59 protein-coding genes and 1 pseudogene are annotated in these 54720 nt (G+C 62.7%); 25 read left to right on the top strand and 35 right to left on the bottom strand.

Features of this window, described 5'->3' with window-relative positions:
* Positions 1 to 5 precede the first annotated feature (5 nt).
* A complete protein-coding gene (locus J5286_RS01820; RefSeq protein WP_209188826.1) occupies positions 6 to 1295 on the top strand; it encodes an RsmB/NOP family class I SAM-dependent RNA methyltransferase in 1290 nt (429 codons plus the stop codon).
* 15 nt (positions 1296 to 1310) lie between these two features.
* On the opposite strand, the gene J5286_RS01815 is transcribed toward J5286_RS01820, so the two are convergent.
* Entirely contained in the window at positions 1311 to 1817 is a 507-nt protein-coding gene (locus tag J5286_RS01815; RefSeq protein WP_209188824.1) for an HPP family protein, read from the bottom strand.
* A 212-nt stretch (positions 1818 to 2029) separates the two neighbouring features.
* On the opposite strand from J5286_RS01815, the gene J5286_RS01810 reads away from it, so the two are divergent.
* Genes J5286_RS01810 through J5286_RS01795 form a run of 4 tightly spaced genes read left to right on the top strand, consistent with a single transcriptional unit; the run spans position 2030 to position 7130 of the window.
* On the top strand, positions 2030 to 3310 hold the full coding sequence (locus J5286_RS01810; RefSeq protein ID WP_209188822.1) for an imelysin family protein: 1281 nt from the start codon (positions 2030 to 2032) through the stop codon (positions 3308 to 3310).
* A gap of 46 nt (positions 3311 to 3356) precedes the next feature.
* Complete coding sequence (locus J5286_RS01805; RefSeq protein WP_209188820.1) at positions 3357 to 4892, top strand: di-heme oxidoreductase family protein; 1536 nt, start codon at positions 3357 to 3359, stop codon at positions 4890 to 4892.
* Positions 4892 to 6028: an imelysin family protein gene (locus J5286_RS01800; protein WP_209188818.1), complete on the top strand. Its 1137-nt coding sequence runs from the start codon at positions 4892 to 4894 to the stop codon at positions 6026 to 6028. The genes J5286_RS01805 and J5286_RS01800 overlap by 1 nt, the downstream gene beginning before the upstream one ends.
* 4 nt (positions 6029 to 6032) lie before the next feature.
* Positions 6033 to 7130 carry a DUF1513 domain-containing protein gene (locus J5286_RS01795; protein ID WP_209188816.1) on the top strand — a complete coding sequence of 366 codons (1098 nt, stop codon included), beginning with the start codon at positions 6033 to 6035 and terminating at the stop codon, positions 7128 to 7130.
* Here J5286_RS01795 and J5286_RS01790 read toward each other — a convergent pair.
* Positions 7116 to 8192, bottom strand: a complete 1077-nt coding sequence (locus J5286_RS01790) for a DUF2252 family protein (protein WP_209188814.1) — start codon at positions 8190 to 8192, stop codon at positions 7116 to 7118. The two genes, J5286_RS01795 and J5286_RS01790, sit on opposite strands and share 15 nt — an antisense overlap.
* Before the next feature lie 136 nt (positions 8193 to 8328).
* Here J5286_RS01790 and J5286_RS01785 point away from each other — a divergent pair, with 136 nt between their 5' ends.
* Both J5286_RS01785 and J5286_RS01780 read left to right on the top strand, forming a co-directional pair.
* The gene (locus J5286_RS01785; protein WP_209189595.1) at positions 8329 to 8781 is read left to right on the top strand and encodes a TspO/MBR family protein; all 453 of its coding nucleotides are present in this window, start codon (positions 8329 to 8331) and stop codon (positions 8779 to 8781) included.
* 11 nt (positions 8782 to 8792) lie between these two features.
* Positions 8793 to 9425 (top strand): nucleotidyltransferase domain-containing protein, encoded by a 633-nt coding sequence (locus J5286_RS01780; RefSeq protein WP_209188813.1) that lies wholly within the window; start codon positions 8793 to 8795, stop codon positions 9423 to 9425.
* Here J5286_RS01780 and J5286_RS01775 read toward each other — a convergent pair.
* Positions 9422 to 9883 (bottom strand): GNAT family N-acetyltransferase, encoded by a 462-nt coding sequence (locus tag J5286_RS01775; RefSeq protein WP_209188812.1) that lies wholly within the window; start codon positions 9881 to 9883, stop codon positions 9422 to 9424. The two genes, J5286_RS01780 and J5286_RS01775, sit on opposite strands and share 4 nt — an antisense overlap.
* Before the next feature lie 140 nt (positions 9884 to 10023).
* On the opposite strand from J5286_RS01775, the gene J5286_RS01770 reads away from it, so the two are divergent.
* The 3 genes from J5286_RS01770 to guaA all read left to right on the top strand — a co-directional run bounded on the left by J5286_RS01770 (position 10024) and on the right by guaA (position 12793).
* Positions 10024 to 10473 (top strand): PaaI family thioesterase, encoded by a 450-nt coding sequence (locus tag J5286_RS01770; protein ID WP_026283151.1) that lies wholly within the window; start codon positions 10024 to 10026, stop codon positions 10471 to 10473.
* Positions 10470 to 11108: a 5'-methylthioadenosine/S-adenosylhomocysteine nucleosidase gene (locus J5286_RS01765; RefSeq protein WP_209188811.1), complete on the top strand. Its 639-nt coding sequence runs from the start codon at positions 10470 to 10472 to the stop codon at positions 11106 to 11108. Before J5286_RS01770 ends, J5286_RS01765 begins: the two co-directional genes overlap by 4 nt.
* Positions 11109 to 11230: 122 nt before the next feature.
* On the top strand, positions 11231 to 12793 hold the full coding sequence (gene guaA / locus J5286_RS01760) for a glutamine-hydrolyzing GMP synthase (RefSeq protein ID WP_018899307.1): 1563 nt from the start codon (positions 11231 to 11233) through the stop codon (positions 12791 to 12793).
* A 97-nt stretch (positions 12794 to 12890) separates the two neighbouring features.
* On the opposite strand, the gene J5286_RS01755 is transcribed toward guaA, so the two are convergent.
* From J5286_RS01755 to J5286_RS01745, 3 genes are all read right to left on the bottom strand, one after another.
* Positions 12891 to 13322, bottom strand: a complete 432-nt coding sequence (locus J5286_RS01755; RefSeq protein WP_209188810.1) for a type II toxin-antitoxin system VapC family toxin — start codon at positions 13320 to 13322, stop codon at positions 12891 to 12893.
* Positions 13319 to 13618: a hypothetical protein gene (locus J5286_RS01750; protein ID WP_209188809.1), complete on the bottom strand. Its 300-nt coding sequence runs from the start codon at positions 13616 to 13618 to the stop codon at positions 13319 to 13321. The genes J5286_RS01755 and J5286_RS01750 overlap by 4 nt, the downstream gene beginning before the upstream one ends.
* A gap of 134 nt (positions 13619 to 13752) precedes the next feature.
* Positions 13753 to 14703, bottom strand: a complete 951-nt coding sequence (locus tag J5286_RS01745) for an aldo/keto reductase (RefSeq protein ID WP_209188808.1) — start codon at positions 14701 to 14703, stop codon at positions 13753 to 13755.
* Between the two features lie 193 nt (positions 14704 to 14896).
* Here J5286_RS01745 and J5286_RS01740 point away from each other — a divergent pair, with 193 nt between their 5' ends.
* On the top strand, positions 14897 to 15883 hold the full coding sequence (locus J5286_RS01740; RefSeq protein WP_209188807.1) for a Gfo/Idh/MocA family protein: 987 nt from the start codon (positions 14897 to 14899) through the stop codon (positions 15881 to 15883).
* On the opposite strand, the gene J5286_RS01735 is transcribed toward J5286_RS01740, so the two are convergent.
* Genes J5286_RS01735 through J5286_RS01720 form a run of 4 tightly spaced genes read right to left on the bottom strand, consistent with a single transcriptional unit; the run spans position 15884 to position 18380 of the window.
* Entirely contained in the window at positions 15884 to 16276 is a 393-nt protein-coding gene (locus J5286_RS01735; protein WP_245205301.1) for a GtrA family protein, read from the bottom strand.
* The gene (locus tag J5286_RS01730; RefSeq protein WP_113198844.1) at positions 16269 to 16631 is read right to left on the bottom strand and encodes a DMT family transporter; all 363 of its coding nucleotides are present in this window, start codon (positions 16629 to 16631) and stop codon (positions 16269 to 16271) included. Before J5286_RS01730 ends, J5286_RS01735 begins: the two co-directional genes overlap by 8 nt.
* Positions 16632 to 16642: 11 nt before the next feature.
* Entirely contained in the window at positions 16643 to 17347 is a 705-nt protein-coding gene (locus J5286_RS01725) for a class I SAM-dependent methyltransferase (protein ID WP_209188806.1), read from the bottom strand.
* A gap of 28 nt (positions 17348 to 17375) precedes the next feature.
* Positions 17376 to 18380 carry a glycosyltransferase gene (locus J5286_RS01720; protein WP_209188805.1) on the bottom strand — a complete coding sequence of 335 codons (1005 nt, stop codon included), beginning with the start codon at positions 18378 to 18380 and terminating at the stop codon, positions 17376 to 17378.
* Between the two features lie 176 nt (positions 18381 to 18556).
* Between J5286_RS01720 and J5286_RS01715 the strand changes: the two genes are divergently transcribed.
* The gene (locus tag J5286_RS01715; protein WP_449089824.1) at positions 18557 to 20398 is read left to right on the top strand and encodes a hypothetical protein; all 1842 of its coding nucleotides are present in this window, start codon (positions 18557 to 18559) and stop codon (positions 20396 to 20398) included.
* Positions 20399 to 20404: 6 nt separating this feature from the next.
* Here J5286_RS01715 and J5286_RS01710 read toward each other — a convergent pair whose 3' ends face one another.
* Positions 20405 to 20641, bottom strand: coding sequence for a hypothetical protein (locus tag J5286_RS01710; protein ID WP_113235905.1), 237 nt, complete (start codon positions 20639 to 20641; stop codon positions 20405 to 20407).
* A 97-nt stretch (positions 20642 to 20738) separates the two neighbouring features.
* Complete coding sequence (locus J5286_RS01705) at positions 20739 to 21002, bottom strand: spike base protein, RCAP_Rcc01079 family (RefSeq protein ID WP_209188804.1); 264 nt, start codon at positions 21000 to 21002, stop codon at positions 20739 to 20741.
* A 219-nt stretch (positions 21003 to 21221) separates the two neighbouring features.
* Between J5286_RS01705 and xseA the strand changes: the two genes are divergently transcribed.
* Both xseA and J5286_RS01695 read left to right on the top strand, forming a co-directional pair.
* Entirely contained in the window at positions 21222 to 22826 is a 1605-nt protein-coding gene (gene xseA / locus J5286_RS01700) for an exodeoxyribonuclease VII large subunit (RefSeq protein ID WP_209188803.1), read from the top strand.
* A gap of 153 nt (positions 22827 to 22979) precedes the next feature.
* Positions 22980 to 23333, top strand: a complete 354-nt coding sequence (locus tag J5286_RS01695) for a hypothetical protein (protein ID WP_209188802.1) — start codon at positions 22980 to 22982, stop codon at positions 23331 to 23333.
* 56 nt (positions 23334 to 23389) lie between these two features.
* On the opposite strand, the gene J5286_RS01690 is transcribed toward J5286_RS01695, so the two are convergent.
* From J5286_RS01690 to J5286_RS01670, 5 genes are all read right to left on the bottom strand, one after another.
* Complete coding sequence (locus tag J5286_RS01690) at positions 23390 to 24643, bottom strand: aminopeptidase (protein ID WP_209188801.1); 1254 nt, start codon at positions 24641 to 24643, stop codon at positions 23390 to 23392.
* Positions 24644 to 24721: 78 nt separating this feature from the next.
* A complete protein-coding gene (ybaK, locus tag J5286_RS01685; RefSeq protein ID WP_209188800.1) occupies positions 24722 to 25195 on the bottom strand; it encodes a Cys-tRNA(Pro) deacylase in 474 nt (157 codons plus the stop codon).
* Positions 25196 to 25199: 4 nt separating this feature from the next.
* On the bottom strand, positions 25200 to 25550 hold the full coding sequence (locus J5286_RS01680; protein ID WP_209188799.1) for an ArsC family reductase: 351 nt from the start codon (positions 25548 to 25550) through the stop codon (positions 25200 to 25202).
* 14 nt (positions 25551 to 25564) lie between these two features.
* Entirely contained in the window at positions 25565 to 26644 is a 1080-nt protein-coding gene (locus J5286_RS01675; RefSeq protein ID WP_348529235.1) for a M14 family zinc carboxypeptidase, read from the bottom strand.
* A gap of 44 nt (positions 26645 to 26688) precedes the next feature.
* The gene (locus J5286_RS01670) at positions 26689 to 27324 is read right to left on the bottom strand and encodes a 2'-5' RNA ligase family protein (RefSeq protein WP_245205299.1); all 636 of its coding nucleotides are present in this window, start codon (positions 27322 to 27324) and stop codon (positions 26689 to 26691) included.
* Positions 27325 to 27429: 105 nt separating this feature from the next.
* On the opposite strand from J5286_RS01670, the gene J5286_RS01665 reads away from it, so the two are divergent.
* Together J5286_RS01665 and J5286_RS01660 are read left to right on the top strand one after the other, a co-directional pair.
* A complete protein-coding gene (locus J5286_RS01665; RefSeq protein ID WP_209188797.1) occupies positions 27430 to 28659 on the top strand; it encodes a glycosyltransferase in 1230 nt (409 codons plus the stop codon).
* A gap of 111 nt (positions 28660 to 28770) precedes the next feature.
* Positions 28771 to 29331: a methylated-DNA--[protein]-cysteine S-methyltransferase gene (locus tag J5286_RS01660; RefSeq protein WP_209188796.1), complete on the top strand. Its 561-nt coding sequence runs from the start codon at positions 28771 to 28773 to the stop codon at positions 29329 to 29331.
* A 78-nt stretch (positions 29332 to 29409) separates the two neighbouring features.
* Here J5286_RS01660 and J5286_RS01655 read toward each other — a convergent pair whose 3' ends face one another.
* Together J5286_RS01655 and J5286_RS01650 are read right to left on the bottom strand one after the other, a co-directional pair.
* On the bottom strand, positions 29410 to 29631 hold the full coding sequence (locus J5286_RS01655; RefSeq protein WP_209188795.1) for an AbrB/MazE/SpoVT family DNA-binding domain-containing protein: 222 nt from the start codon (positions 29629 to 29631) through the stop codon (positions 29410 to 29412).
* Positions 29632 to 29742: 111 nt separating this feature from the next.
* Complete coding sequence (locus tag J5286_RS01650) at positions 29743 to 30363, bottom strand: hypothetical protein (protein WP_209188794.1); 621 nt, start codon at positions 30361 to 30363, stop codon at positions 29743 to 29745.
* A gap of 150 nt (positions 30364 to 30513) precedes the next feature.
* Here J5286_RS01650 and J5286_RS01645 point away from each other — a divergent pair, with 150 nt between their 5' ends.
* A complete protein-coding gene (locus tag J5286_RS01645) occupies positions 30514 to 31008 on the top strand; it encodes a YciE/YciF ferroxidase family protein (protein ID WP_047506830.1) in 495 nt (164 codons plus the stop codon).
* A gap of 42 nt (positions 31009 to 31050) precedes the next feature.
* On the opposite strand, the gene J5286_RS01640 is transcribed toward J5286_RS01645, so the two are convergent.
* Positions 31051 to 31941, bottom strand: a complete 891-nt coding sequence (locus J5286_RS01640) for a LysR family transcriptional regulator (RefSeq protein WP_209188793.1) — start codon at positions 31939 to 31941, stop codon at positions 31051 to 31053.
* 122 nt (positions 31942 to 32063) lie between these two features.
* Here J5286_RS01640 and J5286_RS01635 point away from each other — a divergent pair, with 122 nt between their 5' ends.
* The 3 genes from J5286_RS01635 to J5286_RS01625 all read left to right on the top strand — a co-directional run bounded on the left by J5286_RS01635 (position 32064) and on the right by J5286_RS01625 (position 33929).
* On the top strand, positions 32064 to 33059 hold the full coding sequence (locus J5286_RS01635; protein ID WP_209188792.1) for an aldo/keto reductase: 996 nt from the start codon (positions 32064 to 32066) through the stop codon (positions 33057 to 33059).
* A 141-nt stretch (positions 33060 to 33200) separates the two neighbouring features.
* Positions 33201 to 33488, top strand: a complete 288-nt coding sequence (locus J5286_RS01630; protein WP_209188791.1) for a hypothetical protein — start codon at positions 33201 to 33203, stop codon at positions 33486 to 33488.
* A gap of 81 nt (positions 33489 to 33569) precedes the next feature.
* Positions 33570 to 33929 (top strand): nuclear transport factor 2 family protein, encoded by a 360-nt coding sequence (locus J5286_RS01625; protein WP_026283148.1) that lies wholly within the window; start codon positions 33570 to 33572, stop codon positions 33927 to 33929.
* A gap of 249 nt (positions 33930 to 34178) precedes the next feature.
* Here J5286_RS01625 and pheT read toward each other — a convergent pair whose 3' ends face one another.
* The 8 genes from pheT to infC all read right to left on the bottom strand — a co-directional run bounded on the left by pheT (position 34179) and on the right by infC (position 41145).
* Positions 34179 to 36614 carry a phenylalanine--tRNA ligase subunit beta gene (gene pheT / locus J5286_RS01620; protein ID WP_209188790.1) on the bottom strand — a complete coding sequence of 812 codons (2436 nt, stop codon included), beginning with the start codon at positions 36612 to 36614 and terminating at the stop codon, positions 34179 to 34181.
* A 44-nt stretch (positions 36615 to 36658) separates the two neighbouring features.
* A complete protein-coding gene (locus tag J5286_RS31580; RefSeq protein ID WP_348529234.1) occupies positions 36659 to 37264 on the bottom strand; it encodes a BrnA antitoxin family protein in 606 nt (201 codons plus the stop codon).
* A complete protein-coding gene (locus J5286_RS31685) occupies positions 37218 to 37496 on the bottom strand; it encodes a BrnT family toxin (protein ID WP_209188789.1) in 279 nt (92 codons plus the stop codon). Before J5286_RS31685 ends, J5286_RS31580 begins: the two co-directional genes overlap by 47 nt.
* A gap of 36 nt (positions 37497 to 37532) precedes the next feature.
* Positions 37533 to 38615, bottom strand: coding sequence for a phenylalanine--tRNA ligase subunit alpha (pheS, locus tag J5286_RS01605; protein ID WP_112981656.1), 1083 nt, complete (start codon positions 38613 to 38615; stop codon positions 37533 to 37535).
* A gap of 40 nt (positions 38616 to 38655) precedes the next feature.
* Positions 38656 to 39510: a BUD32 family EKC/KEOPS complex subunit gene (locus J5286_RS01600; RefSeq protein WP_348529233.1), complete on the bottom strand. Its 855-nt coding sequence runs from the start codon at positions 39508 to 39510 to the stop codon at positions 38656 to 38658.
* 96 nt (positions 39511 to 39606) lie between these two features.
* A complete protein-coding gene (rplT, locus tag J5286_RS01595; RefSeq protein WP_018899276.1) occupies positions 39607 to 40011 on the bottom strand; it encodes a 50S ribosomal protein L20 in 405 nt (134 codons plus the stop codon).
* Between the two features lie 38 nt (positions 40012 to 40049).
* A complete protein-coding gene (gene rpmI / locus J5286_RS01590; RefSeq protein ID WP_007813308.1) occupies positions 40050 to 40253 on the bottom strand; it encodes a 50S ribosomal protein L35 in 204 nt (67 codons plus the stop codon).
* Positions 40254 to 40608: 355 nt separating this feature from the next.
* The gene (gene infC, locus J5286_RS01585; protein ID WP_037111403.1) at positions 40609 to 41145 is read right to left on the bottom strand and encodes a translation initiation factor IF-3; all 537 of its coding nucleotides are present in this window, start codon (positions 41143 to 41145) and stop codon (positions 40609 to 40611) included.
* Between the two features lie 175 nt (positions 41146 to 41320).
* On the opposite strand from infC, the gene J5286_RS01580 reads away from it, so the two are divergent.
* Both J5286_RS01580 and J5286_RS01575 read left to right on the top strand, forming a co-directional pair.
* On the top strand, positions 41321 to 42121 hold the full coding sequence (locus J5286_RS01580; protein WP_209188788.1) for an alpha/beta hydrolase: 801 nt from the start codon (positions 41321 to 41323) through the stop codon (positions 42119 to 42121).
* A gap of 238 nt (positions 42122 to 42359) precedes the next feature.
* The gene (locus tag J5286_RS01575) at positions 42360 to 42959 is read left to right on the top strand and encodes a transglutaminase-like cysteine peptidase (RefSeq protein WP_209188787.1); all 600 of its coding nucleotides are present in this window, start codon (positions 42360 to 42362) and stop codon (positions 42957 to 42959) included.
* 59 nt (positions 42960 to 43018) lie between these two features.
* Here the strand turns inward: J5286_RS01575 and mbfA are convergent, their stop codons facing one another.
* Positions 43019 to 44002, bottom strand: coding sequence for an iron exporter MbfA (gene mbfA / locus J5286_RS01570; protein ID WP_209188786.1), 984 nt, complete (start codon positions 44000 to 44002; stop codon positions 43019 to 43021).
* 332 nt (positions 44003 to 44334) lie between these two features.
* On the opposite strand from mbfA, the gene J5286_RS01565 reads away from it, so the two are divergent.
* A complete protein-coding gene (locus tag J5286_RS01565) occupies positions 44335 to 44685 on the top strand; it encodes a helix-turn-helix domain-containing protein (RefSeq protein ID WP_026283144.1) in 351 nt (116 codons plus the stop codon).
* Positions 44686 to 44720: 35 nt separating this feature from the next.
* On the opposite strand, the gene J5286_RS01560 is transcribed toward J5286_RS01565, so the two are convergent.
* The 5 genes from J5286_RS01560 to J5286_RS01540 form a co-directional block, all read right to left on the bottom strand.
* Positions 44721 to 44924 (bottom strand): hypothetical protein, encoded by a 204-nt coding sequence (locus tag J5286_RS01560; protein WP_018899268.1) that lies wholly within the window; start codon positions 44922 to 44924, stop codon positions 44721 to 44723.
* A gap of 167 nt (positions 44925 to 45091) precedes the next feature.
* A complete protein-coding gene (locus J5286_RS01555; protein ID WP_209188785.1) occupies positions 45092 to 46987 on the bottom strand; it encodes a TPR end-of-group domain-containing protein in 1896 nt (631 codons plus the stop codon).
* A 209-nt stretch (positions 46988 to 47196) separates the two neighbouring features.
* On the bottom strand, positions 47197 to 48324 hold the full coding sequence (gene dnaJ / locus J5286_RS01550; protein WP_018899266.1) for a molecular chaperone DnaJ: 1128 nt from the start codon (positions 48322 to 48324) through the stop codon (positions 47197 to 47199).
* 85 nt (positions 48325 to 48409) lie between these two features.
* Positions 48410 to 50326 carry a molecular chaperone DnaK gene (dnaK, locus tag J5286_RS01545; RefSeq protein ID WP_209188784.1) on the bottom strand — a complete coding sequence of 639 codons (1917 nt, stop codon included), beginning with the start codon at positions 50324 to 50326 and terminating at the stop codon, positions 48410 to 48412.
* Positions 50327 to 50562: 236 nt separating this feature from the next.
* A complete protein-coding gene (locus J5286_RS01540) occupies positions 50563 to 53043 on the bottom strand; it encodes a transglycosylase domain-containing protein (RefSeq protein WP_209188783.1) in 2481 nt (826 codons plus the stop codon).
* A gap of 305 nt (positions 53044 to 53348) precedes the next feature.
* Between J5286_RS01540 and J5286_RS01535 the strand changes: the two genes are divergently transcribed.
* Together J5286_RS01535 and J5286_RS01530 are read left to right on the top strand one after the other, a co-directional pair.
* Positions 53349 to 53672: a GCG_CRPN prefix-to-repeats domain-containing protein gene (locus J5286_RS01535; RefSeq protein ID WP_209188782.1), complete on the top strand. Its 324-nt coding sequence runs from the start codon at positions 53349 to 53351 to the stop codon at positions 53670 to 53672.
* Between the two features lie 195 nt (positions 53673 to 53867).
* A complete protein-coding gene (locus J5286_RS01530) occupies positions 53868 to 54050 on the top strand; it encodes a hypothetical protein (RefSeq protein ID WP_209188781.1) in 183 nt (60 codons plus the stop codon).
* A gap of 202 nt (positions 54051 to 54252) precedes the next feature.
* Here the strand turns inward: J5286_RS01530 and J5286_RS01525 are convergent.
* Positions 54253 to 54720, bottom strand: a pseudogene (locus J5286_RS01525) (SH3 domain-containing protein); the annotation flags it as partial.

Genomic DNA, 54720 nt, shown 5'->3' with positions numbered 1-54720 from the left:
TGTGAATGCGATTGGGCGGTAGGCTCGAAGGGGCGATTTCGGTTCTTGAAGACATCGATGCCCGCAGACGGCCTGTCGCCGATGCCCTCAAGGATTGGGGGCTCGCGCACCGGTTCGCCGGCTCCGGCGACCGCGCCGCGATCGGCAACATCGTCTACGACGCGCTTCGCATGCGCCTTTCGCACGCCTGGCTGATGGATGACGACAGCGCATCGGCAATCGCCCATGCCGTCATGTTCCGCCAGTGGGGCTTTACGCCCGAGACGCTTGCCGCCGAGCTTGCCGATGACAAGTTCGCGCCGGCAGCACTTTCCGAGGCAACGCTTTCGGCCTTTCACTCCCGTGATCTCAAGGATGCTCCTTCCCATATTCAGGGCGATATCCCGGAGTGGATACAGCCCACTTTCGAAAAATCCTTCGGCGACACCTGGCTCAGGGAAGCGCAGGCGCTCGCCGAGCGACCGACGCTCGATCTCCGTGCGAACATCCTGAAGGCCACCCGCGAAAAGGCCGTCAAGGCGCTCGAAAGATCAGGCGCGCAGGAGGCCACCATCGCGCGTTACGGCATCCGGATTGCCGCGGGCGAAGGAGCCTCCCGTCTTCCCAACGTGACAGCGGAGCTTTCGTTCCAAAAAGGTTGGTTCGAGGTTCAGGACGAGGGATCGCAGATCGTCGCCGATCTCGTGCTGCCCCAGGATGGCGAGCAGGTGCTCGACTATTGCGCCGGCGGCGGCGGCAAGACGCTCGCCATGTCGGCGGCGATGCACAACAAGGGCCAGGTTCACGCCTATGACGCCGACCGCAAGCGGCTGGCGCCGATCATCGAGCGGCTGAAGCGCGCCGGCACCCGCAACGTCCAGGTGCACGACAATCCGAAGGCGCTTAAGAACCTCGAGGATCGCTGCGACAAGGTGCTGGTCGATGCGCCCTGCACGGGAACCGGCACATGGCGCCGGCGCCCGGATACGAAATGGCGCCTCACGGCCAAGAACCTCGACGAGCGCACCGCGCAGCAGCAGGACGCGCTGAGCCAAGCGAGCGCCTATGTGCGCCCCGGCGGAGAGTTGATCTACGTGACCTGCTCGGTGCTGCCGCAGGAGAACGAGGAGCAGGTGCGCGCGTTTACCGCCGCCAATCCCGCGTTCGAGATTGCGGGTGCGCTTGAGGGCTGGGATCAGCTGTTCGGCAAGGACAGCCCGCATCCGCGCTCGTCGGATGGCCAGACCATCACGCTGACACCCGCGTCGACCGACACGGACGGGTTCTTCTTCTGCCGGATGAGGCGCAAGGCCTAATTCAAAAAGCCTGGATCAGTGCGGAGCCCGCAGCGGATATTGATGCCGCGGCGGGATGAAGTGATGCAGCACGGCGATCGCGATCAGCAGCGCACTGCCGAAACCGACGATCAGAAACAGCATCGGTCCGCCCATATGCGAGCCGAACGCCACCAGCGGCACGGCGCCCGCCGGCGGATGGGTGACGCGCAGCATCAGCATGCCGGCAATGGTCAGCCCGACGGCAATCGCGCCGACCCACCAAAGACCCGGAAACAGGAACACCGCCAGACCACCGATCAGCGCCGCCAGAAGGTAGCCACCAATGACATTGGCCGGCTGCGCGAGCGGGCTCTTCGGCTGGCCGAAGATCAGCACTGCCGTGGCGCCAAAGGGCGCGATCAGCAGCGGAATGCCGGTGAAAACGGTGAGCGCGCCGACCGAGGCCATGCCGATCATGGCGCCGATGCCGGATTTCAGATGGAGGTGGACGGTACCCTTCGGTTCATGGCGATGGGTGAAATGCTTGATATGTCGGCGCATACGCGGTCTATCCGGACAATGTTTATGCAGTTGCACATTGATTACTCACATATCGCCCATTTTCCAAGCAATTCGATTTCGATTTGACGGCCTTTCGGCGGATTTCGTTCCTTAAAACCATTCCAAACTAGAGTGTTTGACACCAGTTTGCTTTTGGGCGAAGACATTTTCGCCGGGCCTTATAAAGCATGCCCGTCACAGGAGAGGATCCCATGAAACTCAACAAAAATTTCTGCGCAGCCCTGGCGCTGGCGGTGGCCCCAACCGCTCTGTCCGCCATCCCCGCTTACGCGGCCCCGGATGCTGCTGCCGTTGTGAAATATTACACTGAAGTCGGCCACGCGAAGTATGAAGACGCGCTGACCACGGCCAAGGCTCTCGACGCCGCGATCGACGCTTTCTTGAAGGAGCCGACGGACAAGACGCTTGAAGCTGCCCGCGCCGCCTGGATCAAGGCTCGCGTTCCCTATCAGCAGACGGAAGTCTATCGCTTCGGCAACCCGATCGTCGATGACTGGGAAGGCAAGGTCAACGCCTGGCCGCTCGACGAAGGCCTGATCGACTATGTCGACGCTTCCTACGGCACCGAGAGCGACGAGAACTCGCTTTACGTCGCCAACGTGATCGCCAACAAGACGATCAAGATCGACGGCAAGGATGTCGACGCTTCGAAGCTGACGCCCGAATTCCTCTCCGGCACGCTGGCGGAAGCCGGCGGCGTCGAAGCCAACGTCGCGACCGGCTATCACGCCATCGAATTCCTGCTCTGGGGCCAGGATCTGAACGGCACCGGCCCAGGCGCCGGCAACCGCCCGGCCACCGATTACGACCTGAAGAATTGCACGCACGGCAATTGCGACCGCCGTGCCGAATATCTGAAGTCGGCCTCGACGCTGCTGGTCTCCGACCTGCAGGAAATGACCGACAACTGGAAGCCGGATGGCGAAGCCACGAAGCATGTCGAAGCCGACCCGAAGGCCGGCCTCGTCGCCATCCTGACCGGCATGGGCTCTCTCTCCTACGGCGAACTCGCCGGCGAGCGCATGAAGCTCGGCCTGATCCTGCACGATCCGGAAGAAGAGCATGATTGCTTCTCCGACAACACCTACAACTCGCACCTCAACGACGCTGTCGGCATCGCTGCCGCCTATACGGGCAACTACACCCGCGTCGACGGTACGAAGATGAAGGGTCCCTCGCTGCACGATCTCGTCGCCGCCAAGGACAAGAAGCTCGACAAGGAAATGCAGGGCAAGCTCGACGCGACGCTGAAGGCGATGGCGATCATGGCCAAGCGCGGCCAGAACGTCGAGAAGTACGACCAGATGATCGCCGAGGGTAACAAGAAGGGCAACGCCGTTGTCCAGGCTGCCATCGACGGCCTCGTCGACCAGACGAAATCGGTGCAGCGCGTGATCGCAGCGCTCGATCTCGGCACGGTCAAGCTTGAAGGTTCCGACAGCTTGGATAATCCTGGCGCGGTCTTCAAATAATCAAAAAGGCGGGCCGCTTCGCTGTCGAGGCGGCCCGAACTCCGAAATGTCGCCTTTCTCGGCCCGTCGTCTTCTCTTCAGCGCAACCATATGCGCCACGATCGCCGGCCTTTCCGCCGCCCTTGCGGATAATTTCGACCTTCCCACCAAACGCACCGATCTCACCGAAGCCGACGCCAAGCGCGTTGCCGATGTGACGCGGCCGACCACCGACTTCTCCAAGGCCGAGCAATACGAGGCCATGCAGGCAGGCGGCGCGACGTCGATCGATCCGGTGACGAAGAATTCCTTCTCGCATATCTCCGCAAACATCCCTTTCGAGGAGGAGCAGCCGTTCAAGCTCGGCAATGCGCTCTTCAAGAAGCTCTGGGTCTCCGCCCCATCCTCGACGCAGGCCTCCGACGGGCTGGGGCCGCTGTTCAACGCGCGCTCCTGCATGAACTGCCACCTCAATGACGGGCGCGGCAAGCCGGAGCCCGACGCCAGCACCAGCTCGATGTTTCTGAGACTGGCGCGCACGGCCAAGACGCCCGACGAGGAACGCGCCGTCGCCAATGCCGAGACCATCAACTTCCCCGACCCCGTCTACGGCCACCAGCTGCAGGACCGCGCGGTACCCGGCCTTCCCGCCGAGGGGAAGATGAATGTCAGCTACACCGAAGAGCCGGTGACGCTCGCGGGTGGCGAGACCGTATTCTTGCGGCGGCCGCTCTACGCGATCGGCGAGCTCGGCTACGGCCCGCTCGATCCGGCAACGACGATCTCGCCGCGCGTGGCGCCGGCGATGATCGGGCTGGGCTTGATCGAGGCCATTCCGGAGGCCGATATCCTCGCGCATGCCGATCCCGACGACAAGGACGGGGACGGCATCCACGGCAAGGCGGCGATCGTGCGCGATCACCGCACCGGAAAACCCGCGCTTGGTCGCTTCGGCTGGAAGGCGCAGAACGCAAGCGTGCGCGACCAGAGCGCCGATGCGTTCCTGAACGACATCGGCATCTCCACCCCTGACCAGCCCGACCCGCATGGCGATTGCACCGAGGCGCAGGCCAAGTGCAAGGCGATGGCCACAGGCGTGCAGAAGCGGCTTGGGAACGAGGAAGCGCCGGGGCCGATCCTAGACCTCGTGACCTTCTATTCCGCCAATCTGGCCGTGCCGGCGCGGCGCAAGGCGAGCTTTCCGGAAACGCTCAAGGGCAAGCAGGTTTTCTACGAAAGCGGCTGCACGGCCTGCCATGTCCCGAAGTATGTGACGCGGCGCGACAGCCTCGACAAGGCGCAGTCCTTCCAGCTGATCTGGCCCTATTCCGACTTCCTACTGCACGACATGGGCGACGGGCTGGCGGACGGACAACAGGTTGGACTTGCAAGCGGACGTGAATGGCGCACGCCGCCGCTATGGGGTATAGGTCTCACCAAGACTGTCAGCGGACATAGCTTTTTCCTTCATGACGGCCGGGCCAGAAACCTCACCGAGGCCATTCTCTGGCACGGCGGCGAAGCACAAAAGTCGCGCGACGCATTTGCCTCCCTGCCTGCGGATAACAGGCAGGCACTGATTACGTTTTTGGAGTCTTTTTGATGCGCCTTTGGTACCCTCTGGTTCTCTCGCTTGCCCTTGCCTCCAATGCCGTGGCGCAGACGGCCGCTCCGCAGGCGGGGCAGACCCCAGCACCGGCGGGTCAGGCTACTGCGCAAGCAGGATTGAACGAGGATGCCGTGCCTGTCGTCATGCAGCGCGCGGTCGACGAAGTGATCCGCCCGGGTTACCGCAATGCCCAGCAGTCCGCGGCGCGGCTGACCACGGCGATGAAGGATCTTTGCGACAAGGGCACGCCCGCCAGCCTCGACAAGGCGAAGTCGGCCTTCGACGACATCATCCGCTACTGGTCGGCGATCGAAATGGTGCAGGTCGGCCCGGTCATCCAGGACAATCTCTTCGAGCACATCCTGTTCTACCCGGACCGCAAAGGCGTGGGCCTGAGGCAGGTACAGACGCTGATCGCCAAGGCCGATCCCAAGGACACGACGGTCGATGCGATCGCCTCCAAGAGCGTTGCCCTGCAGGGCCTGACGGCGCTCGAATACGTGCTCTACGGCACCGGATCGGAAGACCTCACCAACCAGAAGAGCGGTTTCCGCTGCCTCTATGGCGCGGCCGTGGCCGGCAACATCCAGCGCGAGGCGGCCGAAGTGGTTGCCGCCTGGGAAAAGCCTGATGGCATCCAGGCGAGCTGGAAGCATCCCGGCCCGCAGAGCGCCGATTTCATGGACAACAAGGAAGCCGTGACCGCGCTTCTCGGCACTCTCGTGCACGGCGCCGAGAATGTCCGCGATCAGCGGCTCGAACAGTTCTACAAGGGCAAGGACACGACGCCGCGCCCGAAGATGGCGATCTACTGGCGCTCCAAGAACACCTGGAAGTCGATGGCATCCAATCTGGAGGGGCTGCGCAACCTTTGGCAGAAAGCCGAAATGGCCGACCTGCTTCCATCAGACAAGAAGCCCGTCGCCGACGCGATCGACGCCAAGCTGAAGTCGCTTCTGGAAACGGTGCCGAAGCTCAACCCCGACATCGAGGTCGCCACCAGCGACGCCGAAAAGGCGAAGCTCGACCAGCTGCTGGTCGATACGCGCGATCTGGTGACGATGATCAGCGACAATTATGGTGCTGCGATCGGCCTTTCGGCCGGCTTCTCCTTCTCCGACGGCGATTGAGCCGATGATCAGGAGTGCCGCGATCGACCGGCGCAGCTTCGTCAAGGCGGCCGGGCTGAGCTTCCTGGCGGCTTTGCCGCCGCGCGCGCTGATGGCGCTGGAGCGCGCCGACGCCGTCTATGCCTCAGGCATGCGGCAGGCCAACGGATCCTTCGCGGTTGCGACCGTTTCAGAGCGCGGCGAGATCATCGATCAGGTGGCGCTGCCGGCGCGCTCGCACGGCATGGCCTTCAGCGCCGCCACGGGCAAGACCGTCGCCTTCGCGCGGCGGCCCGGCACCTACGCGATGATCTTCGACCCGCACGGGAAAGCCAAGCCGATCGTGATCACGGCCGCCGAGAACCGGCATTTCTACGGCCACGGCGCGTTTTCGCCCGATGGGCGCATCCTTTACGCCAGCGAGAACGATTTCGACGGCAATCGCGGCATGATCGGGCTCTACGACGCCACCCACCGCTTCGAGCGGATCGGCGAATTCGAGACCTATGGCGTCGGCCCGCACGACATGACCGTCAGCGACGACGGGCACATGCTCATTATTGCCAATGGCGGGATCGAGACGCATCCGGATTTCGGCCGCACCAAGCTCAACCTCGGCAACATGCAGCCGTCGCTGACGCTCGTGGACGCCGCAACCGGCGCGCTGATCGAGAAGCACACGCTGCCCGCCGAGTGGGCGCAGGTCTCGACGCGGCATGTCGATGTCGACGACAGCGGCCGCATCTGGTTCGCCTGCCAGTATGAAGGCCGCCGCAACGATCTGCCGCCGCTGGTGGGCTCCTTCGCCAAGGGTGAGGACCTGCGCTTCGTCGATCTGCCCGAAGAGACCACCCGAAGACTCGCCAACTATGTCGGCGCCATCGCCGTCAACCGCAAGGACGGGCTGGTGGGCGTGACCTCGCCCAAGGGCGGGGCCTCGGTGACGATCGACGCCATAAGCGGCCGGGTGCTGCGCGAGGAGATCGTGCCCGAAGCGGCCGGCATCGCGCCCGCAAGCACCGGCTTTGCCGTTTCCTCCTATGACGGCGATTTCCTTGATAAGCGCAGCGACGTCGCCTGGGACCAGCACATCGTCAGGATCGCCCCCTCACGACGCGTGTGACCATGTTTTCTGCTCGGCGCCGATCTGCGCTGCCGCAGCCTTCGCATCTTCCACCAGCCAACCCGGCTTGCGCGCCCTGAGGTCGCGCAGGATCGCGTCAACCGCTGCGGGATCATTAGCGTGGCAGTTGCCGATCTCGAAGCCCATCAGATCCAGCATATCCGGCGAGAGCAGCAGATCGGAATTGCCGTCGATCTCGATCTTGGTGCTGCTCGGCGACAGCCGCCGCACCAGGACCGAACCGATCAGCCTGTAATGCGGATCGGGAGACCGCATTTGGCCGGTGGCGATCTCGACGGCGTGGATGGCGCGATCATCGGGCGCGTGGGCGAGCGACCAGGCCGATTGCAGCATGGCCTTGCCCTCGCGCAACACCGGCCCGCCCCGCCAATCCGTGTAAGCGATGAAACGCGGACGCCCGAGGCTGCCGGTGCCCGCCGTGCGCGGCTTCGGAACGTAAGCGGCATGGCCCGGCGGCAAGGACGCGTCGAGCGCTCCGGCATAGGCCGATGGCGCAGGCTTTTCGCCCGGCGCAAGGCTCGCGAATTTATCCCAGAAGGCGCGGCGTTCGCTATCGGGAAGCGTCAGCGCCTTGCGCAGCCATTTGTGATCACGCTCGAGAATGACGGGCGTGGGCGTCTGCAACGCTCTCAGATACCCTGTCAGCACCGAGGCCGCGATCGTCTGCGCCGGCGGGCCGCCCTCGGTGACCGCCAGGAGCGCGCTTGCCGTCAGCCGGATGAGATCGAGCGCGTAAGGCATGACGGCTGCGTCGTCGAAATCATTGGCACCCCAGACGAGGCGTCCCTCGACATCGCGCCAGGTACCGAAATTTTCGAGATGCGTATCGCCGATCGCCAGAACCTTTGGCGCGGCGGCAGCGTCGGGGCAGATATCAAGGATGGTTTCCGAGAAGCGCCAGTAGGTGGCGCGCAGGAAGGAGAAGCTGCTTGATCGCATCTTCATGTGCTTGCGCAGGAGGTCGCCTTCGACCAGATCGGCCCGCAGTTGGCCGCGAAGCCAGCTTTCGTAGGCCTGTGTGGACTGCACGATACCGGCCATTTCGAAGCACTCCAATTTCCTGCTTCGCCGAGCATATCCCGAAGCGCGTAGCGGGCAATCGGGATCATTGCACGATCATTTGAATCGTATGCGATATGGCTCTGGCGAGGCGACGCCCGCGCCCTATCTCCGCCGCATGAGCAAAGCCCTGACCTACATCATCTTCGTTGCGATCGTGCTTGGCGGCGGTCTCGTGATCGGCGTCAACAATCTTCCGGGCGAATGGTATCAATCGCTCGCCAAACCACCCTTCAATCCGCCGAACTGGGTGTTCGGGCCGGCCTGGACCATTCTCTACGTGCTGATCGGGCTTGCCGGCGCGCGCACTTGGATGCGCGGGCATCTCTCCGTGGGCATGCTGATCTGGGCGGGACAGATGGTGGCGAATTTTCTCTGGTCGCCGTTCTTCTTCGGCCTGCAGGTGCCGATGGTGGCGCTCATCGTGATCCTCGCGCTGCTGGCGCTGATCATCGCCTTCATCCTCAACCGCTGGAATGCCGACCGGATCGCGGCGCTGCTCTTCCTGCCCTACCTCGCCTGGGTTTCCTTCGCGACGCTGCTCAACGCCTCGATCGTCTATCTCAACTGAGATTGCCCTTGATGCCGCGCGCCGCTAACACGGGCCGCATGGAGACACGACCGATCCCCGATCACGGCGCATGGGACGCCTGGCAGCCTACGGAACTCGCCTTGCGGCTCAGCGGCATTGCGAAGCCATGGTGCGTGGTCGGCGGCTGGGCGCTCGATCTCTGGCACGGCGAGAAGACACGCGATCACGAGGACCTGGAGTTCACCGTGCTGCGCGACGACGTCGCGATGTTTCGCGAGGCGCTCGGCGACTTGGATTTTTACGCCGTCGGAAGCGGCGTGGTCTCTCCCCTGCCAAAAGATACAGCGCCGCCCGCCGGGATCGCGCAGATTTGGTGCCATGATCGCGACGCCGGCCGCTGGCGCGTCGACATGATGATCGAAGACGGAACAGCCCATCGCTGGGTCTACAAGCGCGATCCCTCGATTGCGCTGCCGCGCGCCGGGATGATCGCGACTACCGCCGACGGCATACCCTATCTCAGGCCGGCCGGCGTGCTCTTGTTCAAGGCGAAATACCTGCGTGACAAGGACGAGATAGACTTTGCCAAAGCGCTGCCGAAGCTTGCTCCTTCCGAGCGCGACTGGCTGAGGGCCATGCTGCGGAAGACCCACCCCGGCCACGCCTGGCTGGAACGGCTCTAGAGAAATTTCTCCATGCGGAAATTGGTGAGGCGCTGGCCGCGTTTCTCGACGCTCTGGCTGGCGATGACGCTGAAGCCGCGACGCTCGAAGAAGGGCCGCGCGGTGAGGCTTGCCTCGGTGAAGATGCGGCCGATGCCCTGCTTTTTCGCCTCCTCCTCGACCGTTGAGAGCAGCCGGCTGGCGACGCCGATGCCCTGATGGGCGGGGTGGACGAACATCATGTCGAGGTGACCGTCGGGCTCCAGATCGGAAAAGCCGATCGCGCCTCCCGCATGCTCGGCGATGAAGGTTGGCCGGCTGGCGCGGCGCTCCGCCCAGGCGGCGCGATCCTCGACCTTCGCCCAGGCTTCGATTTCGGCCGGGCTGTAATCGCGCGACGCCACCTCGCGGATCGCCGCCAGAAAGATCGCGATTGTGTCGTCGCAATCATCAGCCGTGTAACGCCTCACCTGCAGCATGCCGACCTCCCCTTCATCTCAACCCGATCTAGCATGTCCCGCCATCGGCGTTGAGTACACAATCGTACCGGCCATCGATCCATTGCGCTTGTGTGGCGCGGCGACGCATGGCACTTTCCGGCTCGCACGAGGGCAGACAGATGACCAATACCGATAGCGGCGATTTCCGCGATCGCATCCAGACCAACTTTTCGCGCCAGGCGGCGCTGCACACGATCGGCGCCGAACTCACCCGCGTGGAGCGGGCGATGGTGGAGATTGAGCTGCCGTTCGACGTGAAGCTGACGCAGCAGCACGGCATCCTGCATGCCGGCATCATTTCGGCCGTGCTGGATTCGGCCTGCGGCTTTGCCGCCTACAGCGTCATCGACCCCGACGCCTCGGTGCTGACGATCGAATTCAAGGTGAACCTGCTCTCGCCCGGGCGCGGCGAACGCTTCCTGTTTCGCGGCGAGATCACCAAGCCCGGCACCAATATCATCGTCGCCGACGGGCGCGGCTACGCCATCAGCGACGGCCCGGCCAAGCTGATCGCCTCGATGACCAGCACCATGATGATCATACGCGGCAGAGAGGGCATTACTGGATGACGTTCGAACTGAAATCGGTCGCGGGAAAATCCATCCTGTTCGTGATGGCCGCCGAGGCCGAGTACGGCCCCTTCCTGCGCTCGCGCTTCGAGCCGCTGATGACGGGCGTCGGCCCGGTCGAAGCCGCCGTTGTGCTGACGCGCACGCTCGCCGCACTCGAACATCAAGGCGAGCTGCCGCAGCTCGTGGTCTCGCTCGGTTCGGCCGGTTCCGCCAAGCTCGAGCAGACGGCGGTCTATCAGGTGACGTCGGTTTCCTATCGCGACATGGATGCCTCGCCGCTCGGCTTCGAGAAGGGGCGCACGCCGTTTCTCGACCTGCCTGCGGTGATCGACCTGCCGCTCCGGATTCCCGGCGTCGCGGAAGCGACCCTGTCGACCGGCGGCAATGTGGTCTCGGGCGCTGCCTATTCTACCATCGATGCCGATATGGTCGACATGGAAACCTTCGCCATCCTGCGCGCCTGCCAGGCTTACAATCTGCCCTTGATCGGCCTGCGCGGAATTTCCGATGGCGTCGAGGAGCTGCAGCACATCTCCGGCTGGACCGAATATCTGCACGTGATCGACCGCAAGCTGTCCGATGCCACCGACAGCCTGTTCACCGCGCTGGAAGATGGGGTATTCTGGTTCTAGCGCTTCTTATGCCCGAAAAACGCCTCCAGGCCCTGCGAAAGCGGGACAATCGATGCAATAAAATCCCGCGGCGGCGGATTTCCCGCATTGCAAGACCGGGTGCTTTTCATTAAAGGCTCGCCATGACCCAGACAGCACATCCCGACAGCGTTCTCATCGTCGATTTCGGCAGCCAGGTAACCCAGCTGATCGCGCGCCGCGTGCGCGAAGCGGGCGTCTACTGCGAGATCGTTCCCTTCCAGTCCGCCGAAGAAGGCTTCAACAGCCTGAAGCCGAAAGCCGTGATCCTGTCCGGCAGCCCGGCCTCGACGGTCGACGAGGGTTCGCCCCGCGCGCCCCAGATCATCTTCGACAGCGGCCTTCCCGTTTTCGGCATCTGCTACGGCCAGCAGACGATGTGCATGCAGCTCGGCGGCAAGGTCGAGAGCGGCCATCACCGCGAATTCGGCCGTGCCTTCCTTGAGGTCGACGAAGACAGCGAATTGTTCGAAGGCCTCTGGTCGAAAGGCTCGCGCCATCAGGTGTGGATGAGCCATGGAGACCGCGTTACGGCATTGCCTGAAGGCTTCAAGGTCGTCGCCACTTCGCCGAACGCGCCTTACGCCTTCATCGCCGACGAGAAGCGCAAGTATTACGGCGTGCAATTCCACCCCGAGGTGGTCCACACGCCCGATGGCGCCAAGCTGATCGGCAACTTCATTCACAACATCGCCGGCATCAAGGGCGACTGGTCGATGTCTGCCTACCGCCAGAAGGCGGTCGAAGAAATCCGCAAGCAGGTCGGCGACAAGCGCGTGCTTTGCGCTCTTTCCGGCGGCGTCGACAGCTCGGTTGCGGCTTTGCTGATCCACGAAGCGATCGGCGACAAGCTCACCTGCGTGCTCGTCGACCACGGGTTGATGCGCAAGGACGAGGCGGCCAATGTCGTCGCCATGTTCCGCGAACACTACAATCTGCACCTGATCCACGTCGACGCAGCCGACAAGTTCATCGGCGAGCTCGAAGGCGTTTCCGACCCGGAGACCAAGCGCAAGATCATCGGCCGCCTGTTCATCGAGACCTTCGAGGAAGAGGCCAAGAAGCTCGGCGGCGCCGATTTCCTCGGCCAGGGCACGCTCTATCCCGACGTCATCGAAAGCGTTTCCTTCACCGGCGGCCCGTCGGTGACGATCAAGTCGCACCACAATGTCGGCGGCCTGCCCGAACGCATGAACATGCAGCTCGTCGAGCCGCTGCGCGAACTCTTCAAGGACGAAGTGCGCGTGCTCGGCAAGGAGCTCGGCCTGCCTGACAGCTTCATCGGCCGCCACCCCTTCCCGGGCCCCGGCCTCGCGATCCGCTGCCCAGGTGGCATCACCCGCGAGAAGCTGGAGATCCTGCGCGAGGCAGACGCGATCTATCTCGACGAAATCCGCAAGGCCGGTCTCTACGACGCGATCTGGCAGGCTTTCGCCGTGCTGCTGCCCGTCCAGACCGTCGGCGTCATGGGCGACGGCCGCACCTACGAATTCGTCTGCGCGCTACGCGCCGTGACCTCCGTCGACGGCATGACGGCGGATTTCTACCACTACGACATGGAATTCCTCGGCCGCGCCGCCACCCGCATCATCAACGAAGTGCGTGGGATCAATCGCGTGGTCTATGACGTGACCAGCAAGCCGCCGGGCACGATCGAGTGGGAATGATGCTTCACGTTTGAAGACAGCGGGGCTGATTGCCTCATGCTGACAATGATGCCGCCGGCGTGATGCGCCTGGCGGCATTTTTGTTGATGGGTTGGTGTTAGGCGGTGCCGCGCATCGGATTGATGTAGTCGATCCCGTCGAAGTCGCGCTCGTTGTCGGTGACGACGATGCAGCCATTGGCCTCGGCGATGGCGGCAACAATCATGTCGAGCGCACTGCGCGGCCGCCCCCTCGCCTTACCCTCGGCCATCAACCGCCCCCAAACCAGGCCTGCGGCTTCATCGAAGGGTAGAATGCGACCGGAGAAGAGGGACAGAGGCCCTTCCGGCCCCGCGAACCATGCTTCTAATTGATCGCGTTTCTTGCCTGCATGTTTTTCCAGGACGCCTCTGCGGATCTCCGCGATCGTCAGCGACGCGATGAAGAGATCATCATCCATCTGCACCGTCATCCACTCCAGCAGCGCCTGCGATGGCATCGGCTTGGTGATGTTGCTGATGATATTGGTGTCGAGCAGGAAACGGGTCAAATATCGACCTCGCGTCCCTCATCTCTGGGGCGATCGAGATCAAGGTCGGCACCCACCAGAGGCGAGCGCCTCAGCGCAGCCAATATGCCGCCCTTCGTAGGCGGCTCGCCCGATATGGATCGGCTGACAGTCGCGCGCAGTTCCGATGCCTCAGGCGTATCGTCGGCAAGACGACGGGCAAGTGAGCGGATCAGATCACGATCTTCATCGCGCCCGAGCACCTCGAAGCGTGAAAGGCCACGCTCGCTAAGGCGGCTGCGGTAATTCTGGATGGCGCGTTTCTGCGAGCTGCTCATGAGCGGCCTCCCGATATTTCCAGTAATATAGCCGGAATGGTGGGCGCGCTCAAGGAGCGTCGCGCATCATCGGCGCGTGAGCGCAACAGATGCTCGGTGTAAGCCCGAGCATCTGAGAAGTCTGGAGAGGCGCCTCAGGCACCAGCCTTGTCGAGCAGTGCCATGGCCTCGTCGCTGAGCGCAAGCGTCGCCGACTTCGTCAGGCTGTCGAGCTGCGACAGGCTGGTGGCGCTGGCGATCGGGGCGGTGACGCCCTTCTTGCGCAGCAGCCAGGCAAGCGCGATCTCGGCGGGCTTGCCGCCGGTCTCGGTGGCGACCGTGTCGAGCGCGGCGAGGATCTTCAGGCCCTTGTCGTCGAGATAGCCTGCCGCCTTGCCGCCGCGCGCCTTGCCTTCGGTATCGGCCTTGCTGCGGTACTTGCCGGAAAGAAAACCCGAGGCGAGGCTGTAATAGGTGATGACGCCGGTATCCTCTTTCACGCAGAGATCGGCCAGCGGTCCCTCGAAGGGGGCGCGGTCGTAGAGATTGTATTCCGGCTGGATCACGTCGTAGCGCGGCAGCCCGGCTTTCTCGGCGGCGTCGAAGGAGGATTGCAGCTGCGTGGCGTCGAGGTTGGAGCAGCCGATGGCGCGGATCTTGCCCTGCTGCTTCAGCTTGGCGAAGGCGCCGAGCGTTTCCTCGTAGGGCGTCTCTGCATCCGGCCAGTGCGAGAGGTAGAGGTCGATATAGTCGGTCTGCAGCCGCTTCAGCGAGGCTTCGACGGCCTCGAGGATATACTGCTCCTTCAGCCCCTTCTTGCCGGGACCCATCTCGGAGCCGACCTTGGTGATGATCACGGCCTTGTCGCGAGCAACCTTGTTCTGCTTCAGCCACTTGCCGATGATCTCTTCGCTATCGCCGCCCTTGTTGCCCGGCACCCAGGCCGAATAGACGTCCGCGGTGTCGATGGTGTTGAAGCCGGCGTCGAAAAAGGCGTCGAGGATGTCGAACGATGTCTTCTCGTCGGCCGTCCAGCCAAACACATTGCCGCCGAACACGATCGGCGCGACCGAAAGGCCGGTTTTTCCAAGGCGACGCAATTCCATGAAATACTCCTGAAATCTTCAATCTGGTGAAATTCGGACCGCGGCAGGACGCCGCTGCGTTGTAACCTAGTGCGCATCAGGGCCGATGGAAACCTGCGCCGCAGCGAGCGCCGCGAATTGTGATCGCGCCATTGCGACTCGGGCTGGCCGTCTCTAATCTCCCCTCGAAATCAAATCAGAAGAGGAAAAGACCATGCTGCGTTTCGGTATCATGTCGACCGCAAAGATCGGCCGCGAGCTTGTGGTTCCGGCCATCCAGGATGCGGAAAACTGCGTCGTCACGGCTATCGCCAGCCGCGATCTTTCGAAGGCACGGGAGATGGCCGACCGTTTCTCGGTGCCGCACGCCTTCGGCTCCTATGAGGAGATGCTGGCCTCCGACAAGATCGACGCCGTCTACATCCCGCTGCCGACGGCCCAGCATGTCGAGTGGACGATCAAGGCGGCCGATGCCGGCAAGCATGTGCTCTGCGAAAAGCCCATCGCGCTGAAGGCTGATGAGATCGACAGCCTGATTGCCGCGCGCGACCGCAACAAGGTGCTGGTGACGGAGGCCTACATGGTCACCTACGCCCCAGTGTGGCTGAAGGTGCGCCAGCTGATAAAGGACGGCGCCATCGGCACGCTGCTGCATGTGCAGGGCGCCTTCACCTACTTCAACCGCGACCCCGGCAACATGCGCAACATCCCTGCACTCGGTGGCGGCGCGCTGCCCGATATCGGCGTCTACCCGACCATCACCACGCGCTTCGTCACCGGCGAGGAGCCGCGCCGCGTCCAGGCAGTCACCCGCCGCGATCCTGATTTCGGCACCGACATCTATTCCAGCGTCAAGGCGGATTTCGGCGGCTTCGAGCTCAGCTTCTACATCTCCACCCAGATGGCCAACCGCCAGATCATGGTGTTCCACGGTAGCGAAGGCTTCATCGAGGTAAAGTCGCCCTTCAATGCCGATCGCTGGGGTGCGGAAGAGATCGAACTCAGCAACCGCAGCCACAATGAATCCACGGTGTTCCGCTTCCCCGACAGCCGCCAGTACAAGCGCGAGGCCGAAGCTTTCGCGCGCGCCGCCAAGGGCGAAGAGCAGGAGATCGTGTCGCTGGAGAGCTCCAGGCTCAGCCAGGCGTTCATCGACGCGATCTATCGCGCCAGCGAGAAGGATGGCTGGGAGACGGTGTGATCAAGCCCTGAAGGCGAAACGGGCGTAGCCGAATAGGGCAAAGAACATCGCGGCGATGGCGGCAAACACCGTCGCCGCCATCGGCTGCAGATCGCCCAGGGTCGCGGTCAGGGCGGCGTAGAGCCCGATATTGACGATGAGAGCGATCAAGATGATCGCCGTGACACCTGTCCGGCCGATCGAAAGACGGCCCTGCGCGGTCACATCGATAAAGCGCAGCAGCATCAGCTGTGTCGCAAGCGCGGCAGCGAGGCCGACTGTTCGCGCGAGACCGGGCCATGGCGTCAGGTCGAGAAGCAGCCATGTCAGCGCGGCATCGACCGCAACGCCCGCAAGCAACAGCGCCGCGAAGCGCAGGAGCGGCGCCCCTCGTGCGGGCCTGCCGTCAGCCATTGATCGCGATCATCCCGGCCACGATGAAGACGGCGCCTATGACATAGCGCAGGGTCAGCGCCTCACCAAGAAAGAGCTGCGCCAAAAGCGGCACGAAGCAGAAGGTCAGGCCCATGAAGGAATAGGCAATCGTCAGCGGCACGGCCTTCAACACATAAATCCAGATGATCGTACCGAGGCCGTAGAGCAGCAAGGCCGCCAGGAGCACCGGGTTCAGCAGAAGCGCCAGAACGTTGCGGAGGCTGAACGTACCGGCAGTCGCGCTCGTCAGCTTGAAGAGAACCTGGCCGGAGGCGATCAGCAGTGGGGTCCCGATCAGGCCGATCCAGGTGCCGAGCGAAAAGGTGGAGAGCATCGAACCGTCCTTCAAGCGATCGCGTCCGGCTTTTCGCTGTAGAAGATATCGCGGCCGATATCCTCGCATTCATGGACCGAGGGCACCGGATGAACCGCGCGCAGGAACGAGTGGGTGTAGGGGAAGAAGTTGAAATGCGGATTGAACGTGTAGCGGTACTCACGCTCCCTGGGCACGACGATGATCAGGCGCTTTCTGGCGATGCGGCGCAGCTCGGCGATCGCTTGGCGATATTCGAGAATATGCTCGATCACATGCGTGCAGATAACGGTGTCGAATTCGCCGTCGGCAAAGGGTAGGGTCTCGACTTTGGCCGCCACATATTCGATGCCTTTTAGCCGCGATGCGTCGTCGATGACGAAATCGACGCCGGTTAGCCGGCTAAGGTGCGGATGTGTGGATTGGATGCGGCTGAGAAGCGCGCCCGTGCCGCAGCCGATATCACAGACGCTGTCGCCCTCGATCGTTGCGAGAATGCGCTCGATGCAGGCGGCGGAATTGTCCGTTCCCTCGTGAACGCGCGGATGGTTGCGATAGAGGTCGGCATATTCCTCCGCGGAGAGAAACGGCGCGCGCTCGCGAAAGCGTGCGAGGTGGCTGATATGATCGCCCCACACGCGCTGCGCGGCCCAGCGGAAAGCGCCGGAATCGCGCAGGATCGGCGGCAGGATGTCTTCCAGCACGAAGCGGATCCGGTTGGTGGTCTCTCTATTCATGAAGCTGTGTCCCCTTTGGCGGAACCAATCACTGGAAACGGGCGGTCCCGTCGCGGCGGCGGACGATCTCGGCGGCGGTCGATATCGACGCCTCGTAGGGGCGAACGACGACGTTGAGATAGTGGATGCGCATCTGCTCGGCGCGCGAGCGCGCCAGCGAATCGAGGATGAGGCCGGCCGTGAACACCATGAAGGAGATCATCATCAGCGCCATCGAAAGCACCCAGGTCGGCATGCGGTTGACGAGCCCGGTGGCGAAATACTCGGCGAGAACCGGCGTCATGAAGCCGAGGCTCGCTGCCATGAACAGCGCGCTGAGGATGCCGAAGAAGGCGAAGGGGCGTGTTTCCTTCATCAGCATGGCGAACATCCAGAGGATCTTGGCACCATCCTTGAACGTCGAGAGTTTCGAGTGCGAGCCCTCCGGCCGGCGTCCGTAGTCGAGCTCCAGTTCGCTGACAGGCAGCTTCAGCCGCGAAGCATGCACGGACATCTCGGTCTCGATCTCGAAGCCAGCCGAGACCGCCGGGAAGCTTTTGACGAAGCGGCGCGAAAACACCCGGTAGCCGGAGAAGATATCGGTGAAATCCGGCCCGAAGATCGTGCGGTACAGGATGTTGAAGATGCGGTTTCCGAAGGCGTGGCCCTGGCGGCCGGCGTCGTCGTGCACGCCGCGGCGTGTGCCCACGACCATGTCGGCGCGCTCGGAAAGCAGCGTGCGGATCAGTTCCTCCGCGTCCTCCGGCGCATAGGTGCCGTCGCCATCGGCCATGATGTAGATGTCGGCGTCGATATCGGCGAACATGCGGCGCACCACATGGCCCTTGCCCTGGCGCCGCTCGCGCACGACATGAGCGCCCGCGAGCATCGCGTGAAGCGCCGTGCCGTCGGTGGAATTGTTGTCGTAGACATGAACAGCCGCATCCGGCAGCGCCGCCTTGAAGCCGCGCACGACCGCGCCGATCGTCGCCGCCTCGTTATAGCAGGGAAGCAAAACTGCGACGCTCAGATTGTCTACACGCGATCCAGTCATGATCACACCCATCAGGAGGAAATTGCGGCAAGTCTAAAGCAGGGCCGTTAACAAGTGCCTATGACGAGGACAAAGGTCACTGATGGAGCCGCGAAGATACGTCCGCGCCGCTACTTTACGCTTTCTTGATACGCGCATCGTACAGTCGCGCCGCAATCAATGACGAGATCTGCTTCATGTCGACTGTTGCCCCGATGACTGGTGAACCAACATTCATGTCCCTCCGCGAAAAGCTGCAGCGGCCGGCGACGCGACTATGGCCTTGCGTTTTCCTCTATAGCTTCCTGCTGATTGTCGCGATCGTCGTGATCTATCTGCCGAACGCCAAGGACTATGTCGGCGGCGACAATGATGATGTAATGCGGCTGGTCGAGGTGCGTGATTTCCTGAACGGGCAGGGTTGGTTCGATCTCATGCAATATCGCATGGGCTTGGGCAACGGCACATTGATGCACTGGTCGCGGCTGATCGACCTGCCGATCGCCACGCTGATCAAGTTCTTCTCGCTCTTCCTGCCGGAGCACCGGGCCGAAGCGGCGGCGCTGCTTGTCTGGCCGCTCTCGCTCGTCATCCCGAGCCTCTGGGGTATGGCGCTTGCCGGCCGGCGTGTCGGCGGCGTGTTCGGCATGCATATCGCGCTGGCGTTCACCGTCTTCCTGCTGGTCGCCAGCAACCGCTTCCTGCCTGGCTCCATCGATCATCACAACGTCCAGTTCGCCCTGGTGGCGATCATGACGGCGATGCTGCTCGATGAGGATTACCGGCCGCTGAGCTACGCGATCGCTGGCTTTTCAGCCGCGCTGGCCATTGCGATCGGCGCCGAGACCACCCCCTTCGTCGCCGGCGTCTGCCTCGTCGTCTCGCTGGCCTGGGCCTGGGAGGGGAAGCCCTTCGCGCCCGCCGCCAAGGCCTTCGGTCTGACGCTCGCCCTGTCGATCAGCCTGTTCTTCTTCGGCACGGTGCCGCCGCGGCTTTATCCGGCCGTGACCTGCGACAACCTCTCGCTCGGTTATTACAGCCTGGCGACCATTGGCGGCGGCCTGCTCCTGTTTGCCGCGGCGCTCGCCAGCGGCCTTGGGCGCGGCTTGCGTTTCGTGGTGCTTGCGGGCGTGGGAGCCGGCGTGCTCGCTTCTGCGCTGATCATTGCACCGCAATGCCTGCACAATCCGCTTGCCGATCTCGACCCGATGCTGATCAGTCTGTGGCTAAACAATGTCCAGGAAGCTCAGTCGATCCTCGGCGCAATGCGCCAAGACCCCTATACGCTCGGCTTTTTCTACGCGACAGGATTGTTCGGCATCGCCGTCTGCGTCTTCCGGGTTTTCCATGCCGATCGGGTCCGCGTCCATCTCATCCTGCTCTGCCTGCTTGGCATCAGCTTCGGGATTTCGCTCGTCCAGATCCGTGGTTCGACCTTCGCCAACCAGCTCGCCGTCTTCCCTCTGGCGCTGCTGATCATCGACATGCGCCGCGTTTCCAATGCCGATAGCGAAAACGGTGCTGCCGCACTGAGCTATATTCTTACCGTACTGCTAAGCGTTGCCTCGGTCTGGGGGCTGGCCGGCGGGTTTATCGGTTCGCGTCTGGATAACACCCAAGCCGAATTGGCCGAAGCGAAAGAGAAGCTCGGCTGCGCTTCGCCCGAGGTGGTCGCGCCGCTGGCGTCGATCCCGCCGGGCCTCGTTGCCGCACCCTCGGACATGGGGGTTCATATCCTGCGCTTTACGGAAAACCGCATCCTGACCGCACCCTACCACCGTAACCAGGGCGGCATGCTCACCGAGATGCATATCGGTCTCGCAACGCCTGCGGATGCGGAAGCCTTCATTCGCGGCACCGGCGTGACGACGCTCGCCTTCTGCCCCGATTTCCTGCAGACGCGCGAGATCGCCAAGTTGAAGCCGGACGGTCTCTACGCACAGCTGGAAAAGGGCAATGTCCCGTCCTACCTGCGGCCTCTACCGAAGCAAGAGGGCTCGCCGGTGCAGTTCTTCCGCTACACGCCGAATGGGTCCTGAGGGATTTTAGACGAGGCGCGCTCTCTTGCGGGCGCGCCCGATCAGGTGCAGCCCGACAAGGCAGGCGAGCAGGCTGATATTGTAGAAGACGATGGCGACGGCGAGATCGATGATCGAGGTTGGCCCAAAGAGCGCCGCACAGATATAGCTGCCGCAGATCAGCAAGCCCACGAGAACCATGGAAAAGATGTTGCGCATCGGCGCGGTTGCGATGCCAATTGCTGTTGCGGTCAGAGCAATCATCAGGGTCTCCGAATCACCTCACTATACGTCCGCTGGCTTTGACGAACAATTAACGCATCGGCAATATTCGCGGTTCCGTGTCTATCGCCGCTCGAAATCAGACGAGACCGATGAGACCGATTGCCGTGGTGCCGGATGCGCGCACGCGCGACACGCGCAGCGGCAAGAGCACGCCGTCGGCCACGCCCTCGAACGTCAGCACCGCGCCCGACGCCATCTCCACCGCAAGGCTGCCGCCGCCGCCGACATAAAGCGCGCGCGTGGTTTCCGGCAGCGCCAGGGTGTCGTCGGGCGTGATCGGAAATCCACTGCTGGCCGGGCCGGTGAGCGAGGGGGTGTGGGATGCAAAGCGATCGGACATGGGAAGCTCCTTGGTTTTCTTCCGCAATCATGGTGCGATCGTGCGCAGCGGGGAAAATCGCGAGCGGCGTTGAAGTACGATGCGGCCATGCTGATCCATCAAGTTATTGAAACGGCACGATTGTTTTCGCTGAGACGCTGCACTGAGCATCGCCGACGAACAAAAAACCTCCCCGCCAGTGGGGCTGCGCTTACGCGCTTCTTCGGCTAGAACAGCGCCATGAGCAGTTTCTTCGACAATGATTCGCCGAGCAATCTCACCGAATATTCGGTGTCGGAACTGTCGGGTTCGATCAAGCGGACCGTCGAGACGGCCTTCGATCAGGTGCGCGTGCGCGGCGAAATCTCCGGCTATCGCGGCCCGCACTCGTCAGGCCACGCCTATTTCTCGCTGAAGGACGACCGCGCCCGCATTGACGCCGTGGTCTGGAAGACGAGCTTTTCGCGCCTCAAAGTCCGCCCCGAAGAGGGAATGGAAGTGATCGCCACCGGCAAGATCACCACCTTCCCGGGCTCTTCCAAATATCAGATCGTCATCGAGACGCTGGAGCCGGCCGGCGCCGGCGCGCTGATGGCGCTGATCGAGGAGCGCAAGCGCAAGCTCGGCGCCGAGGGACTGTTCGATCCCGCCCGCAAGCGGCCGCTGCCCTTCATGCCTCGCGTGATCGGCGTCGTGACCTCTCCCACAGGCGCCGTCATCCGCGATATCCTGCATCGCATCTCCGATCGGTTTCCCGTGCATGTCGTCGTCTGGCCGGTGAAGGTGCAAGGCGAGGGCTCGGGCGAGGAAGTGGCGAACGCCATTCGCGGCTTCAACGCTTTCGAGCCCAATGGGCCAACGCGACGTCCAGACGTGCTGATCGTCGCGCGCGGCGGCGGCAGCCTTGAGGACCTCTGGAGCTTCAACGACGAGATCGTGGTGCGCGCCGCCGCCGAAAGCCGCATCCCGCTGATCTCGGCTGTCGGCCACGAGACCGATTGGACGCTGATCGACTACGCCGCCGACGTGCGCGCCCCGACGCCGACGGGGGCCGCCGAAATGGCGGTGCCGGTCAAGGCGGAACTGGAGGCGCAGCTCTCGGGTCTTGCCGCCCGGCTGCAGGGCAGCACGCTGAGGCAGATGGACCAGCGCCGGCAGCAGGTGCGGGCGCTGATGCGGGCACTACCCTCGCTCGACCAGCTTCTCGCTTTGCCACGCCGCCGCTTCGACGAGGCCGCATCGGGCCTTGGCCGTGGCCTTGAGCTCAACACCTTGAACAAGCGCCGCAGCTTCGAGCGCACGGCGGCGCATCTGCGCCCCGACATGCTGTCGAACCGCATCGCCGAGCGCCGCCAGATGCTGGCTGAACGCATGACGCGGGCGGAGCGCACCGTCGAGCGGCTGATCGATCGCTCGAAATCGCGCATCGGCCGCGCCGACGCCGCACTCGCTTCGCTGCCATCGCGGCTGAAGAGCCAGACATCGCGCATGCGCGACCGCCTAGCCAACCTCTCGCGCAGCGCCGACACGGCGGTGCGCCACCAGCTGGTGCGGGCGCGCGGCGAGCTTTCCGCGCAAGAACGCATGCTGCAATCGCTCTCCTACAAGAACGTGCTGAAGCGCGGCTATGCCGTCATTCGAGACGAGGACAACCGGCCGGTCTCCGAGGCGGCGATGTTGCACGCCGGCTCCGGCATCTCGATCGAATTCTCCGACGGCCGCATCGGCGCGATCACCACCGAGGGCGGCGAGCCGCCGGCAGGTGCCAGAAAGCGCGGCAGCAAAACCTCGGAGCCGAAGGCAGCCGACCCCGCGGCGCCGCCGAAGCAGGGCAGCCTGTTCTGATCTTGCCGACATAGGGCACGTTCTTACTCGTCGATCACCAAATATTGGTCGCGACGCGCTCGGCCGGACGTTTAAAAAATGCGGTGAAGCGCCTATGTGGAAGCAAAGGCGCGGCGATTTCAGCCGCTTCATGATGCGACCTGGAGAAATACCTTGAAAAGAATCTTGCCCGCTCTTCTGATGGTCGGCGCCCTTGCCGGCGCGCTCTCTGGCGCATTGCCTGCCGCGCCGGCGCTGGCGGGCCAGTCGAAAGTGTCCGAGTTCATCTTCGGCAAGGCTTACAATGACAGCGTCACCGCCATCCGCATCACCTCGCTGTCGCAGCGCGAGCAATCCCTGCCGCTGTCGCTGCGCCACCCCATGCCATCAGGCATCCGCGAAGCGCAGGCGACCGTCAGCGCCGACAGGCATCTGATGCAGGCGATCGCCGATCGCGGCATCGCGCTGAAGAATGTCATCCAGGTGCAGCGGGCGCTGAACGGCGGCCACGTGATCTACTACCGCTGACCCAGAATTCCGGCCGGGTAAACCCGGCCGGTCTATGCGTGAAGTGGCTTGGACCGTTACGCCCACTCGCCCTGCCGCATGACGGGAACCTTCGAGCCATCGGCTCTGATGCCGTCGATATCGACCTTGTCGGAGCCGATCATCCAGTCGATGTGGATCAGGCTGGAATTGCCGCCCTGCGCCTTGATCTGATCCTGGCTGAGGTTGGCGCCATCGAGGAAGCACTTGGAATAGCACTGGCCGAGCGCGATGTGGCACGAGGCGTTTTCGTCGAACAGCGTGTTGTAGAACAGGATGCCGCTGGCCGAGATCGGCGAGGAATGCGGCACCAGCGCCACTTCGCCAAGCCGGCGCGCGCCTTCGTCGGTATCGAGCACCTTGTTCAGCACCTCTTCGCCACGCGACGCCTTCGCCTCGACGATCCGGCCGCCTTCGAACTTCACGCGAATATCGTCGATCAGCGTGCCCTGGTGCGACAGCGGCTTGGTGCTCGACACATACCCCTCGACGCGCAGCGCATGCGGCGTCGTGAACACTTCTTCCGTCGGGATATTCGGGTTGCAGGTAATGCCGTTCTTGGCGGTGGAGGCGCCGCCATGCCACTCGTGGCCATCGGCAAGCCCGACGGTCAGGTCCGTGCCCGGGCCGGTGAAATGCAGGGCCGAGAAACGCTCGCCGTTCAGCCAGCTGGAGCGCTTCCGGAGATTGGCGTTATGCTCCGCCCAGGCCGCGATCGGGTCTTCGACGTCGACGCGCGAGGCGGCGAAGATCGCCTTGGCGAGCTTGGCGACCGCGATCGGCTCGGGATCGTTGGGGAACACCAGCTTTGCCCAGGCCGGGTTCGGATAGGAGACGATGTTCCAGTTGATGTCGAAGTTGGAGATCTTCTCCAGCGCCGGTTTGTAGGCCGTCGACATCGCCCGGTTGGCGCGGCCGACCTTGGCGGGGTCCTGCTCGGAAAGCATCATCGGATTGTCGCCGGCAACCGCAAGCCGCGCCGCCCCGTTCGCATAGGCCTTCGCCATGCCCTCATAGAGCCAGCTGGACGCCCGGTCGAAGCTCGCATCATTGGCATATTGATAGCGCGCCAGCGTCGATTCCTCGTCGGAATAGAAGGCACTGACCAGGCCGGCACCGGCCATATAAGCATGCTTGGTGATCTGCCGCACCAGCGGCAGCGCCACAACAGGCGCGGTGATCACGAGATCCTGGCCGCTCTGAAGCTGCAGCCCGACCTTGACGGCGACTTCGGCGAGCTTGTCGAGCTTGATGGGGTCCACGGCGTTATCGCCCTGCGGCATGTAGTTCATGATCGATCACCTTCTGAAACGAACGGACAGGGCATCAGACTTAGACCCCTTTGCGGCGAAATTGAAGCTTGAAGACAATCAGGCGACGAGCGCCGCCGCCGTCGCTTTCAACACGTCAAGCGCATCCTTAGGCGCAAGCCGCACCTGCAAGCCGCGCTGCCCGCCATTCATGTAGACGAGGGCTTCGCTCATTGCCGCTTCCTCGATCGCCGTCGGAACCAGCTTCTTCTGGCCGAAAGGGCTGATGCCGCCGACGTGGTAGCCGGTCAGCCGCTCGGCATCCGCCGGCTTCATCATGTTGGCCGACTTGCCCTTGAAGGCGGCGGCGAGCTTTTTCATGCTGACCTCGCGGTCGGAGGGGACGACGACGCAGACAGGCTTGCCGTCCACCTCGGCCATCAGCGTCTTCAACACGCGATGCGGCTCTTCGCCGATCGCCTCGGCCGCCTGCAGCCCGATGCGCTCGGCGTTCGGATCGTACTCATAGGTGTGAACGGTGAAGGCGATTTTCGCCTTCTCCAGAACCTGTGTCGCCCGCGTCGTCTTCGACATCCGATCAGCCCTTGAAGAACCCGCCATAGATCTCCGGCTTGAAGCCGACCAGAAGCTTGCCGTCAGCCTCGACAACCGGCCGCTTGATCATCGACGGCTGCTCCAGCATCAGCGCGATCGCCTTCTCGCGATCGAGGTTCTCGCGGGCGTCATCCGGCAGCTTGCGGAAAGTCGTTCCGGCGCGGTTGAGCACCGTTTCCCAGCCCGCGTCCTGTGTCCATTTCTCCAGATGCGCCCGGTCGATGCCTGAAGCCTTGTAGTCGTGGAAATCATAGGCGACGTCGTGCTCTTCCAGCCAGGTGCGGGCCTTCTTCATCGTGTCGCAGTTCTTGATGCCATAGATGGTGACGGTCATTCGGTTATTCCCAATCAATTCTCAAGAGCGCCCGGCTTGCGCACAACCTTGCTGGCGGCCCCGCAGGCAATCTTCATCAGGTCGGCGCGGCGGCGCACCAGGCGCGACGAGGTGCGGGTGACGATCAGCCCCGCCTGCGGCGCACGCACTTCGATCGCGCCATCGGCCATGCCCGGCCGGGTGAGGATGGTCGCGAGCAGCTCGCCTTCCTTGATCTCCTCGCCGATGTTGCAGTGGAACAGGACAGCGCCGGCCTCAGGCGCGCGGATCATCTCGATATTGTCGAGCGGCACGGCAGGGCCGGTGAAGGGCGCAAGCGTCACCTGCCGGGCGATGGCGCCGCGCGTGGCGAGGAAATTGAACAGCCCCTCGGCATCCTTCTTCGCCATGTCAGGATAGACGTCGCGCATGCCGCGAAGCTCGACGGTGACCGAGAGCTTGCCCGGCAGCCGCGTCTTCTTATCATGTGTCTCGTGTTTCCACGCATAACCGATCGCCTCCTCGAAGGCAGAGCTTTCGCCATCCGACAGGAGCACCGCTTCCATGTCGAGTGCTGCGGCAAGATCGGCTGCCTCCGGCCAAAAGGCCTCGTCGATATAGGCATATTGCAGCGATTCATCGTCGCAATGCAGGTCGATCACCAGATCCGCTTCGAGCGCCATATGCATCAACTGTCGCTTCAGCCGGTCGACGGCATTGTAGCGGTCGAGCTCGGCCACCAGCCCGTCGCGATCCTTGACCGAGATCAGCGGGAACTCGCGGTTGAAATTGGTGCGCGTCCCAAGATCGAACCGACCCTGCAGCTCGCCGAAATGCGATTGCGCCGCACCGATTGGATTGGCATGCGGCACGATCGTGATGTCGCTCCGGATCTCGCCGGCGCTTTCGGCCGCGCGCAGTTTCTCGCAGAGGAAATGCACCAGCGCCGTGCCCGGCAGCTCGTTGGCATGCAGGGCCGCCTGGATATAAATCTTCGGCGCCTTCGGATCGCTGCCCTTGAAGCGCAGCACCGGCAGCCGCCACTCCATTCCCGCCGTATCGCCTGAAATGATGATCTCGGACCTATCCATTTTCGTCTCCGCTGCTGCTGTCATTGCTGCAGCAGCTTTAAGCGCGTTCCGATACATGAGGCAAGGTGTCAGCCGCGTTCGCTGAGCGGCCAGCTTTCCACATGCTCGTAGTTCGGCTCACCCGGCCGTTTGTGCAGAAGCACGAACTCCCGCGCGGGCATGACGACCGGCGTCGCAAGCGTGGTCTTTGCCACCGTCTCGTCGGCATAAAACAGCGTCGCATGCGGCTGAAAATCGGCTTTCACATGCGGCTCGCAGCCGATCGCATGCATCTCGATACCAATCTGGACATGCAACTGCCGCAACAGCTCGCGACCGCCATTGCCCGAGAGCACGACGGCGTTGCGCGACCCGGTTCTGAACGTCGCGACATGATCGAAGCTGAGATCAAACCGGCAGGCATCGACCGCCGACGCTGCCTGGCAAGCCGCGAAGATCATCTCGTCCTTGATCTTCTCGGCGCTGGCGACGCCATAGAGCGAGACATGTAGACGTTCCGGTGCCATGGGCGAGAGAAGCCCGTCATGCTCCCTCTGCAGGCGTGCTTGTATCTCCAGGCAGGCCTGGCGCGCTTCGGTATCCGGCAGGATCGCGAAGAACAGGGTTTCTTTGCCAAATCTTGACGATTTCGGGTGCATCGTGCGGCTTGCGAAATCGAAGGACGATTGCGTGTTCTGTTCGTGCATGACCAACCACCGGAGCATCCGCCCCGCCTCTGTCTATCCAGGAAACGCAGGGATGGTAGCAGGTGAATTGAGGAAATCAAGAACAAAAGAAGAACATTCAATATCGATCCCGGGAGACTGTACATGCGTATCCTGATGGCCTGTGCGGCCTTTCCGCCCTTTATCGATGGCGGCGGCCCGATTTCGGCGATGATGGTCGCCAAGCTCTTGATCGCGGCTGGCCACGACCTCGAAGTCGTCAACGTCTCGGGCGAGGACAAGCACGAGGTCTATGACGGCGTGCCCGTGCAACGCCTGAAGACACTCAATATCGACTGGAACTACCGCCTGCCGCGGCCGGGCTGGAAGAAGCTGATCTGGCACGCGCTGGAGAATTTCAATCCGCGCGCTTATCTCGTCATGCGCCGCGAAATCCGCCGCTTCAAGCCGGATATCGTGCTGACTGACAGCATCGAAAACATCAACGTCGCCACCTGGGCGGCCGCCAAGCGCTCAGGTGTGCCGGTCTGCCATATCCTGCGCAGCGCCTTCTTGCTCTGCTGGAAGGCCAGCATGCGGCGCGGCGACGACAATTGCGTGCGCGCCTGTTCCTCCTGCCAGGTCTCCTCCTACGGCAAGAAGTTCTTCTCGCGCTATGTCGATGCCGTGATCGGCGAGACCGATTTCATCATCGGCCGCCACACCGAGCATGATTATTTCCCGAACGCCAGCACCCACCGCGTGCCCGGCGCCGTCCCGCCGATTGCCCTGAGAGAACCGCGCAAGCCGCCGGAAGGGCCGATGCGCTTCGGCTTCATCGGCGTGCATGATCCGGTGAAGGGCCTCGATACGCTGGCCAGCGCCGCGCATCGGCTGGTGAACGACCAGAACGTCCGCTTCGTCATCGCCGGCAGCGCCAAGAGCGATTATTCGAAGTCTCTGCCGCAGAAATTTCCCTGTGAGAATACGACGTTCCTCGGCTGGACCAAGCCCGAGGATTTCTTCCCTCAGATCGACGTTCTCGTCGTTCCCTCGCTCTTCCGCGAACCTTTCGGCCGCGTGGTGATCGAGGCCTTCGCGCAAGGCGTCCCCGTCATCGGCGCCCGTGCTGGCGGCATTCCGGAATCGATCGATCCGGGCAAGGACGGCTATCTCTTCGATCCCGGCGACGACAAGGCGCTGGCCGCCGAGATCGCGGCTATGGCTGCAAAGCCCGAGGCCATCCCGGCGCTGTCGCGCGCAGCGTTAGAGGCCGCGCGTCGCTACGAGCCGCAAAAGATCGCCGCCGGCTTTGACGCCGTCTTCGCCAAGCTCCGCCCGGATCTGGCAAAGCTGGCGCACGGAGACGCCGCGCCCCGCCAGGCACACGGCTGACCGCAAATTCGCGGCGCGCAAGAAACGGGTTGAATTCCTGGCCGGCAGGCACGATTTTCGGGTGAGGCCGATCTTTAGGCCGGCAAGCTTCGAGATCGGGAGGCGAGACCCATGGCCCAACAAGCACAGCATTACGCCATCTTCGAAACCGCAGGCGGTTTCTGCGGCATCGCATGGAACGCCATCGGCATCACCCGCTTCCAGCTGCCGACATCAAGCGCTGACGGAACCGAACGCCTGCTGCTGCGCCGCGTCCCCGATGCCGAGCCGGCAGCTCCGTCGCCTGACATTGCGCAAGCCATCGCCGCCGTAAAACGCTATTTCGCCGGCGAGCCGATCGACTTCTCCGACCTCGCGCTCGATCTCGCCGGCCAGGACGATTTCTTCCGCGACATCTACGCCGCCGCCCGCCGCCTGCGCTGGGGCGAAACCACCACCTACGGCGCGCTCGCCAAAGAGCTCGGCCACGGCCCCGAAGCCGCCCGCGACGTCGGCCAAGCCATGGCCAAGAACCCCGTCGCGCTGATCATCCCCTGCCACCGCGTTCTCGCCGCAGGCAACAAGATCGGCGGCTTCTCGGCCCCCGGCGGCTCGGTGTCGAAGGCAAGGATGCTGGAGCTGGAGGGTGTGAAGCTCGCGCCGCCGAAGCCGATGCAGCAGTCGTTGTTTTGATGGATGGGGAGGTTATGGCTTTGGCCTACCACTTCGGCTGGTGCCTGACGCCTCGGCTGTGAGACAGTCGTTCTTGTCTCAGGCGGATTTCGGCTTGCGTTTTGTTTTCAGGATACCAAAGGCAGATCCTTGCGGCGTAGGGGCAAAGGCCGGCGCCTCCCGGAGAATAACTCCATCTGGCGTATCCTCCGCAACCAATCTCGTGCCAGCGTTCCAATTCAAACGCGCGCGGACTGCCTCCGGCAAAGTTATCAGCCCTCGCGCTGAAACAGTCGTGACGAAAACCACATCCTGCGCCATGTCCTTACCCCCCAACATGAGGACGATAGCCGATATAAGTTCTTTCCGCGACATCGAACTTGTTGAGGCGTGCTCAACGTGGGTGGATCGTCCCCCCCGAACAATCCACACTCAAATACCCCGCAACGGCGGAAACCCTACGTACCACTCCGAATGCTCGCCCTCCCAATTCTCCATCCCCGGCTTGGTCAAGATGCCGCGCGGGCTGACGTAGCTCTGGATCACCCGGCGCGGGCGTTCGTGCCACTGGATGTTGAAGGCCCATAGTTTCGGGAAGAAGCAGAGCGAAGCGTAGGGCAGATGGTCGTGGATCCACCAGGCGAGCCGCTGCCAGTCTTCGAGCGCGTGATAGCGGTCGACCACCCAGGGAACGACGACGCAGGCGGCGGCGCCCATGTAGCCATCGGCGTCGCGCATGTCCCAGATGTGGTGGGCTGCGGTCGATGCGTTGGTGGAGCAATTGAGCTTGTTCTGGTTACCGAAGCGGTTGACCTCGGGCGAGCGGTAGCCGGATCGGATGTGCAGGCGGCCGAAGGTTTCCTGCAAGGGCTCCAGCAGCTCCTCGCAGAGCCTCCTGCCGGTTTCGATGGCGAGATCCGGATCCTCGGGGATATTCGGGATGCGATAGAAATCGGCGATCTCGGAATGCAGGAAATCGCGCAGGAAGAAGTTCTTCGACAGCCTCGCCCGCCCCAGATCTTCCAGTGCTTTCATCGATCCAGGCTTTTTCATCGGCGTCCTCCCTGCCCTGCTGACGGCAAGTTTGCAGCATCCGCCGCAAATCGCCACCCGAAATGATCGGAACCATTAGCCTTCGTCCAGCTTCTCCTTGCGAAGCCGCATGACGCGGCTTCCACGAGCCAGGGACAAAGGACAAGGGACATGGCAAAGGAAAAGAACCTCGACGATCTGTTCTACGATACGCTGAAGGACATCTACTACGCGGAAAAGCAGATCCTCAAGGCGCTGCCGAAGATGGCGCGCGCCGCGCAATCGGAAGAGCTGAAAGCCGGATTCATGACGCACAAGGAACAGACGGAAGGCCATGTCGACCGGCTGCAGCAGGTGTTCGAGCTGATCGGCAAGCGGGCGCAGGGCAAGACCTGCGAAGCGATCCAGGGGATCATCGCGGAAGGCGAAGAGATCATCGAGGAATTCAAGGGTTCGCCGGCTATTGATGCCGGGCTGATCTCCTCCGCGCAGGCCGTCGAGCACTACGAGATGGCCCGCTATGGCACGCTGAAGACCTGGGCGCAGACGCTCGGCAAGAAGGACGTGGTGACGCTGCTCGACCAGACGCTGCAGGAAGAGGCGGCCACCGACAAGACCTTGTCGAAGCTCGCCACTTCGGCGGCCAACCAGAAGGCCGCGGCCTGACCGGCGGCGCAGGCGGGAGCGCCATGATCGGCCGCTCCCGCCTTAGCCCGTGTAACGGAAGAAATCGATGAAGGCGCGCAAGGCCGGGCGCATCTGGCGGCGGCTTGGATAGTAGATGAAGGGGCCCGGATAGGGCGCGCACCAATCCTCCAGCACCCGCACCAGCTTGCCGCTTGCAAGCTCGTGTTCGACGCGCAGATCGAAGAGATAGGCGAGGCCGACGCCGTTCAGCGCCGCGATCAGCGCCAGCCTGTCCTCGCTGACGATGAGCGGGCCATCAACGGGCACGACCAGTTCGCGGCCGTCCTTCTCGAACTCCCAGCGGTAGATCGTGCCATTGGTGAAGCGCCGCTTGATGCAGCGGTGGTTGACGAGATCGGAGGGATGCAGCGGCTTGGGGTGGCGTTTGAAATAATCCGGCGAAGCGGCGATCACGGTCGTGAGGTTCGGCGAGGCGCGCACCGCGATCATGTCGGCCTCGAGGCTCTCTTCCAGCCGGATGCCGGCGTCGAAGCCCTCGCGGACGATGTCGATGAAGCCATCCTCATTGGCGATTTCAAGCGTGATGTCGGGATAGCGGTTGAGGAATTCGCCAAGGCGGGGTGCAAGCAGAATGTCGGAGGCGAAGCGCGGTGCGGTTACCCGCAGCGTGCCGGCCGGGCGCCCGCCCGCTTCGCTGACGGCTTCGAGCGCGATGCCGATCTCATCCAGCGCCGGCTTCAGCCGCTGCAAGAGCAGTCTCCCCTCCTCCGTCGGCGCCACGCTGCGCGTCGTGCGCGCCAGAAGGCGGATGCCCAGGCTCTCCTCGAGGCTGGAGACGGCATGGCTGACGGCCGAGGGCGCGATCTCCAGCTCCTTGGCGGCGGCGCGGAAGCTGCGGTGTTCGGCGACAGTGGCGAGAACGGCGAGTTGGGCGAGCTGTGTCCTGTTCATTGATCTATCTGTTAGAACAGCCTGTGCCGCATTGCACGTATTTTTTGAAAGCTTCCGGCGCGCTAGGTTTGCCTCGTGCCGCTCAATTGGCGGCCTCACTATTTGCTCGAAGGGAGCCAGACATGAAAACCCGCACACTCGGACAGGACCTTGAAGTCTCCGCCGTCGGCCTCGGCTGCATGGGCATGAGTTTCGCCTATGGCGCCAGCGACGAGAATGAATCGATCCGCACGCTTCACCGCGCCGTCGATCTCGGCATCACCTTCTTCGACACGGCCGAAATGTACGGCCCCTACACCAATGAGCAGCTGCTCGGCCGCGCCTTGAAGCCGGTGCGCGACCGCGTCGTCATCGCCACCAAGTTCGGCTTCAAGTTCGATTCTGCCAAATCCGGCGCAGCGGCGCTGACAGGCGTCGACAGCCGGCCGGAGAATGTGAAGCGCGTGGCCGAGGAATCGCTGAAGCGGCTCGGCACCGATGTCATCGACCTCTATTACCAGCACCGCGTCGATCCCAGCGTTCCGATCGAGGAGACCGTCGGCGCCATGGCCGAGCTGGTGCGCGAGGGCAAGGTGCGGGCGCTGGGGCTTTCGGAGGCCGGCAGCGCTACGATCCGGCGGGCAAATGCGGTGCACCCGATTGCGGCCGTGCAGAGCGAATATTCGCTGTGGTCGCGCGATCCGGAGCATGACGTGCTTGCCACCTGCCGGGAGCTCAAGATCGGCTTTGTGCCATACAGCCCGCTCGGCCGCGGCTTCCTGACGGGGGCGATCCGCAAGCCTGACGATCTCGGCGCCGACGATTTCCGCAGCCAGCTGCCGCGCTTCCAGGCGGACAATTTCGATGCGAATGCGGCCCTTGTGGCCAAGCTTGAGGCGCTGGCAACAGACAAGGGCGTGACCACGGCGCAGCTGGCGCTCGCCTGGGTTCTGCATCAGGGCGAGGACATCGTGCCGATCCCCGGCGCCCGCAAGGTCAACCATCTCGAGCAGAACGCGGCCGCCGCCGATATCGCGCTGTCGCCCAGGGAGCTCGCGGAGCTTAGCGCAATCATGCCGCTCGATGAGATCGCTGGCAAGCGCTACTCCGAGGCATCGCTGGCAATGACCAATCTCTGATGAGCGATAGCCGCCCCGGTGCAGTGCCCTGGGGCGGCCCAACCTGAGATCAGGAAAGAGATTTCGTTTTGTTCAACTTTGGGTCTTCTCCCCTCACATATTAGCACTAGGTAAACTTTCCATTACAAGGAAGGGAACCCCATGCCTGATGCCAGTGATAAAGGACCGGCCGATCCAGGCCTGTCCGACATAAGAGGACGCATGCTCGTGCTTGAAGTGGTGGCGATGACCTCGCTGGCGCTGGCTCTGGACACATCCGGCGAGGATGGCGGGAAGATGGGGCGGGGTATTTTGCACCTCATCCGCGAGGCCGTCGGCAACAAATGCGACGAGATGGGTCTGTCGGACAACGCCTCATCGACCGCGCAGGCCTATGCCGAGGAACTGATCGGTACCGCCCTGGCCACGCTCTACCCATCCACGCATTAAAGTCAGCGCCACCCAGCAACGACTTTGCGCGTTGCCCGCTCCGCGCTATACTTCACCATCGACACGATCGAGGTACGGACCATGACGGACCGGCAGGCGATAGAGGCAGTCGTGCATCTCTATGTCGAAGGCATGACCTTCGCCAACGAGGCGGCGCTGCGCAAGGCGTTTCATCCGAAATGCGCTGTCATCGGACATTACGAGAGCGCGGTCGAGTGGTCGACCCGCGACGAGTTCATCGCCGCCATCGTGGCCGAGGGCTCGGCCCCGCCAGGCACGCAGCCGCACATGGACATCCAGACTCTCGATGTCATTGGTGATGCCGCGAGCGTCAAGGTCAGCGACGACTTCGCCGGCATGCGTTTCACCGATTATCTCTCGATGCTGAAGATCGAGGGGCGATGGACGATCGTGAACAAGGTGTATTATCTGCACGATTGATGAGAGTGGTACGAGCCTGTCCGGTAGGTTTGCGATCGCGTTCCGCCACAGCCCGCGCTCCTCCCTCATTCCTGTCCTTGTGACAGGAATCCAGCCACGGCGCGTCCGCGCCGTGAATGACCGTTTTTATGCATGTAAGGAAAGAGTCTCTCCGCCGCGCCGACGCGCGTCGGCTGGATCCCCGCCACGAGGGCGAGGATGAGGGAGAGTTGGGGGCGACCGCTGAGGCAGATCGACCCGCCGATTTCATCAGCCGCGCAGGACGCCGCCGGTGACCTTGGTGACGCTGGCGACGATCTTCTGCGTCAGGGCCTCGAAATCCTCGTCGGTCAGCGTGCGCTCGACCGGCTGGATCTGCACCTCGATCGCAACCGACTTCTTGCCCTCGCCGACCGAGGCGCCCTCGAAGATATCGAAGACATTCACGCCGGAGACCAGCTTGCGGTCGGCGCCGGTCGCGGCCTTGATGATGGCGCCGGCCTCGACCGCCTTGTCGACGACGAAGGCGAAGTCGCGCTTGACGGCCTGGAACTGCGACAGCTCCAGCGCCGGCTTGGTGCGGGTCGCCTTCTTCTTCGGCTCGGGCATGGCGTCGAGATAGACTTCGAAGCCAGCGAGCGCGCCGGAGACATCAAGCGCCTCAAGCGTCGAAGGGTGGAACTCGCCGAAATAGCCGAGCACGACCTTCGGGCCCATCTTGATGGTGCCGGAGCGGCCGGGGTGATACCACTCGGGACCGCCCTGCTCGACCTGGATGTTGGTCATCGGCAGGCCGCAGGCCTCGATCACAGCAAGCGCATCGGCCTTGGCGTCGAAGACGTCGACCGGCTTGCCGCCGCCCTTGGACGCATTCGACCACATGCGGCCGGAGCCGGCCATCGAGGCGGTGCCGCGACGGATGCCGCCGGCAACGCGGCGCTGGCCTTCCGGCCTGTCGTTCTCATAGGTGCCGGACACCTCGAAGATCGCGACGTCGCCATAGCCCTTGTCGGCATTGCGCTGGGCAGCCGTCAGGAGACCAGGCAGCAGCGAGGGGCGCATGTCGGACATTTCGGCTGCGATCGGGTTGGCGAGCTTCAGAGCCGGCGAACCGCCGCCGAAGAGCTTCGCCTGATCTTCCGAAATGAAGGACCAGGTGACGGCCTCCAGCATGCCGCGCGAGGCAAGCGCACGCTTGGCGGTGCGGGTGCGGATCTGCAGCGTCGTCAGGATGCGGCCGTTGACCTCGGTATGGCTTTCCAGCGGCGCCGGCTTGATGTTGTCGACGCCATGGATGCGCATGACCTCTTCGACGAGATCGGCCTTGCCGTCGACATCGGGACGCCAGGAGGGAACCGCGACGGAAACGCGCTCTCCGGAACCCGTGACCTTGAAGCCGAGGCGCGTCAGGATCTCGACGCTCTCTTCGGTGGAGACTTCCAGACCCGTCAGGCGCTTCACTTCCGAGAAGGGGAAGTCGACGATCTTGGGCTCGTAGCCCTTGTAGCCCACGATCTCGGCCTTGGCTGCCGTGCCGCCGCAGAATTCGAGCACCAGTTCGGTGGTGCGCTCGAGACCGGGGACCATGTATTCGGGGTCGACGCCGCGCTCGAAGCGGTAGCGGGCATCGGTGATGATGCCCAGCCCACGGCCGGACTTGGCGATGTTCATCGGATCCCAGAGGGCCGATTCGATCAGCACGTCGGTGGTATTCTCGTCGCAGCCGGAGTGCTCGCCGCCCATGATGCCGCCGATCGACTCGATGCCGTTTTCATCAGCGATAACGACGTTGTTCGGGCCGAGCTTGTATTCGCGCTGGTCGAGCGCCAGCACCGTCTCGCCGTCTTTCGCGCGGCGAACGGTGAGGTTGCCCTTCACCTTGGCGGCGTCGAAGACGTGCATCGGGCGACCCTGGTCGAAGGTCATGTAGTTGGTGATGTCGACGAGCGCGTTGATCGGACGCAGACCGATCGCCGTCAGGCGCTGCTGCACCCACTTGGGGCTCGGGCCATTCTTGACGCCGCGCACCAGACGCAGGCCGAAGCCCGGGCAGAGCTTGTCGTCGTCGAGATCGAGCGTCAGCTTGACCGGCGTTTCGCCTTCGACAGCGAAAGACGGCGCGGCGCGCGTCTTCAGCGTACCGAGGCCGGAAGCGGCCAGATCGCGGGCGATGCCGTAGATCGAGGTGCAATCCGGACGGTTCGGCGTCAGGTTGATCTCGATGACAGGATCGTCGAGATGGGCGTAGGCGGCAAACGAGGTGCCGACAGGCGCATCCTCGGGCAGGTCGATGATGCCGTCATGGCTGTCGGACATGTTGAGCTCCTTTTCGGAGCACATCATGCCGTGGCTTTCGACGCCACGGATCTTGCCGACGCCGAGCGTGACATCGATACCCGGCACATAATCGCCCGGCCGCGCCAGCGCGCCGACCAGGCCGGCACGCGCATTCGGCGCACCGCAGACGATCTGCAACGGCTTGCCGCCGTTGACGTCAGGACCGGCATCGACCGACAGAACCTTCAGGCGATCGGCCTCCGGATGCTTTTCGGCCGAAAGCACGCGGGCGATGACGAAGGGCTTGTAGGCCGCCTTGTCGTCGACGTCCTCGACCTCAAGGCCGATCTCGGTCAGTCGCTTGCAGATTTCATCCAGTGTGGCGTCGGTCTCAAGATGATCCTTGAGCCAGGAAAGCGTGAATTTCATTGTGTTGTTCTCGTCTCAAAAATCATCGAAAAAGTTCAGATTGTTCAGGCTGCACGACCAGGCGCCTTGGCGCCGGGGGCTTTCCAGCCGAGAAGCAGTCCCTTGACGGAGACGCCTTCGTCCAGACCCGGCCACCAGACGCCGGAAAATTGCAGTTCGACATCGGCGCGGGCTTCGGCGGATGCGGCGGCCAGGAAGGGATACCACCAGAGCGGCGTCCTGATCTGCCTGCCATCCGCCAGCACGACATAGAGGAACTCGTCGTCGCAACGAGCGGCCACCGGGCGTTGTTCCTCGTCCGCCGGCCCCAGCGCTTGCAGCGCATCATTGATGCGGCCTTGCCAGCCGGGTCCCATCCTGCGGAAGTAATCGACCACGTCCTTGTCTAGCCGCAAACCGATGCGTTCCTTCACAGGCGCCTTTTGCGGACCGCGCTTGCCACGCGCTTTCTCCAAGACCGTACCAAGCTCCGGCGTTTCCTGCAGCGACAGGATCGCGGCATCGCCATCATCACCGAAAGCGGGCACGTCTTCGCTGTGGGCGATCTCATATTCGTCGAGTGAGATCAGACCCTTTCGGACATCGTCGAGCGTCGGAAGCGAACTACCGTTCGCCCCGTCGCTCTTCGTAAATCTTCTGTTCGCGGTCATTCATCTTCCTCAGCGATATAACTCGAACCCGGCCCTCTCTCGGCGTCCAGCAAAAACAGCAGAGTGTGCCATCAAGCCGTCCATAGGAGTTGAAACGATCTTCTCCATAGTCTGCTCTGAGATCAGGTACCGTGACGATGCTGTCGGGATCGAAGCGTTCGACGTCGGCGAAATCCAGTCCTCGGTGCTGGAGGGTTATCTGACGTTTATCTTCGTCCCACTCCAGCTCCATTCTTAGCACACTCAGTTATTTGTGGCCACAATAAACTCAGCTGCTCAACCCGCCGAACAGCGTCGGCATGTCGAGTGGGCGGAAGCCGTAGTGGGTCATCCAGCGGACGTCGGCGTTGAAGAAGTCGCGCAGGTCGGGCATGCCGTATTTCAGCATGGCGATGCGGTCGAGGCCCATGCCCCAGGCAAAGCCCTGGTACTCGTCGGGATCGAGACCGCCCGCGCGCAGCACGTTCGGATGCACCATGCCGCAGCCCAAAATCTCCATCCAGTCGGTGCCTTCGCCGAACTTGACGATCGGGCCGGAGCGGTCGCACTGGATGTCGACCTCGAAGGACGGTTCCGTGAAGGGGAAGAAGGACGGACGGAAGCGCATGGTGACGCTGTCGACCTCGAAGAAGGTCTTGCAGAATTCTTCCAGCACCCAGCGGATGTTGGCGACATTCGCCTTCTTGTCGACAACGAGGCCTTCGACCTGGTGGAACATCGGCGAGTGCGTGGCGTCACTGTCCTGGCGGTAGGTCTTGCCGGGGATGATGATGCGGATCGGCGGCTTCTGCGCTTCCATGGTGCGCACCTGCACCGGCGAGGTGTGCGTGCGCAGCACCTTGCGTTCGCCGTTCTCATCCGGATTGAAGAAGAAGGTGTCGTGCATCTCGCGGGCCGGGTGGCCCTCGGGGAAGTTCAGCGCCGTGAAGTTATAATAATCGGTCTCGACATCGGGACCTTCGGCAATCGAGAAGCCCATATCGGCGAAGATCGCGGTGATCTCGTCGACGATCTGGCTGATCGGATGGATGCGGCCGCGTTCGGCGGGCGAAGAGCGGACGGGCAGCGAGACGTCGACCGTCTCGGCCTTCAGCCGCGCGTCGATCGCCGCCTTCTTGAGATCGGCCTTGCGGGCGTTGATCGCGTCGGTCACCACAGTCTTCAGCGCGTTGATCTGCGCGCCGCGGGTCTGGCGCTCTTCAGGCGTCATCGATCCCAGCGTCTTCAGGAGTTCGGAGACCGACCCCTTCTTGCCAAGGGCCGCGACGCGCACGGCTTCGATCGCCGGTTCATCGGCGGCGGCCGCGACATCGGACAGGAGTTGCTTTTCCAGGGTTGCGAGTTCGGTCATCTTTTCCTGCCTTCAGGGCGTCCGGTCTTTGAGGGACACTTCACGAAACATGCTTCAGATAGCTGGTCGCCACGATGAAACGTCGCAGATCACTACCCATGTGTACGCGGCCAATCAACCGGGCAGCCGACAAAAAGCCGCCGAGGAAGCCGGTAAGCTTGCGCAGTTCGGCAACGGCCGCCGGTGGCGCCACCTCGGCCCAGGCCTTGTAGGCCCGGTCGTGGGTTTCGCCGCCGAGCTTGGCGCGGGTTGCGACCTGCAAGAAGAGCAGCCAGATATCGCGCGCCTGGGCGACCTCAAGCGGCATCACCCGGTCGGGCTCTTCCTCGAAATCCATGAAACCGACGCGGCCGTCCTTCAGGAACATGTCGCGCGGATAAGGCCTGCCGTGGCACAGCCCCTTTGCATGCAGCCGTCCGAGTTCGCCGGCGCAATGGACGAGCATGTTGTCGTGGGCGACGGGGTCGTTGTTCAGCACGTGATAGAGCTGGCGATCGACGGTTTCGCCGGCATCGCTGAAGACGACGGCGGCACCCGAGGAATAGATGACGCGTGCGGTCGGCACATCGTGGGCGGAAAACTGGGCGATGCGGCGGATTTCTCGCGCTGCCATGCCCTCGTCGGCCAGAAGTGGCGACGGGCGCAAGAAGGGGGCGCGGATGAGATTGGCGAGCATGCGCTGCAGCACCATCCAGCGCGAGGCGCGCTCGGTGCCGTAACGCTTGATCCAGACCGCACCGCTGGAGAGCGCGACACGCTCGACGCGCTTGGAGCCGCGCAGCAAAGCCGCGAGCAGAACCGGAACGTCCTCCTCGCCCAGCCCGCCTTCGGCAAGCAGGTCGCGATCCGTCGCCGGATGCATCACATCGCTTTCCAAATCTCGATCGTTCGCCACGTCAGGCGTCCCTATCCCGGTAAAACGAAGAAACCCGCGCAAGCCTTGCCAGCGCGGGTTTCAAATCATCGAAGCGAAGGTTCGAATAGCGCCGGCTTAGTTGACGGCTGCTTCAAACTCGTTCTTCGTGCCAGCGTCCTTCAGGTACTCGAGTGCCTTCTTGGAGGCAGCAACGAGCGCACCGAATGCTTCCGGCTCATGGATTGCCATGTCGGAGAGAACCTTACGGTCAACTTCGATGCCAGCCTTGTTCAGGCCGTCGATGAAGCGGCCGTAGGTCAGGCCGAATTCGCGGACAGCAGCGTTGATACGCTGGATCCAGAGTGCGCGGAAGTTACGCTTGTTGATCTTGCGGTCGCGGTAAGCGTACTGCTTCGAACGATCGACAGCAGCCTTGGCGGCGCGGATGGTGTTCTTGCGGCGGCCGTAGAAGCCCTTGGCCTGCTTCAGAACCTTCTTGTGCTTGGCGTGGGCGGTAACGCCTCTCTTTACACGTGCCATTTCATGATCTCCTTAATCTATACGTTCGCGGAATAGTCTTAGAGACCGTTCGGCAGGTAATTCTTCACGACCTTGCGGCCATCCGGTTCTGCCAGAACCATGGTGCCACGTGCATCGCGAATGAACTTGTTGGAACGCTTGATCATGCCATGGCGCTTGCCAGCGGCTGCAGCCTTGACCTTGCCGGTCGCGGTGATCTTGAACCGCTTCTTGGCGGAGGACTTCGTCTTCATCTTGGGCATTTTGCTACTCCGTTTCTGATCCCCCCACTTGGTCTAAAGAGACGGCTTCAAAAGAAGCCTTCTCGCGATGCCCGGTTTCCCGGTCGTCGCAACAAGTGCGGGAGCGTTTGTTGTTGATCTGCGGTCACGGTGACGAACCGTGCCGCAAGCATTCGAAACTGCCACGGCATGCCCTGCCGGTCAGTTCGGACGCGCGCTTATAACCGCAGTGTCATGAAAGTGCAACGGGGCGGCGCAGGAATCTTCCGGGACCGCTTCGGCCCTGCCCCTCGGGCGTCGTTTGCCCTTTATATCAGGGCAAAAATACAAAAGCCGCCCTCGCGGACGGCTTTGATACGAACGGTGGCGACGCGCCTTACTTGGGCGCGAGCACCATCATCATCTGGCGACCTTCGAGCTTAGGCTCGGCTTCGACCTTGGCGAACTCCAGCGTGTCGGCCTTGACCTGCTGCAGGAGCTTCATGCCGAGTTCCTGGTGGGCCATTTCGCGGCCGCGGAACTTCAGGGTCACCTTGACCTTGTCGCCTTCTTCGAAGAAGCGGCCCATCGCCTTCATCTTCACGTCATAGTCATGCGTGTCGATGTTCGGACGCATCTTGATTTCTTTGACTTCGACGATTTTCTGCTTCTTGCGCGCCTCGGCGGCCTTCTTCTGGTTGGCGTATTTCAGCTTGCCCAGATCGAGGATCTTGCACACAGGCGGTTCGGCGTTGGGGGAAATCTCAACGAGGTCGAGTCCGGCTTCTTCAGCCATTCTCAGGGCCTGGTCGGTCGCCACGACGCCCAAATTCTGTCCTTCAGCGTCGATCAGCTGAACTTTGGGAATGCGAATTTCCCTGTTCGAGCGCGGCCCATCCTTTACGGGCGCGTCGTTCTTAAACGGTCTGCGAATGGTCGTATTCTCCTCGCGTTGTTTCGGATTGCTGCAGCGGATCGCCTCTATATAAGGAAGACGACCGTGTTTCGCCATCGCTGCAACGAAGTCATTAGCACGCTTTAGCGGAAAAATCACCTGCTGTCAGCCTGTCAAGAATCTGTTTTATAGGCCGAAACAAAGGAGTTTCGCCATGTCCGACGCCAATATCGCCCCTCAGCACCAATTTCTGACCGTCGGCGAGGGAGCGGCGGCGCGAGAGATCGCCTATATCGCCCGCCCGGCTGCCGGCGACAAAGCGGGCCCGACGCTGGTCTGGTTATCTGGATACCGGTCGGACATGAGCGGCAGCAAGGCCGTCGAGCTCGATCGCATGGCTGAAGAGACCGGGCTTGCCTGCATCCGCCTCGATTATTCCGGCCACGGGATCTCCGGCGGCGAATTTCGTGACGGCACGATTTCGCGCTGGCTCGAGGAGGCAATGGCCGTCGTCCTTCACCTCAATCCCGAACGCATCGTGGTCGTGGGATCCTCGATGGGCGGCTGGATCGCGCTCCGGCTGGCGCAGGAGCTTGCCACGAAAACCGGGGCACCGAAACTCGAGGGTATGGTGTTGATCGCGCCGGCGCCGGATTTCACCGAAGTCCTGATCGAGCCGAACCTCACCGAAAAAGAGAAGACATCGCTCGCCGAGCGCGGCTTCTTCGAGGAGCATTCGGAATATAGCCCCGAGCCCAATATCTATACCCGCGCGCTGATCGAGGACGGCCGCGATAACCGGGTCCTGACCGGGATGATCGAGACCGGATGCCCGGTTCACGTCCTGCAGGGCATGAAGGATCCCGACGTGCCCTACACGCACGCGATGACGCTGATCGAGCACCTTCCCGCCGACGACGTGGTGCTGACATTTATTCGTGATGGCGACCACCGCCTGTCGCGTCCACAGGACATCGAGCGCATGCTTGCGGCGGTCAAGTCGTTCGCCAGCTAAGGCACTGAGGGAGCAGTGCGTCGCGCCTTCCGAAAAATCTGAATTTATTTCAATGCTTTGGCGACATTTCGCTGCGCGCGTCGGGCGCGCGTGGCGCCACGCCCTGTGCCAAATCCTAACGCATTTTAACCATATTGACCGCTTCTCACCCCCTCCTCAGAAGTAGTGATTGACTCCAAGCAGCCGTCTCCGTTAACTTTTTGTTAATAAATCAAGGGCGATGCAAGGGACAGTGGGCGTGCGGATCAAGGGTTTCCTGGTGGCCATGATGGCCATGTTTGCAATGTCGACCTCGGCCACGCCGGCATCGACCAACACTCTTTCCATGGTCGTCGGTGCCACCACGTCGCAGCCGATCGGCCATTACGAGTTTTGCCAGTCGCACCGCGAAGAATGCGGTCCGAACCGCAATGTTGCTGTGATGGAAATGACCGACGCCAAGTGGGCGCTCGTCCGTTCGGTCAATTCAAGCGTCAACACCACGATCATCCCGATGACCGACATGGAAGTCTACGGCAAGGAAGAAGTCTGGGCTTATCCGACGACCGCCGGCGACTGCGAGGACTATGCGCTCCTGAAGCGCCGCATCCTGATCCAGCGCGGCTTCTCCGCCGCCAATCTGCTGATGACCGTCGTGCGCAAGCCTGACGGCGAGGGTCACGCGATCCTGACACTGCGCACCACCAAGGGCGATTTCGTCCTCGACAACCTAGCCTCGACCGTGAAGCCCTGGTTCGATACGCCCTATTCCTTCATCAAGCGCCAGTCGAGCGCCAATGCCGGCCGCTGGGTCACCATCGAGAACGGCCGCGACGTTCTGGTCGGCGCGCTGAAGTAGGATTATCGAAAACCGAAATGTTGGATGGCCGGCGCAAGCCGGCCATTTTCGTTTCTGGATCAACCGCTCCCGATCAGTATCCCCGCGCCCAGCACCAGCCCGCCGCCGACGACGACCTGGAGAGCTGCCCGCAGGAATGGGGTTTCCATGAAGCGGTTCTGGATGAAGGCGATGGCCCAGAGTTCGAAGATGGCGATGATAACCGCCAGCGTGGTGGCCGTCCAGAAATCGGAGATCAGGTAGGGCAGCGTGTGGCCGAGGCCGCCGAGCGCTGTCATGACGCCGCAGGAAAGGCCGCGCTTGATGGGAGAGCCGCGGCCGGAGATCTTGCCGTCGTCGTGGGCGGCCTCGGTGAAGCCCATGGAGATGCCGGCGCCGACGGAGGCCGAGAGGCCGACGAGGAAGGTCTGCCAGGTATCCTGCGTGGCGAAGGCCGCGGCGAAGATCGGCGCGAGCGTCGAGACGGAGCCATCCATCAGGCCGGCGAGGCCGGGCTGCACATAGGTCAGCACGAACTGGCGGCGGTTCTTCTGGTCCTCTTCCGCACGCACGTCCTCGGGCGTGTGCTTGTCGCCGAGCATGCGGGTGATGTCCTCATGCCCCTGCTCTGCCAGCGCCAGATCGCCGAGCAATTGCCGCGTCGAGGCGTCGCTCACGCGGCCGGCGGCCTCGATGTAGAAGCGGTAGGCCTGGTTCTCCATGGCCTCGGCTTCCTGGCGGATCTTGTCGAGTGACAGGTTGGCGCGCAGCCAGTCCGGCTTGCGCTCGTAGAAGCCCTCCACATGCTCGCGGCGGATCAGCGTGATGCGCTCGCCGAAGCGCTCACGGTAGAGCGTGATCAGCGAATTGCGGTGGGTGTTTTCGACTTCCGCCATCTCCTCGAAAACCTTGGCCGAAGCCGGATAATCATTGCGCAGGCGGTCGGCATAGGCGAAATAGATGCGCGCGTCGTCCTCCTCGGAGCCGATGGCGAGCGCCAGGATCTCCTGCTCGGACAGGCTGTCGAAAGAACGCTTGGGTGATCTGAAAATACGTTTGAGCATGCTGGCCTCTTTTAGAATAATTCTAAAATAGGCTTCGCGGACGTGGTGGTCAAGCCTTCGGCGCGGCTGCGAGCAAATGACGTGCGCCGCCGATCCGGCGGTCATGTCTAGCGAGAGCGGACAAGGGCTTCCGCTAGTAACCGCAAGCACAGCTTCAAAATAGCTTGATGTATTTTATGCACGCTCAGGTATATTTCGTCTTCTTTATTTACAGAAATGGTCTCAAAATCAGCCAAAAAGCTGGTTGAAATTTGCAACTCTCGGGTTGAGATATTTAAAAACCTCGGCATAGTGTTCAGATAAATTTAATGAAATGAACGGGAACTATCAAAGTGCCAGATCCGGTGGATATTATTGTCGGCCAGAATGTCAGGACGTTGCGCGCCAAGCGACGCATCTCCCAGCTGGAACTTGGAGAGGCGCTCGGGCTGACGTTTCAGCAGATCCAGAAGTATGAAAAGGGCACCAACCGCGTTTCGGCGAGCAAGCTGCACCAGATCGCGGTTTTTCTCGGCGTCGATATTTCGGCGCTGTTCGAGGGTGCGGATACGACGTCGCGGCCGGGCCTCAGCGCCGAGGCCTACGAGCTTGCCGTGACCTACGACAAGCTGCGCTCGACCGCCGGCAAGGAAGCCGTCATGACCATCGTGACGCTGATGTCGGGTGAAGACGTCTACGCCTGAGATTTCAGCGCGACGTGACCAGCCGCGTGTAGCGGTCAGTGAAAATCGCAGTCGTGCAGAGCGACCAGCAGCTGATCCTGTGTCTGATGACCGGCATGATAGAGATCGATCGCGATATTGGCGATCGACAGGCCCTGCTGGCTCAGGAGCTTGATATTGCGCTCCGCGCACCAGGTGTACAGCGCGCCCGCGAGTACATCGACATCATCAGCATGCAAGGACAAAGCGGCTACCGTCATGGAAGTTGCTCTCGGTGTGTGAGTGTGTGTGTATTCCCCTTCGAGCATATTGAATATATTCGCGATTGCTGCAAAGCGGCTTTCATTGCTTGCGTTAACGCGAATATTGCGGCTGCCACACCCTGTGCCGGAATGAAGCGCCCGCGCGGCTGCACTCTACCTGCACGTTATTCCGACGCGACCCGGAACCCGTCCTGATGGAAGGTGCAGGCGGCGATGGCGTCGAGCATCGCCTGGAAACGCGGGTGGCCGCGCACCGCGTCGAGATCGGAATCGTTGCTGAACCAGAGAATCTGGTAGCAGGATGATTGCGGCAAGAGCGCCTCGAGGATGTCGAGCGCCTGGTCGCATTCACCAATCAGCGCGTGGACGCAGGCGACGTTGTACTGCGCGACGATATCATCGGGATCGAGCAGCTGGGCGCGCTTGACCCACTCGCGCGCCTCGTCGAAGCGGCCCATATGGGCGAGCGCCAGCGCGCCGCGATGCGCGGGGCCGGCGTTTTCGGGATGCAGCTCCAGCGCCCGCTCGGCGCGCTCCAGCCCGACCCTGGCCCAATGCTCGCTCTCGCGCGATAGTCCCAGCGAGCGGCAGGCGCTCGTCAGATGGATCGGCGAGAGATAATCGTCCGGCCGGATTTCGCTGGCGCGGGTGAAGAAGGTGATGGCGCCCTCGAACTTGCCCTGCATGAACAGGAAGCGGCCGTAGTGGAAGTTCGCCTCGTAGAGATCTGGCTCCAGCGCCAGCGCCTTTTCGAACTCCACCAGGGCCTCGCCGTCGCGCCCGTCCTGGTGCAGCGCCAGCCCCCGTGAGGCATGCGCCTCTGCGAGATTGGGGTCGAGCGCCAGCGCCTTTGCGGTGAGCTCCAGAATGCCTTTCAGCGTGTATTCGCCGGCGTGCCAGTCGCGCAGCGTCGATTCGCAATCGGCGATGCCGGCATAGGCTTGGGCGTAGTTCGGGTCGAGCGCCACCGCGGTCGCGAACATGCGGCGCGCCATCAGCAGATAGTGCCGCGTCCAGGAGTGCGAGAACTGCCGGCCGCGCAGATAATAGGTGTAGGCCTCGACGTTCGTCGTCGGCGCGGCGGCGATCGCTTCCTGCTCTTCCGGCAGCAGCTTGATCTTCAATTGGTCGACGATCGCATGAGTGATCTCGTCCTGCACGGCGAAGATATCGGTCAGGTCGCGGTCGAAACGGTCGGCCCAGAGATGCGCGCCGTTGCGCGCGTCGATCAGCTGGCCGGTGATGCGCACCCGCTGGCCGGCCTTGCGCACGCTGCCCTGCAGCACGAAGTGGACGCCGAGCTCGGCTGCCGCCTGCTTCACCTGCACCGACTTGCCCTTGTAGGTGAAGGCGGTGTTGCGGGCGACGACGTAGAGATTGGAGATCTTCGACAGATCGGTGATGATGTCCTCTGTGATGCCGTCGGAGAAATATTCCTGCTCAGGATCGCCGCTCATGTTGGAGAAGGGCAGCACCGCGACCAGCGGCTTCTGCTTCTCCTTGGCCGCCGCCAGTGCCGCCGCATTGACCTTCAGCGGCAACGCGCGCTTTGCCGAGATCGCGTAGACCTGCACCGGCTGCTCGATGTTCTTCAGCGTGAAGAGGCCGAGATCCTGGAAGGACAGGTCGAGCCGGCTGCCGACGTGATCGCGGGCGGACGCCGAGATCGCCACACCGCCAGGCGCGCAGATCGCCTCCAGCCGGGCGGCGACATTGACGCCATCGCCGAAGATGTCGTTGTCCTCGACGATGACATCGCCGAGGTGGATGCCCATGCGGAATTCGATGCGCCGCTCTTCGGGGAGCGCCGTGTTGCGCGCCGCCATCGCCTGCTGCACGTCGTTGGCGCAGGAGACCGCGTTGACGATGCTGGAGAACTCCACGAGCATGCCATCGCCCGTGTGCTTGACCACACGGCCACGGGCATTGGCGATCCTCGGATCGATGACCTCGCCGCGGCAGAGCTTGACCGCATCCAAGGTCCCCCGCTCATCGGCACCCATCATTCGGCTGTAGCCGACAATATCCACTGCGAGAATAGCTGCGAGACGGCGTTCCAAATCAACCTCGGGACAGGCTACCAAAGGGAATGCAAGTCTAGACCCTTTTCGAGGCCCAATACAGGAAGAATGCAACAAATCTAATAAAGAGACTAGCAATAGAATTGTCGAGTCTCTTCGACCACAAAAGATATGTTTATCCCTATGCAAAAATAGAAAAGCCCGGTTGCGAACAACCGGGCCCCTGAATTTTTACTGAGTATCTTCGATCAGCCCTCGAAGAATTCCTTCATGCGGGCGAAGAAGCCCGTCGATTCCGGATTATTCTCCTTCGACGACAGCTCCTCGAATTCCTGCAGCAGCTCGCGCTGGCGCTTGGAGAGCTTCTGCGGCGTCTCGATCTGGATCTGGATGTAGAGATCGCCGGTCTGGCTGGAGCGCAGCACCGGCATGCCCTTGCCCTTCAGGCGAAACTGCTTGCCGGCCTGGGTACCCTCGGGAACCGTGACGCGCGACTTGGTGCCGTCGAGTGTGGCCACATCGAAGGTGCCGCCAAGGGCAGCCGTCGTCATCGAGATCGGGATGGCGCAATAGAGATCGGCTCCATCGCGCTGGTAGAACTCGTGCGGCTTGACCGACAGGAAGATATAGAGATCGCCCGCCGGGCCACCGCGCATGCCGGCCTCGCCCTCGCCCTGCAGGCGGATGCGGGTGCCGTCCTCGATACCAGCCGGGATGTTGACCGAGAGCGAACGCTCTTCCGTGACGCGGCCCTGGCCGTGGCACTTGGTGCAGGGATCGGGGATGATCTGGCCGCGGCCATGGCAGGTCGGGCAGGTGCGCTCGACGGAGAAGAAGCCCTGGGCGGCGCGCACGCGGCCGGAGCCCTGGCAGGTGCCGCAGGTCTTCGGCTGGGTGCCGGGCTTGGCGCCGGAGCCGGAACAGACGTCGCAGGTGATCGAGGTCGGAACCCTGATCTGCGCCGTCTTGCCGGAGAAGGATTCCTCCAGCGAAATTTCCATGTTGTAGCGAAGATCGGCGCCGCGTTCGCGACCGCCGGACGAGCGCTGCCTTGCACGGCCGCCGCCCATCATCTCACCGAAAATATCCTCGAAGATATCGGAGAAGCCGCCGCCGGCGAAACCGCCACCGCCGCCGCCCATGCCGCCATGTTCGAAGGCCGCGTGACCATAGCGGTCATAGGCCGCGCGCTTCTGCGGGTCCTTCAGCGTCTCGTAGGCTTCGTTGATTTCCTTGAACTTCTGCTCGGCGGTATGATCATCGGGATTCTTGTCCGGATGGTATTTCATCGCCAGCTTGCGGAAAGCGCTCTTCAGCTCTTTTTCGTCAGCCGTCTTGGCGACACCCAGCGTTTCGTAAAAATCGGCTTTTGCCATTAAGGATCAGACCCCGGAAATGGATTTCCGGCTGCCATGGTGAGCAGCCGGAATGTCAGTTTCAAACGTGACCGTTGCGAGCCGCTTACGCGGACTTCTTGCGGTCGTCGTCCTTGACTTCTTCGTAGTCGGCATCGACGACATTGTCATCGCCGGCTTCGGCGGAAGCGTCTTCCGCGCCACCTTCAGCCTGCTGCGCTTCGTAGATCGCCTGACCGAGCTTCATGGACACTTCCATGAGGGTCTGGGTCTTCGCCTTGATGTCCTCGGCGTCCGGCTCGGTTGCCTCGACGGAGGTCTTCAGAGCGGCAATCGCGTCGGAGATCGCGGTGCGATCGGCCTCGGTGACCTTGTCGCCGTAATCCTTCAGCGACTTCTCGCTGGAGTGGATCAGGCTTTCGGCCTGGTTCTTGGCTTCAACGCCTTCGCGACGCTTCTTGTCGGCTTCAGCATTGGCTTCGGCGTCCTTGACCATCTTTTCGATGTCGGCGTCGGAGAGACCACCGGAGGCCTGGATGCGGATCTGCTGTTCCTTGCCGGTGCCCTTGTCCTTGGCCGAAACCTGCACGATGCCGTTGGCGTCGATATCGAAGGTGACTTCGATCTGCGGAACGCCACGCGGTGCCGGCGGCAGGCCAACGAGGTCGAACTGGCCGAGCAGCTTGTTGTCGGCAGCCATTTCGCGCTCGCCCTGCGAAACGCGGATGGTGACGGCAGACTGGTTGTCGTCGGCGGTCGAGAAGGTCTGGCTCTTCTTCGTCGGGATCGTGGTGTTACGCTCGATCAGACGGGTGAAGACGCCACCCAGCGTTTCGATGCCGAGAGACAGCGGGGTCACGTCGAGAAGCAGAACGTCCTTGACGTCGCCCTGGAGAACGCCGGCCTGGATGGCAGCGCCGAGAGCGACGACTTCATCCGGGTTGACGCCCTTGTGCGGCTCCTTGCCGAACAGCTGCTTGACGACTTCCTGTACCTTCGGCATGCGGCTCATGCCACCGACGAGAACGACTTCGTTGATCTCGGCTGGCGTTACACCGGCATCCTTGAGGGCTGCCTTGCACGGCGCGATGGTGCGCTGGACGAGATCGTCGACCAGGCTTTCGAGCTTGGCGCGGGTCAGCTTCAGCGTCAGGTGCTTCGGACCGGTTGCATCGGCCGTGATGAACGGCAGGTTGATTTCGGTCTGCTGCGACGAAGACAGTTCGATCTTGGCCTTTTCGGCAGCTTCCTTGAGGCGCTGCAGAGCAAGCTTGTCGCCCTTGAGGTCGATGCCGTTGTCCTTCTTGAACTCGGCAACGAGGTATTCGACGAGACGCATGTCGAAGTCTTCACCGCCGAGGAAGGTATCGCCGTTGGTGGACTTCACTTCGAAGACGCCGTCGCCGATTTCGAGGATCGAGATATCGAAGGTACCGCCACCCAAGTCGTAAACGGCGATGGTCTTGCCGTCCTTCTTGTCGAGACCGTAGGCCAGCGCTGCCGCCGTCGGCTCGTTGATGATGCGCAGCACTTCGAGACCAGCGATACGACCGGCATCCTTGGTTGCCTGGCGCTGTGCGTCGTTGAAGTATGCGGGAACTGTGATGACGGCCTTTTCGACCTTTTCACCGAGGTAGGATTCAGCGGTTTCCTTCATCTTCTGAAGGATCATCGCGGAGATCTGGGCAGGCGAATAGCCGGTGCCGCGGGCCTTGACCCATGCGTCGCCGTTGTCGCCCTTGGTGATCTCGAAGGGAACGAGGCCCTTGTCCTTTTCAACCGTCGGATCATCGTAGCGGCGGCCGATGAGGCGCTTCACTGCGAACAGCGTGTCCGTGGGATTGGTGACTGCCTGGCGCTTGGCCGGCTGACCGACGAGGCGCTCGCCATCTTCGGAAAATGCAACGATCGAAGGCGTGGTGCGCGCACCTTCGGCGTTCTCGATGACCTTTGCGTCCTTGCCGTCCATGACAGCGACGCAGGAATTTGTCGTTCCAAGGTCGATACCAATTACTTTTGCCATGTCATTTACTCCTTGAAGCAAGCTGTCTGAACCCCGGGAAGGCATTTCGATGACAGCCCCTTACGGGATGGGTCTCTACGTTTGACGCAATCGTGATTGCGGTGATGCGGCGTATATAAGGACGGGTTTTCGCGACTGCAAGGCGGGAAATGTCCTGAAAACCAGCAAAAGAAGCCAACAGCAATTAATTTTCGCCGCGCGCCCGAAGGCACGTTTTTTGTTGCGCGGCAAAGCGTTTACTCACCCATGATCAGGTCGAGAAGCGTGGTGCGGCGCGGCTGGTAGGGCTGGTGCTGCGGACCGCCCCCGACATCGCCCGGCGGCAGCGCATTTCCATAGCCATAACCCTCGTCCTGAGCGACATCGGCGGGCGGTACGGGACCGCCATAAACCGGAGGCTGCTGCTGGCCACCGCGGCGCACCGGCGCCTGCGGATACTGGCTCCGCTGGTCGTTGCCGCCACCACCGAAGACGCCCGAAATGATGCTGCCTATGGTGCCCTGTTCCTCGACGGGCGGCTGCATGCCGCCCTGCATGTTTGGCTGCATGTTCGGATCGTTGGATGCCATCGGCTGGCCGTTATCGATGGGTGCCGCCGGATTGACGAACTGGCCGTTGCCGAAGAGCGGCGCCGGCGACAGGCCCTTGTGGGCGGCGACCATGAATTCCTGCCAGGCCTTGGCCGGGAGGCCACCACCGGTGACCTTCTTCATCGGCTTGCCGTCGTCATTGCCGAACCAGACGCCCGTCGTGAGATTGCTGGTAAAGCCGACGAAGAGAGCATCGCGGGAGTTCTGCGTCGTTCCGCTCTTGCCGGCGACCTGCCAGCCGGGGATCTTCGCGGCCTTGCCCGTTCCCTGCTCGACGACGCCGATCATCATCGCGTTCATGTTGGCGGCGACCGCCTCGGAGAGGACGCGCGGCGGGTTGTCATAGGTGTTTTCGTAGAGAACCTTGCTGCCATCGGCCGTCGTCACGCGGCGGATGACATGCGGCGTCGCCTTGTAGCCGCCGTTCATGAAGGCGGCATAGGCGCCGGTGAGCTCCGTCAGCGACACTTCCGAGGTGCCGAGCGCGATCGAGGCGTTGGACTGCAGCTCGCTCTCGATGCCGAGCCGGTGGGCGAGCTTGATGACCTGATCGGGCCCATCATACATGACCAGCTGAGCGGCGACCGTGTTCAGCGATTTCGCCAGCGCTGTCGCGAGCGTCACCTCGCCATTGTACTTCTTCTCGTAATTCTCCGGCGTCCAGTCGCCGATGCGGATGGGCGCGTCGTTGAAAACGGAGAACGGCGTCAGGCCCTTTTCCAGCGCTGCCGCATAGACGAAAGGCTTGAAGGAGGAGCCCGGCTGGCGCTTGGCCTTGACCGCGCGGTTGAACTGGCTGTCGGCATAATCGCGGCCGCCGACCAGCGCGCGGATCGCGCCGGTGCCGTCGATCGAGACGAGCGCTGCCTGCGAGGCATCGAGCTTGGCGCCGTCCTTGCCGAGCACATCGTTGAGCGACTGTTCGGCGCGCTTTTCCAGCGTCTTGTCGATGGTGGTGTCGACGACGATGTCTTCCTTGACGTCGCCGATCAGCGCCGGAAGCTCGTCCATGACCATGTCGGCCACGTAATGGCCAGCGCCGTCCCAATAGCGCTTGGCCTTGGCGGGTGTCTGCGACATCGCGGTCTTGACCTCGTCGTCGGAGATCATGCCCTGGTCGCGCATGGCCTGAAGCACCACCTGGGCGCGGTCGTTGGCGGCCTGCGGATCACGCGCCGGCGACAGGCGCGACGGCGCCTTGACGAGACCGGCGAGCAGTGCCGCCTCGCCGAGGTTCACATCGCGCGCCGACTTGTTGAAATAGCGCCGCGAGGCAGCTTCCACACCATAGGCATTGGAGCCGAAGAAGACGCGGTTCAAGTACATCGCAAGGATCTGGTCCTTGGTATATTTCTGCTCCAGCCAGAAGGACAGCAGCACTTCCTGGACTTTACGCTCCAGTGTACGGTCGGGCGAGAGGAAGAGGTTCTTGGCGAGCTGCTGGGTCAGCGTCGAGCCGCCCTGCACCATGTGGCCCGAGGTTAGGTTGGTGACGAAGGCGCGGGCGAGGCCCATGGGGTCGACACCGAAATGCGAATAGAAGCGCCGGTCCTCGATGGCGACGATCGCTTCCGGGATATAAGGCGACATGTCTTCCAGCGCCAAGGCTTCGCCGCCGGTGGCGCCGCGATTGGCGATCACGCTGCCATCGACCGAGGTGATCTTGACGTTGGGCGGACGGGCGGGAATTTCCCAGCTGCTGGCGCTCGGCATGCGCGAGCCGTAATAGACGACCAGGCCGGTGACCCCGATGCCGGCCCAGATGCCAAGCACGATGCACCAATAGACCATGCGGCGGATGAGGCCGAAGAAGCCGAGGCCCTCCCGCTCCGGCCGCCGACGCTTGCCGCCCCTGCCATCACCACCACCACCGCCATTGCGGCGGCGCGTCGGTTCACGGTAGCGCGGCTCGTCGTCGTAATCATCCTCATAGCGGGCGGAATCGGGTTCGCGCCTTGCGGGCGGTTCGCGGCGTGGGGAGGACTTCTGCGCCGTGCGCTTGACGGGGCGTCCGCCGCCGGCGACGCGGTCATCGGCGCCGAGCGCGAAATCATCGCCATCGTCGCGGCGCTCGCGCCCGCTGAAGGATGGTTCGATTCTATCGCCTGATCTGCCCCTGCCTGCCATATACGCCCGCTGAACCTCGCTTCAATCGCAAACCGAGGTTTGCCCCAACCCGCAATCCACCGGCTTCAAGCCCGATGGTTGCGGCGGCCGCATCACGCTGGCCGCATCTTTACCCGGTTGAACTTTAAATGCGGCGATTTAAGGGGGAGTTAAGACCTCGTTAGCCAAAGGCAAACGCTTTTGAACACAGTGTTTTTACCCTGCGTCGCTTGCCGCAATAATGCCTTTGTTGGTTCAGCTCCCGTTCACCAGAACGGCCCTCTAATCCACGTGCAAGGGACTTGCATAAGGAATGAGGTGCAGAGATGCGCAAGACAATTATCGCGATCGCGATCGCACTGACCGGGTTCACTGCCACGGTTGCCGAAGCCATGCCGATGGGCGCCGTTCAGAGCGGCGTAAACAACAATGTCGTCAAGGTCGACTATGCCTGCGGCCGTGGCTTCCACGTCACCCCCTGGGGCGATTGCAGGCCGAACTGGCGCCGCCCGCCGCCACCGCGCTACGAACGCCGCTACAACCGCGACTACGGCTGGGGCCACCGCCCGCCGCCGCGCTATGGCTGGCGCTATGAGCGCGGCCATCGCCCGCCGCCATGGGCACGCGACGGCTACGGCTATCGCTACTGAGCGACCAAACGATCGCGCCACCACTCGAAAGGCCCGCCATCGCGGGCCTTTTTCATATGCGCGGGTCGCTGGCAACGGCAGGCGAGCTGCGCTGTTTTGTCATGGCTGTCATTCGTTGCCTTTGTCATAAATCTGACATATGTCGCGGCGATTGCGCCTCTTATTCGCGCATCCAGCGCATCAAACAGGCAGACAATGACCATGCATTCGGCATCAGCAGACGATTTCAGCCCCAGAGAGATCTGGAGCGTGCATGATTTCGCGCGCCGTCATCGGCTGTCGAAGATGGAGGAGAGCCGTCTGAAGATGCTGCACGGCCCCTATGCCTCGATGCGCGATCTGATGGCATCCGGCAAAAATACAGCTTCCGGCTGGTGACGCGGAACCATTTCCGCTTTCGCCCATTTCTACCCAAGCGAGGCAGCACGCCTCGCGGCAGATCGGCCGTCTCCCCTCAACACGAGCCGATCGAATTCAGGCCCGGCGTCTCTCAGGAGCGTCGGGCTTTTCGTTTTAAGCGCGACAAAGCAGAAAGGGCGACCTTTCGATCGCCCTCCTCATTTTCACTGTTGATGCTTGATTACTGCTGGTTCTGGCCGCAGTTCGGATCGCCCGGCTGGCAGACCGGGCGGCGGCGGTCGTGGTCGCGACGATCCGGGCCGCGATCGAAGCCCGGCTGTCCGGGTTGGCCGGGCTGACCTGGCTGGCCGGCCTGTCCTCCCTGACCGCCTCGGCCACCCTCACCACGCCTTCCGGGCTGGCCCGGTTGACCGGGTTGACCGGGCATGCCGGCGCGATCGGACTGATCGTCAAACTGCGGCGGGCGGCCCGGACGGCCACCATTGTCCTGACGCGGATCGGGGCCACGGCCATAATCGGGACCGCGACCGGGGCCACGGTCGAAATTGGGCTGGCCGTTGTCGAAGCCGGGACGCGGGCGATTGTTGTCATAGCCCGGGCGGTTGTAATCATAACCAGGGCGGGGACGGCCCGGAGTGTCGAAGCCTGGGCCGGGCGGCGGGCGGACGGCGGCGGGGCGGTCATAGAC

The sequence above is a fragment of the Rhizobium sp. 16-488-2b genome (assembly GCF_017741815.1).
Taxonomy (GTDB): domain Bacteria; phylum Pseudomonadota; class Alphaproteobacteria; order Rhizobiales; family Rhizobiaceae; genus Rhizobium.
The sequence above is the reverse complement of the archived record's forward strand: the minus strand, read 5'-3'. Positions and strand labels throughout refer to the sequence as shown.

Bases quoted from the DNA above. Each gene is read 5' to 3' on its own strand.
- J5286_RS01820 (WP_209188826.1), top strand. From the start codon at position 6: ATGCGATTGGGCGGTAGGCTCGAAGGGGCGATTTCGGTTCTTGAAGAC.
- J5286_RS01815 (WP_209188824.1), bottom strand. From the start codon at position 1,817: ATGCGCCGACATATCAAGCATTTCACCCATCGCCATGAACCGAAGGGT.
- J5286_RS01810 (WP_209188822.1), top strand. From the start codon at position 2,030: ATGAAACTCAACAAAAATTTCTGCGCAGCCCTGGCGCTGGCGGTGGCC.
- J5286_RS01805 (WP_209188820.1), top strand. From the start codon at position 3,357: ATGTCGCCTTTCTCGGCCCGTCGTCTTCTCTTCAGCGCAACCATATGC.
- J5286_RS01800 (WP_209188818.1), top strand. From the start codon at position 4,892: ATGCGCCTTTGGTACCCTCTGGTTCTCTCGCTTGCCCTTGCCTCCAAT.
- J5286_RS01795 (WP_209188816.1), top strand. From the start codon at position 6,033: ATGATCAGGAGTGCCGCGATCGACCGGCGCAGCTTCGTCAAGGCGGCC.
- J5286_RS01790 (WP_209188814.1), bottom strand. From the start codon at position 8,192: ATGGCCGGTATCGTGCAGTCCACACAGGCCTACGAAAGCTGGCTTCGC.
- J5286_RS01785 (WP_209189595.1), top strand. From the start codon at position 8,329: ATGAGCAAAGCCCTGACCTACATCATCTTCGTTGCGATCGTGCTTGGC.
- J5286_RS01780 (WP_209188813.1), top strand. From the start codon at position 8,793: ATGCCGCGCGCCGCTAACACGGGCCGCATGGAGACACGACCGATCCCC.
- J5286_RS01775 (WP_209188812.1), bottom strand. From the start codon at position 9,883: ATGCTGCAGGTGAGGCGTTACACGGCTGATGATTGCGACGACACAATC.
- J5286_RS01770 (WP_026283151.1), top strand. From the start codon at position 10,024: ATGACCAATACCGATAGCGGCGATTTCCGCGATCGCATCCAGACCAAC.
- J5286_RS01765 (WP_209188811.1), top strand. From the start codon at position 10,470: ATGACGTTCGAACTGAAATCGGTCGCGGGAAAATCCATCCTGTTCGTG.
- guaA (WP_018899307.1), top strand. From the start codon at position 11,231: ATGACCCAGACAGCACATCCCGACAGCGTTCTCATCGTCGATTTCGGC.
- J5286_RS01750 (WP_209188809.1), bottom strand. From the start codon at position 13,618: ATGAGCAGCTCGCAGAAACGCGCCATCCAGAATTACCGCAGCCGCCTT.
- J5286_RS01745 (WP_209188808.1), bottom strand. From the start codon at position 14,703: ATGGAATTGCGTCGCCTTGGAAAAACCGGCCTTTCGGTCGCGCCGATC.
- J5286_RS01740 (WP_209188807.1), top strand. From the start codon at position 14,897: ATGCTGCGTTTCGGTATCATGTCGACCGCAAAGATCGGCCGCGAGCTT.
- J5286_RS01735 (WP_245205301.1), bottom strand. From the start codon at position 16,276: ATGGCTGACGGCAGGCCCGCACGAGGGGCGCCGCTCCTGCGCTTCGCG.
- J5286_RS01730 (WP_113198844.1), bottom strand. From the start codon at position 16,631: ATGCTCTCCACCTTTTCGCTCGGCACCTGGATCGGCCTGATCGGGACC.
- J5286_RS01725 (WP_209188806.1), bottom strand. From the start codon at position 17,347: ATGAATAGAGAGACCACCAACCGGATCCGCTTCGTGCTGGAAGACATC.
- J5286_RS01720 (WP_209188805.1), bottom strand. From the start codon at position 18,380: ATGACTGGATCGCGTGTAGACAATCTGAGCGTCGCAGTTTTGCTTCCC.
- J5286_RS01715 (WP_449089824.1), top strand. From the start codon at position 18,557: ATGTCGACTGTTGCCCCGATGACTGGTGAACCAACATTCATGTCCCTC.
- J5286_RS01710 (WP_113235905.1), bottom strand. From the start codon at position 20,641: ATGATTGCTCTGACCGCAACAGCAATTGGCATCGCAACCGCGCCGATG.
- J5286_RS01705 (WP_209188804.1), bottom strand. From the start codon at position 21,002: ATGTCCGATCGCTTTGCATCCCACACCCCCTCGCTCACCGGCCCGGCC.
- xseA (WP_209188803.1), top strand. From the start codon at position 21,222: ATGAGCAGTTTCTTCGACAATGATTCGCCGAGCAATCTCACCGAATAT.
- J5286_RS01690 (WP_209188801.1), bottom strand. From the start codon at position 24,643: ATGAACTACATGCCGCAGGGCGATAACGCCGTGGACCCCATCAAGCTC.
- ybaK (WP_209188800.1), bottom strand. From the start codon at position 25,195: ATGTCGAAGACGACGCGGGCGACACAGGTTCTGGAGAAGGCGAAAATC.
- J5286_RS01680 (WP_209188799.1), bottom strand. From the start codon at position 25,550: ATGACCGTCACCATCTATGGCATCAAGAACTGCGACACGATGAAGAAG.
- J5286_RS01675 (WP_348529235.1), bottom strand. From the start codon at position 26,644: ATGACAGCAGCAGCGGAGACGAAAATGGATAGGTCCGAGATCATCATT.
- J5286_RS01670 (WP_245205299.1), bottom strand. From the start codon at position 27,324: ATGCTCCGGTGGTTGGTCATGCACGAACAGAACACGCAATCGTCCTTC.
- J5286_RS01665 (WP_209188797.1), top strand. From the start codon at position 27,430: ATGCGTATCCTGATGGCCTGTGCGGCCTTTCCGCCCTTTATCGATGGC.
- J5286_RS01660 (WP_209188796.1), top strand. From the start codon at position 28,771: ATGGCCCAACAAGCACAGCATTACGCCATCTTCGAAACCGCAGGCGGT.
- J5286_RS01655 (WP_209188795.1), bottom strand. From the start codon at position 29,631: ATGGCGCAGGATGTGGTTTTCGTCACGACTGTTTCAGCGCGAGGGCTG.
- J5286_RS01650 (WP_209188794.1), bottom strand. From the start codon at position 30,363: ATGAAAAAGCCTGGATCGATGAAAGCACTGGAAGATCTGGGGCGGGCG.
- J5286_RS01645 (WP_047506830.1), top strand. From the start codon at position 30,514: ATGGCAAAGGAAAAGAACCTCGACGATCTGTTCTACGATACGCTGAAG.
- J5286_RS01640 (WP_209188793.1), bottom strand. From the start codon at position 31,941: ATGAACAGGACACAGCTCGCCCAACTCGCCGTTCTCGCCACTGTCGCC.
- J5286_RS01635 (WP_209188792.1), top strand. From the start codon at position 32,064: ATGAAAACCCGCACACTCGGACAGGACCTTGAAGTCTCCGCCGTCGGC.
- J5286_RS01630 (WP_209188791.1), top strand. From the start codon at position 33,201: ATGCCTGATGCCAGTGATAAAGGACCGGCCGATCCAGGCCTGTCCGAC.
- J5286_RS01625 (WP_026283148.1), top strand. From the start codon at position 33,570: ATGACGGACCGGCAGGCGATAGAGGCAGTCGTGCATCTCTATGTCGAA.
- pheT (WP_209188790.1), bottom strand. From the start codon at position 36,614: ATGAAATTCACGCTTTCCTGGCTCAAGGATCATCTTGAGACCGACGCC.
- J5286_RS31580 (WP_348529234.1), bottom strand. From the start codon at position 37,264: ATGACCGCGAACAGAAGATTTACGAAGAGCGACGGGGCGAACGGTAGT.
- J5286_RS31685 (WP_209188789.1), bottom strand. From the start codon at position 37,496: ATGGAGCTGGAGTGGGACGAAGATAAACGTCAGATAACCCTCCAGCAC.
- pheS (WP_112981656.1), bottom strand. From the start codon at position 38,615: ATGACCGAACTCGCAACCCTGGAAAAGCAACTCCTGTCCGATGTCGCG.
- rplT (WP_018899276.1), bottom strand. From the start codon at position 40,011: ATGGCACGTGTAAAGAGAGGCGTTACCGCCCACGCCAAGCACAAGAAG.
- rpmI (WP_007813308.1), bottom strand. From the start codon at position 40,253: ATGCCCAAGATGAAGACGAAGTCCTCCGCCAAGAAGCGGTTCAAGATC.
- J5286_RS01580 (WP_209188788.1), top strand. From the start codon at position 41,321: ATGTCCGACGCCAATATCGCCCCTCAGCACCAATTTCTGACCGTCGGC.
- mbfA (WP_209188786.1), bottom strand. From the start codon at position 44,002: ATGCTCAAACGTATTTTCAGATCACCCAAGCGTTCTTTCGACAGCCTG.
- J5286_RS01560 (WP_018899268.1), bottom strand. From the start codon at position 44,924: ATGACGGTAGCCGCTTTGTCCTTGCATGCTGATGATGTCGATGTACTC.
- dnaJ (WP_018899266.1), bottom strand. From the start codon at position 48,324: ATGGCAAAAGCCGATTTTTACGAAACGCTGGGTGTCGCCAAGACGGCT.
- dnaK (WP_209188784.1), bottom strand. From the start codon at position 50,326: ATGGCAAAAGTAATTGGTATCGACCTTGGAACGACAAATTCCTGCGTC.
- J5286_RS01540 (WP_209188783.1), bottom strand. From the start codon at position 53,043: ATGGCAGGCAGGGGCAGATCAGGCGATAGAATCGAACCATCCTTCAGC.
- J5286_RS01535 (WP_209188782.1), top strand. From the start codon at position 53,349: ATGCGCAAGACAATTATCGCGATCGCGATCGCACTGACCGGGTTCACT.
- J5286_RS01530 (WP_209188781.1), top strand. From the start codon at position 53,868: ATGACCATGCATTCGGCATCAGCAGACGATTTCAGCCCCAGAGAGATC.